General features: G+C 68.3%; 59 protein-coding genes and 1 tRNA gene (2 of these 60 cut by a window edge). 27 read left to right on the plus strand and 33 right to left on the minus strand.

All coding sequences use genetic code 11. The annotated features are described in order from the left end of the window. A protein-coding gene (locus tag GNX95_RS38400) for a hypothetical protein (protein WP_163512690.1) crosses the window boundary here: on the plus strand, window positions 1-677 show its 3' portion. 205 nt of this gene lie to the left of the window's left edge; only the last 677 of its 882 coding nucleotides appear in the window; the start codon falls outside the window, past its left edge; the stop codon is at window positions 675-677. A 3-nt stretch (window positions 678-680) separates the two neighbouring features. On the opposite strand, the gene GNX95_RS38405 is transcribed toward GNX95_RS38400, so the two are convergent. The 4 genes from GNX95_RS38405 to GNX95_RS38420 all read right to left on the minus strand — a co-directional run bounded on the left by GNX95_RS38405 (window position 681) and on the right by GNX95_RS38420 (window position 3,334). After that, the gene (locus GNX95_RS38405; RefSeq protein ID WP_163512691.1) at window positions 681-1,064 is read right to left on the minus strand and encodes a RidA family protein; all 384 of its coding nucleotides are present in this window, start codon (window positions 1,062-1,064) and stop codon (window positions 681-683) included. Window positions 1,065-1,223: 159 nt separating this feature from the next. Further along, on the minus strand, window positions 1,224-1,718 hold the full coding sequence (locus GNX95_RS38410) for a GNAT family N-acetyltransferase (protein WP_163512692.1): 495 nt from the start codon (window positions 1,716-1,718) through the stop codon (window positions 1,224-1,226). 76 nt (window positions 1,719-1,794) lie between these two features. Then, window positions 1,795-2,310 (minus strand): hypothetical protein, encoded by a 516-nt coding sequence (locus GNX95_RS38415; protein ID WP_163512693.1) that lies wholly within the window; start codon window positions 2,308-2,310, stop codon window positions 1,795-1,797. Window positions 2,311-2,344: 34 nt separating this feature from the next. Beyond that, on the minus strand, window positions 2,345-3,334 hold the full coding sequence (locus GNX95_RS38420) for a R2-like ligand-binding oxidase (protein ID WP_163512694.1): 990 nt from the start codon (window positions 3,332-3,334) through the stop codon (window positions 2,345-2,347). 94 nt (window positions 3,335-3,428) lie between these two features. Here GNX95_RS38420 and GNX95_RS38425 point away from each other — a divergent pair, with 94 nt between their 5' ends. Beyond that, complete coding sequence (locus tag GNX95_RS38425; RefSeq protein WP_163512695.1) at window positions 3,429-4,982, plus strand: class I adenylate-forming enzyme family protein; 1,554 nt, start codon at window positions 3,429-3,431, stop codon at window positions 4,980-4,982. Here GNX95_RS38425 and GNX95_RS43955 read toward each other — a convergent pair. Continuing rightward, window positions 4,979-5,107 (minus strand): hypothetical protein, encoded by a 129-nt coding sequence (locus tag GNX95_RS43955; RefSeq protein WP_281357005.1) that lies wholly within the window; start codon window positions 5,105-5,107, stop codon window positions 4,979-4,981. The two genes, GNX95_RS38425 and GNX95_RS43955, sit on opposite strands and share 4 nt — an antisense overlap. 166 nt (window positions 5,108-5,273) lie before the next feature. On the opposite strand from GNX95_RS43955, the gene GNX95_RS38430 reads away from it, so the two are divergent. From GNX95_RS38430 to GNX95_RS38445, 4 genes are all read left to right on the plus strand, one after another. Beyond that, window positions 5,274-5,858, plus strand: coding sequence for a TetR/AcrR family transcriptional regulator (locus GNX95_RS38430; RefSeq protein WP_163512696.1), 585 nt, complete (start codon window positions 5,274-5,276; stop codon window positions 5,856-5,858). Window positions 5,859-5,875: 17 nt separating this feature from the next. Continuing rightward, window positions 5,876-7,177 carry an ATP-binding protein gene (locus GNX95_RS38435; RefSeq protein ID WP_163512697.1) on the plus strand — a complete coding sequence of 434 codons (1,302 nt, stop codon included), beginning with the start codon at window positions 5,876-5,878 and terminating at the stop codon, window positions 7,175-7,177. 312 nt (window positions 7,178-7,489) lie between these two features. Continuing rightward, window positions 7,490-9,157 carry a sodium:solute symporter family protein gene (locus tag GNX95_RS38440; protein ID WP_163512698.1) on the plus strand — a complete coding sequence of 556 codons (1,668 nt, stop codon included), beginning with the start codon at window positions 7,490-7,492 and terminating at the stop codon, window positions 9,155-9,157. A gap of 13 nt (window positions 9,158-9,170) precedes the next feature. Further along, window positions 9,171-9,425 (plus strand): hypothetical protein, encoded by a 255-nt coding sequence (locus tag GNX95_RS38445; protein WP_163512699.1) that lies wholly within the window; start codon window positions 9,171-9,173, stop codon window positions 9,423-9,425. On the opposite strand, the gene GNX95_RS38450 is transcribed toward GNX95_RS38445, so the two are convergent. Further along, window positions 9,412-9,552, minus strand: coding sequence for a hypothetical protein (locus tag GNX95_RS38450; RefSeq protein WP_163512700.1), 141 nt, complete (start codon window positions 9,550-9,552; stop codon window positions 9,412-9,414). The genes GNX95_RS38445 and GNX95_RS38450 overlap by 14 nt on opposite strands. A 91-nt stretch (window positions 9,553-9,643) precedes the next feature. Next, on the minus strand, window positions 9,644-10,906 hold the full coding sequence (locus GNX95_RS38455) for an MDR family MFS transporter (protein WP_163512701.1): 1,263 nt from the start codon (window positions 10,904-10,906) through the stop codon (window positions 9,644-9,646). A gap of 71 nt (window positions 10,907-10,977) precedes the next feature. On the opposite strand from GNX95_RS38455, the gene GNX95_RS38460 reads away from it, so the two are divergent. The 4 genes from GNX95_RS38460 (at window position 10,978) to GNX95_RS38475 (ending at window position 14,708) form a co-directional block, all read left to right on the plus strand. Then, on the plus strand, window positions 10,978-11,982 hold the full coding sequence (locus GNX95_RS38460) for a DUF5937 family protein (protein WP_163512702.1): 1,005 nt from the start codon (window positions 10,978-10,980) through the stop codon (window positions 11,980-11,982). 56 nt (window positions 11,983-12,038) lie between these two features. Next, window positions 12,039-13,190, plus strand: coding sequence for an acyl-CoA dehydrogenase family protein (locus GNX95_RS38465; protein WP_163512703.1), 1,152 nt, complete (start codon window positions 12,039-12,041; stop codon window positions 13,188-13,190). Between the two features lie 242 nt (window positions 13,191-13,432). Next, complete coding sequence (locus tag GNX95_RS38470) at window positions 13,433-14,008, plus strand: C40 family peptidase (RefSeq protein WP_163512704.1); 576 nt, start codon at window positions 13,433-13,435, stop codon at window positions 14,006-14,008. A 121-nt stretch (window positions 14,009-14,129) separates the two neighbouring features. Next, a complete protein-coding gene (locus tag GNX95_RS38475) occupies window positions 14,130-14,708 on the plus strand; it encodes a C40 family peptidase (RefSeq protein ID WP_163512705.1) in 579 nt (192 codons plus the stop codon). Between the two features lie 147 nt (window positions 14,709-14,855). Here the strand turns inward: GNX95_RS38475 and GNX95_RS38480 are convergent, their stop codons facing one another. Then, window positions 14,856-15,377, minus strand: a complete 522-nt coding sequence (locus GNX95_RS38480) for a CGNR zinc finger domain-containing protein (RefSeq protein WP_163512706.1) — start codon at window positions 15,375-15,377, stop codon at window positions 14,856-14,858. 78 nt (window positions 15,378-15,455) lie between these two features. On the opposite strand from GNX95_RS38480, the gene GNX95_RS38485 reads away from it, so the two are divergent. Further along, complete coding sequence (locus GNX95_RS38485; protein WP_163512707.1) at window positions 15,456-16,052, plus strand: putative glycolipid-binding domain-containing protein; 597 nt, start codon at window positions 15,456-15,458, stop codon at window positions 16,050-16,052. Window positions 16,053-16,094: 42 nt separating this feature from the next. Then, the gene (locus tag GNX95_RS38490) at window positions 16,095-17,237 is read left to right on the plus strand and encodes a magnesium and cobalt transport protein CorA (protein ID WP_163512708.1); all 1,143 of its coding nucleotides are present in this window, start codon (window positions 16,095-16,097) and stop codon (window positions 17,235-17,237) included. Between the two features lie 60 nt (window positions 17,238-17,297). On the opposite strand, the gene GNX95_RS38495 is transcribed toward GNX95_RS38490, so the two are convergent. Beyond that, window positions 17,298-18,032, minus strand: coding sequence for a hypothetical protein (locus GNX95_RS38495; protein WP_163512709.1), 735 nt, complete (start codon window positions 18,030-18,032; stop codon window positions 17,298-17,300). A 221-nt stretch (window positions 18,033-18,253) separates the two neighbouring features. Between GNX95_RS38495 and GNX95_RS38500 the strand changes: the two genes are divergently transcribed. Continuing rightward, entirely contained in the window at window positions 18,254-18,796 is a 543-nt protein-coding gene (locus GNX95_RS38500) for a peptidylprolyl isomerase (protein WP_246281916.1), read from the plus strand. Between the two features lie 16 nt (window positions 18,797-18,812). Continuing rightward, window positions 18,813-19,700: a rhomboid family intramembrane serine protease gene (locus tag GNX95_RS38505; protein WP_163512711.1), complete on the plus strand. Its 888-nt coding sequence runs from the start codon at window positions 18,813-18,815 to the stop codon at window positions 19,698-19,700. Window positions 19,701-19,751: 51 nt separating this feature from the next. On the opposite strand, the gene GNX95_RS38510 is transcribed toward GNX95_RS38505, so the two are convergent. After that, window positions 19,752-20,171 carry a PH domain-containing protein gene (locus GNX95_RS38510; protein WP_163512712.1) on the minus strand — a complete coding sequence of 140 codons (420 nt, stop codon included), beginning with the start codon at window positions 20,169-20,171 and terminating at the stop codon, window positions 19,752-19,754. Window positions 20,172-20,233: 62 nt separating this feature from the next. Beyond that, a complete protein-coding gene (locus tag GNX95_RS38515) occupies window positions 20,234-20,503 on the minus strand; it encodes a cell division protein CrgA (protein ID WP_163512713.1) in 270 nt (89 codons plus the stop codon). Window positions 20,504-20,611: 108 nt separating this feature from the next. Between GNX95_RS38515 and GNX95_RS38520 the strand changes: the two genes are divergently transcribed. From GNX95_RS38520 to GNX95_RS38530, 3 genes are read left to right on the plus strand one after another with little or no spacing between them, the layout of a single operon-like run. Beyond that, window positions 20,612-21,457, plus strand: coding sequence for a DUF881 domain-containing protein (locus tag GNX95_RS38520; protein ID WP_222854260.1), 846 nt, complete (start codon window positions 20,612-20,614; stop codon window positions 21,455-21,457). Next, entirely contained in the window at window positions 21,454-22,227 is a 774-nt protein-coding gene (locus GNX95_RS38525; RefSeq protein WP_163512714.1) for a class E sortase, read from the plus strand. The genes GNX95_RS38520 and GNX95_RS38525 overlap by 4 nt, the downstream gene beginning before the upstream one ends. A 1-nt stretch (window position 22,228) precedes the next feature. Next, a complete protein-coding gene (locus GNX95_RS38530) occupies window positions 22,229-22,384 on the plus strand; it encodes a hypothetical protein (protein ID WP_163512132.1) in 156 nt (51 codons plus the stop codon). A 65-nt stretch (window positions 22,385-22,449) separates the two neighbouring features. Here GNX95_RS38530 and pknB read toward each other — a convergent pair whose 3' ends face one another. From pknB to GNX95_RS38565, 7 genes are all read right to left on the minus strand, one after another. Next, window positions 22,450-24,222 (minus strand): Stk1 family PASTA domain-containing Ser/Thr kinase, encoded by a 1,773-nt coding sequence (gene pknB / locus GNX95_RS38535; protein ID WP_163512715.1) that lies wholly within the window; start codon window positions 24,220-24,222, stop codon window positions 22,450-22,452. 97 nt (window positions 24,223-24,319) lie between these two features. Beyond that, on the minus strand, window positions 24,320-25,843 hold the full coding sequence (locus GNX95_RS38540) for a serine/threonine protein kinase (RefSeq protein WP_163512716.1): 1,524 nt from the start codon (window positions 25,841-25,843) through the stop codon (window positions 24,320-24,322). An 8-nt stretch (window positions 25,844-25,851) separates the two neighbouring features. Beyond that, the gene (locus GNX95_RS38545; protein ID WP_163512717.1) at window positions 25,852-27,309 is read right to left on the minus strand and encodes a penicillin-binding transpeptidase domain-containing protein; all 1,458 of its coding nucleotides are present in this window, start codon (window positions 27,307-27,309) and stop codon (window positions 25,852-25,854) included. Next, window positions 27,306-28,748, minus strand: coding sequence for an FtsW/RodA/SpoVE family cell cycle protein (locus tag GNX95_RS38550; protein WP_163513808.1), 1,443 nt, complete (start codon window positions 28,746-28,748; stop codon window positions 27,306-27,308). The genes GNX95_RS38545 and GNX95_RS38550 overlap by 4 nt, the downstream gene beginning before the upstream one ends. Continuing rightward, window positions 28,745-30,058 carry a PP2C family protein-serine/threonine phosphatase gene (locus GNX95_RS38555; RefSeq protein ID WP_163512718.1) on the minus strand — a complete coding sequence of 438 codons (1,314 nt, stop codon included), beginning with the start codon at window positions 30,056-30,058 and terminating at the stop codon, window positions 28,745-28,747. The genes GNX95_RS38550 and GNX95_RS38555 overlap by 4 nt, the downstream gene beginning before the upstream one ends. A gap of 64 nt (window positions 30,059-30,122) precedes the next feature. Further along, entirely contained in the window at window positions 30,123-30,596 is a 474-nt protein-coding gene (locus GNX95_RS38560) for an FHA domain-containing protein FhaB/FipA (RefSeq protein ID WP_163512719.1), read from the minus strand. A gap of 14 nt (window positions 30,597-30,610) precedes the next feature. Beyond that, window positions 30,611-31,444: an FHA domain-containing protein gene (locus tag GNX95_RS38565; protein ID WP_163512720.1), complete on the minus strand. Its 834-nt coding sequence runs from the start codon at window positions 31,442-31,444 to the stop codon at window positions 30,611-30,613. A 98-nt stretch (window positions 31,445-31,542) separates the two neighbouring features. Here GNX95_RS38565 and GNX95_RS38570 point away from each other — a divergent pair. After that, a tRNA-Leu gene (locus tag GNX95_RS38570) sits at window positions 31,543-31,628 on the plus strand. A gap of 254 nt (window positions 31,629-31,882) precedes the next feature. Here the strand turns inward: GNX95_RS38570 and GNX95_RS38575 are convergent. Further along, the gene (locus GNX95_RS38575) at window positions 31,883-32,269 is read right to left on the minus strand and encodes a winged helix-turn-helix transcriptional regulator (RefSeq protein WP_163512721.1); all 387 of its coding nucleotides are present in this window, start codon (window positions 32,267-32,269) and stop codon (window positions 31,883-31,885) included. A gap of 151 nt (window positions 32,270-32,420) precedes the next feature. On the opposite strand from GNX95_RS38575, the gene GNX95_RS38580 reads away from it, so the two are divergent. Then, window positions 32,421-32,981: a YceI family protein gene (locus GNX95_RS38580; RefSeq protein ID WP_163512722.1), complete on the plus strand. Its 561-nt coding sequence runs from the start codon at window positions 32,421-32,423 to the stop codon at window positions 32,979-32,981. A gap of 68 nt (window positions 32,982-33,049) precedes the next feature. Here GNX95_RS38580 and GNX95_RS38585 read toward each other — a convergent pair whose 3' ends face one another. From GNX95_RS38585 to GNX95_RS38600, 4 genes are all read right to left on the minus strand, one after another. Further along, window positions 33,050-34,456 carry an NAD(P)(+) transhydrogenase (Re/Si-specific) subunit beta gene (locus GNX95_RS38585; protein WP_163512723.1) on the minus strand — a complete coding sequence of 469 codons (1,407 nt, stop codon included), beginning with the start codon at window positions 34,454-34,456 and terminating at the stop codon, window positions 33,050-33,052. Continuing rightward, window positions 34,453-34,755, minus strand: a complete 303-nt coding sequence (locus GNX95_RS38590) for an NAD(P) transhydrogenase subunit alpha part 2 (RefSeq protein WP_163512724.1) — start codon at window positions 34,753-34,755, stop codon at window positions 34,453-34,455. The genes GNX95_RS38585 and GNX95_RS38590 overlap by 4 nt, the downstream gene beginning before the upstream one ends. Further along, the gene (locus GNX95_RS38595; protein ID WP_163512725.1) at window positions 34,755-35,885 is read right to left on the minus strand and encodes a Re/Si-specific NAD(P)(+) transhydrogenase subunit alpha; all 1,131 of its coding nucleotides are present in this window, start codon (window positions 35,883-35,885) and stop codon (window positions 34,755-34,757) included. The genes GNX95_RS38590 and GNX95_RS38595 overlap by 1 nt, the downstream gene beginning before the upstream one ends. Before the next feature lie 67 nt (window positions 35,886-35,952). Further along, window positions 35,953-36,582: a TetR/AcrR family transcriptional regulator gene (locus GNX95_RS38600; RefSeq protein WP_163512726.1), complete on the minus strand. Its 630-nt coding sequence runs from the start codon at window positions 36,580-36,582 to the stop codon at window positions 35,953-35,955. 64 nt (window positions 36,583-36,646) lie between these two features. Here GNX95_RS38600 and GNX95_RS38605 point away from each other — a divergent pair, with 64 nt between their 5' ends. From GNX95_RS38605 to GNX95_RS38620, 4 genes are all read left to right on the plus strand, one after another. Beyond that, window positions 36,647-37,120, plus strand: a complete 474-nt coding sequence (locus GNX95_RS38605; protein ID WP_163512727.1) for a hypothetical protein — start codon at window positions 36,647-36,649, stop codon at window positions 37,118-37,120. A 19-nt stretch (window positions 37,121-37,139) separates the two neighbouring features. Then, window positions 37,140-38,354: a cytochrome P450 gene (locus tag GNX95_RS38610; RefSeq protein WP_163512728.1), complete on the plus strand. Its 1,215-nt coding sequence runs from the start codon at window positions 37,140-37,142 to the stop codon at window positions 38,352-38,354. A gap of 212 nt (window positions 38,355-38,566) precedes the next feature. Then, the gene (locus GNX95_RS38615; RefSeq protein ID WP_163512729.1) at window positions 38,567-39,565 is read left to right on the plus strand and encodes a hypothetical protein; all 999 of its coding nucleotides are present in this window, start codon (window positions 38,567-38,569) and stop codon (window positions 39,563-39,565) included. Beyond that, complete coding sequence (locus GNX95_RS38620; protein ID WP_163512730.1) at window positions 39,562-40,599, plus strand: hypothetical protein; 1,038 nt, start codon at window positions 39,562-39,564, stop codon at window positions 40,597-40,599. Before GNX95_RS38615 ends, GNX95_RS38620 begins: the two co-directional genes overlap by 4 nt. Here the strand turns inward: GNX95_RS38620 and GNX95_RS38625 are convergent. Genes GNX95_RS38625 through GNX95_RS38635 form a run of 3 tightly spaced genes read right to left on the minus strand, consistent with a single transcriptional unit; the run spans window position 40,503 to window position 43,296 of the window. Beyond that, window positions 40,503-41,405: a DNA-methyltransferase gene (locus GNX95_RS38625; RefSeq protein WP_163512731.1), complete on the minus strand. Its 903-nt coding sequence runs from the start codon at window positions 41,403-41,405 to the stop codon at window positions 40,503-40,505. The two genes, GNX95_RS38620 and GNX95_RS38625, sit on opposite strands and share 97 nt — an antisense overlap. A 30-nt stretch (window positions 41,406-41,435) precedes the next feature. Further along, window positions 41,436-42,197, minus strand: coding sequence for an SDR family NAD(P)-dependent oxidoreductase (locus tag GNX95_RS38630; RefSeq protein ID WP_163512732.1), 762 nt, complete (start codon window positions 42,195-42,197; stop codon window positions 41,436-41,438). 10 nt (window positions 42,198-42,207) lie between these two features. Further along, window positions 42,208-43,296, minus strand: coding sequence for an acetamidase/formamidase family protein (locus GNX95_RS38635; protein ID WP_163512733.1), 1,089 nt, complete (start codon window positions 43,294-43,296; stop codon window positions 42,208-42,210). A 374-nt stretch (window positions 43,297-43,670) separates the two neighbouring features. Here GNX95_RS38635 and GNX95_RS38640 point away from each other — a divergent pair, with 374 nt between their 5' ends. After that, the gene (locus GNX95_RS38640) at window positions 43,671-44,690 is read left to right on the plus strand and encodes an ArsR family transcriptional regulator (RefSeq protein ID WP_163512734.1); all 1,020 of its coding nucleotides are present in this window, start codon (window positions 43,671-43,673) and stop codon (window positions 44,688-44,690) included. Here GNX95_RS38640 and GNX95_RS38645 read toward each other — a convergent pair. The 3 genes from GNX95_RS38645 to GNX95_RS38655 all read right to left on the minus strand — a co-directional run bounded on the left by GNX95_RS38645 (window position 44,665) and on the right by GNX95_RS38655 (window position 47,492). Beyond that, window positions 44,665-46,008, minus strand: coding sequence for an alpha/beta hydrolase (locus tag GNX95_RS38645; RefSeq protein WP_163512735.1), 1,344 nt, complete (start codon window positions 46,006-46,008; stop codon window positions 44,665-44,667). The genes GNX95_RS38640 and GNX95_RS38645 overlap by 26 nt on opposite strands. A 265-nt stretch (window positions 46,009-46,273) precedes the next feature. Beyond that, window positions 46,274-46,612 carry a YrdB family protein gene (locus GNX95_RS38650; RefSeq protein ID WP_163512736.1) on the minus strand — a complete coding sequence of 113 codons (339 nt, stop codon included), beginning with the start codon at window positions 46,610-46,612 and terminating at the stop codon, window positions 46,274-46,276. 37 nt (window positions 46,613-46,649) lie between these two features. Beyond that, window positions 46,650-47,492, minus strand: coding sequence for an LLM class F420-dependent oxidoreductase (locus GNX95_RS38655; RefSeq protein WP_163512737.1), 843 nt, complete (start codon window positions 47,490-47,492; stop codon window positions 46,650-46,652). Window positions 47,493-47,576: 84 nt separating this feature from the next. Between GNX95_RS38655 and GNX95_RS38660 the strand changes: the two genes are divergently transcribed. Together GNX95_RS38660 and GNX95_RS38665 are read left to right on the plus strand one after the other, a co-directional pair. Then, window positions 47,577-49,175, plus strand: coding sequence for an acyl-CoA carboxylase subunit beta (locus GNX95_RS38660; RefSeq protein ID WP_163512738.1), 1,599 nt, complete (start codon window positions 47,577-47,579; stop codon window positions 49,173-49,175). Between the two features lie 9 nt (window positions 49,176-49,184). After that, on the plus strand, window positions 49,185-51,152 hold the full coding sequence (locus GNX95_RS38665) for an ATP-binding protein (RefSeq protein WP_163512739.1): 1,968 nt from the start codon (window positions 49,185-49,187) through the stop codon (window positions 51,150-51,152). Between the two features lie 119 nt (window positions 51,153-51,271). Here the strand turns inward: GNX95_RS38665 and GNX95_RS38670 are convergent, their stop codons facing one another. The 4 genes from GNX95_RS38670 to GNX95_RS38685 all read right to left on the minus strand — a co-directional run bounded on the left by GNX95_RS38670 (window position 51,272) and on the right by GNX95_RS38685 (window position 54,684). Beyond that, complete coding sequence (locus GNX95_RS38670) at window positions 51,272-51,427, minus strand: hypothetical protein (RefSeq protein ID WP_163512740.1); 156 nt, start codon at window positions 51,425-51,427, stop codon at window positions 51,272-51,274. 194 nt (window positions 51,428-51,621) lie between these two features. Then, complete coding sequence (locus GNX95_RS38675) at window positions 51,622-52,278, minus strand: hypothetical protein (protein ID WP_163512742.1); 657 nt, start codon at window positions 52,276-52,278, stop codon at window positions 51,622-51,624. Between the two features lie 102 nt (window positions 52,279-52,380). Beyond that, on the minus strand, window positions 52,381-53,520 hold the full coding sequence (locus tag GNX95_RS38680) for an FAD-dependent monooxygenase (RefSeq protein WP_163512745.1): 1,140 nt from the start codon (window positions 53,518-53,520) through the stop codon (window positions 52,381-52,383). 54 nt (window positions 53,521-53,574) lie between these two features. Beyond that, window positions 53,575-54,684: an FAD-dependent monooxygenase gene (locus tag GNX95_RS38685; RefSeq protein ID WP_163512747.1), complete on the minus strand. Its 1,110-nt coding sequence runs from the start codon at window positions 54,682-54,684 to the stop codon at window positions 53,575-53,577. A gap of 61 nt (window positions 54,685-54,745) precedes the next feature. Here GNX95_RS38685 and GNX95_RS38690 point away from each other — a divergent pair, with 61 nt between their 5' ends. Beyond that, window positions 54,746-54,865 carry the 5' portion of a TetR/AcrR family transcriptional regulator gene (locus GNX95_RS38690; protein ID WP_222854261.1) on the plus strand. Its footprint extends 480 nt past the window's final position, so the window shows 120 of its 600 coding nt (coding positions 1-120); its start codon is at window positions 54,746-54,748; its stop codon lies off the right edge, out of view.

The following is a 54,865-nucleotide window of genomic DNA, read 5'->3' on the forward strand; positions in this document are numbered from 1 at the left end:
TGCACGCTTTCGAGGTTTTCGCCGAAGCCGGACCGACTCCGCGAGCGGTGGAGCTGTGTGACTGGTTGGACACCGTCACGCTGCCGGACGGCGGTGTGCCGTTTGCCGTGCCGGTGCGCGATCCGGCCGGCTGTGCGCCGTTTTGGGCCGAGGCAGACTCGACCGTGTCCGCTCTGCAGATTTCCGCGATCGTGGCGGAAAAGGCGCACCTGGTCGCCGCGCACGATCCGGCGGTTGCCGGTCATCCGTGGCTGGCGCGAATCAGCGACTACTGTCTGTCCGAGATCCGCGAGCTCGATGTGCGACCTTTTGCGCTGGTGCTCGCCTTTGCCGTACGTTTCCTTGAGGCGGCGCGAAAATCGTATCCGGAGGCGGACGCGCTTCTCGACCGGTTGAGCGCTTTTGTCCCGGCAGACGGCCTGGTGCCGGTCGCCGGCGGGGCGGAAGGCGAGACGATGCGTCCGCTGGATTTCGCTCCGCTGCCGGACGACGCGGCGCGCCGACTGTTCTCCGCCTCGGTCATCGACGCTGACCTGCGCCGGCTCGCCGGTCTGCAACAGCCGGACGGTGGCTGGGTCGTCGACTATTCCAGCTATTCTCCGGCGGCGATGCTGGAATGGCGTGGCTATGTGACCGTCGGCGCGCTGTCGACCTTGCGCGCCAACGGACTGTGCTGAGGTTTACGCCATCGCGATGGCGTCGATCTCCAGCAGCCATGCGTCGGAGTAGATGTCACAGATGATGATCGTGACCGCTGGCCGATGCGCGCCGAGCACTTCCTCGCGGATGCGCGAATTCGCCTCGCGGTGCCCGCGGTCGGACAGGAAGGTGGTGATTTTCACCAGGTTTTCCAGGTCCATCCCGGCCTCGGTCAGGACTTTTCGGATGTTGTCCCACGTGATCCGGCACTGCGACTCGAAGTCGTCCGGCAGCTTGCCGTCCTCGTCGGCCCACGGCACCTGACCGCTGACGAAGACCGTACGCGTCGCGCCGGTCACCTCCGTGCCGTGCGTGTAGTTTCCGGTCGCCGCCGGCAGGCCAGCGGGGTCGAGCTGTCTGATCATCGGGATTCCTCTTAGCGTCGGGAGTCGCGCCTCTTCATAGCAGGCACATACGACGCCGGCGCTCGATTTTTTGGCCCCCGATACCAGCGTCCTTGCCACCACCGACAATTTCGGCGACCCTTCACGAAGCCGATGGGCTCAGGCGATCGCGGCGCTGGACTAGCGGACCAGGCGGATTTTCGTGGTGCCGGTGTTGTCGGACTCGTCGAGCCGGGTCGCGCCGTCCGGAGCGAAGCCGGCCTGTTCGTAGAAGCGGATGGCGCGGACGTTGGGCTCGTACGCGTAGACGCAGATCGGGTCGAAGCCGCGCGCGTCGAGGTCGGCCACGGCCTTGCCGAACAGGCCGCGGCCGAGGCCGGTGCCGATCAGGTCCGGCGAGATGTAGAGGCCGTAGACCTCCGCGGCCCGGCGGCCGAGGTCGGTGTCCTGGTCGGCGGGCCCGGTGCGGCAGAAACCGGTGACGGCCGAGCCGCTGTCCACGACCCACAGCCGGTGGTCGGGCGGCATGGTGCGTACGTATTCCGACCAGTCGGCGGCCTCCTCGTCGGGGTCCAGCGCGGCCAGCAGCTCGGCCGGCATGAAGCCGGCGTACGCCTGCCGCCACGCGTCGACCTTGAGCGCGCCGAGGTCCGGGCCGTCCGCGGTGCTGGCCATCCTGATCATGGTGGTCAACAGTAGGAAGTCACCGGTCGGGCGGCGAGCCCGGCCGGTGCGCGATGTGTCCCAGTCCTCAGCCGTCGGCGGCGGCCAGCTCACGCAGAGCGCGACCGGGCACGTCCGGATCGCAGCCGACCTTGGCCAGCTGAGCCCGGATCGCGTTGCGCGAGCGGCCGTGGATGCCGGCGAGCTCACAGATGAGCTCGGACGCCGGCGTGCTCTCCGGCTTGCTGAGCCAGCTCTCCCGGAGCTGACCGCTCAGCTCCGCCGTCCACGGCTGGAAGCTGTTGGCCGGACCGCCGGTCTGGCCGCGGCGCTTCGGCGGCTGCAGCTTGCCGAGGCCGATGAGCGCGCGGCGCAGCACCGTGCTGGCGTCGATCAGCGCGCCAGACGGCACCTGCAGCGTGCCTTCGGCGGCGAGCACGCCACCACCGTCGACGCCGCACAGCCGCAGCCGCACCACGCCGCTGTCATCGGTCTGCGCCTCCACCGCGTACGTCAGCTCGCCGACGCGGCACTCGTCCGTGTAGTTGATCTGCACCTTGTCCCTCCGAATCCTGGAGTAGAACGACAGTGCACCCATCGTCACGACGACGTCCGACAGAAATCGCGACCACCGACTTCTACGACGAGCTTTCCAGCTGCGCGATTTCCGCGGCGTCCTCCTCGCCGAACTTGTCCTCGAGCGCCTCGGGGCTGGCATCGACGTCGATCTGCGCGAGCGGAGCGCCGCGAGCCGACTCGATGGCCCCCAACCGCCGTTGTACGCGGTCGGCAGCGTATTTCATGGTCTCGTCCGGGTCGAGTCCGAACGGCGGCTCCTCGAACCGCTCGTTGCCGGCCTGGATGAGCTGCATCGCGTACGGCACCAGCTCGGCGAACCGCTCGCCGACCACGTCCCACATCTTGTCGTCGGCAGCCACGTGCCGGCGGCAGGTGAAGGTGCCCCAGGCCATGTGCCGGCGCTCGTCGTCACCGATCCGCTTGATCAGCTCGCGCATGCCGGGGAAGATGCCGAACTGCGTACACACCCGGTTCCACTGCCAATAGCCGGTCAGCGCCAGCGATCCCTCGATGACGTGGTTGTACGTGACGCTGGCGCGCACCTGGTTGCGCGGGCTGGGGTCGTCGTCCAGCGCGTGCAGGCACTCCGGCAGCTCCTCGTAGAACAGCTTCCGATAGCCGGGGTTGTCGGCGACCCAGGTGTGCAGGTCGTCGTACGCGTCGACGGCGTCCAGCCAGCGCCGGAAGACCTCCGTGTGCTTGGCCTCCTCGAAACAGAACTGGGTCAGGTACATCTCGTCGGCGAGCCGGCCCTCCGCGGACATCGCCTTCATGAACGGCTGGATGTCCTCGGTCACCGCCTCCTCGCCGGCGATGAACAGGGTCGCCAGGCTCAGCGTGCTGTCCTTCTGCACCTGCGTCAGGCCGTCGAAGTCGGCCTTTTCCCGACTGAAGTCGATATCGGCCGGGTTCCAGAACCTGGCGTTTCCCTTGACGAAAAGCCGCAGCGGGAACGAGTCCCAATTCAGTCCGCCACGTTGGATGGAGTGAAAGCCTTGTCGTTGGGTGGGGTGGTGGGAGGAGTGTGATTGCGTTGTCGGGTCGCTCATGGAGTCTCCCTGTCCGAATGACCTGGCTCACATCATTGACAAGTGGAGTGGTTTTGTAAAGGGTGACTGCGAGTCGACCAGAGTGAGGGGTGGCATGCCTGATCACAATGCGGATCACAACCTGGCACGGCAGGCGGAGCGGCAGCTGGCGGCGATCGGTGACGGAGATTCGCTGTTTTTCGAGGGAAAATGGCACACCCGCGGCGGCATGGCCGACCGCGCGGCGCGGGTCGCGGCCGGGTTCGCCGGCCATGGCGTGGCGCCTGGCGACCGCGTCGTCATCCTGATGGCCAACTGTCCAGAGGTGGTGATCAGCTACACCGCGCTGTTCCGTGCCGGTGCGGTGATCACGCCGCTGATCTTCCTGGTCACCGTCGCCGAGCTGGCGCACGCGCTGGACAGTTCAGGTGCGGTCGCGGTGGTCACCACGCCGGAGTTCCTGGCCAAGGTCGGCGCCGCCGTACGCGCGCAGGTGCGGCCGTCGGTCAGGTTCGTGGCGGTCGTCGGCGACATCCCTGCCGACGTGCCGCCCGACCTGACGGTCGTCCCGTACGCGGAGCTGGAGGCGAACGAGCCGGGGTCGATCGTCGACCGTGCCGATGACGACCTCGCCGCGCTGTTGTTCACCGGTGGCACGACCGGCCGCTCCAAGGGTGTGCCGCTGACCCACGACAACCTGTTCTGGTGTGGTTCGGCCGGCCACCAGGCCTCCGATGTCGAAGGTGCCACCACCAGCCTCGTGCCGTTGCCGCTGGCGCACGCGTACGGCCTGCTGGTCACCTGCATCGGTACGCACACCGAAGAGCCAGGCAAGATGCTGCTGATGCGCTGGTTCGACCCGGCCGGCTGGCTCGACTTGGCCGCGACACACAAGGCCAGCCGCGCGCCACTGGTGCCGTCAATGATCCAGATGTTGCTGGCGCAGCCGCTGGAGGATTACGACCTGAGCGCGCTGGTCAGCGTGTCCTCAGGAGCCGCGCCGCTGCCGGCCGGCGTACGCGAGCAGTTCGAGAAACGTGTGCCGTCGGCGCAGATCTACGAGGGTTACGGCTGCACCGAGTCGGCGTCGATCATCTCCACCAACCCGTACGGACGGCGCAAGGTCGGCAGCGTCGGCCTGCCGATCCCCGGCTGCGAGGTGTCGATCCGCGACGACGACGATCGCGAGCTGCCGGTCGGCGAGGACGGTGAGATCTGCGCGAGGTCACCGGGGATCATGTCCGGCTACTGGCAGGCGCCGGACGCGACCGCCGTGACGGTGATCGACGGCTGGCTGCACACCGGCGACATCGGCCATGTCGACGGCGACGGCTATCTGTACGTGGTCGACCGCAAGAAGGACCTGATCATCCGCGGCGGCTTCAACGTCTATCCGCGCGACATCGAGGACGTGCTGGTCACCCATCCGGCGGTGGCGATGGCGGCCGCGGTCGGCCGGCCGGACGACCGGCTCGGCGAGGAGGTGGTGGCCTTCGTGAGCCTGCGACCGGACGCGCAGGCGACCGAGGACGAGTTGGTCGCGTACGCGAAGGAACACATCGCGGCGAGCAAATATCCGCGGCAGGTCCGCGTGGTCGACCAGGTGCCGCTGACCAGCGTCGGCAAGCTCGACCGCAAGAAGCTGCGCCAGCTCGTACGCGAAGGCTAGGAGTTTTGCCGGTTCTTGGCGCGCGTGAGCATCACGACGCCGAACACGATCGCGGCGACCACAAGGAGGCAGCACAGCGCGCCGCCACCGACCACGAGCAGATGCCAGGGTTGCAGATATGCCACCCGGCACAGACTACTTCCTGCTGTTGGCGCGTACGAGCAGAACGACACCGATCACGATCGCGGCGGCCACAGCCAGGCAGACCACGAGGCCGATGAGGATCAGCAACAGAGAGAGGACACTCACTCGGCTACCGTAGCGAGCTGACCAAGCGGTTAGGGTGTCGGCATGTCAGCCGGAACCGTGCCGGGTAAGTCGAGCCGGCCGAGCCGTAAGGAGCAGATCCTCGAGATCGCTCTCGAGCTGTTCGCCACGCGCGGTTATCACGGCGTGGGGATGGACGACATCGGCACGGCCGCCGGCGTGACCGGACCCGCGCTCTATCACCATTTCGCCGGCAAGGAGGCGATGTTGTCGGCCGCGTTGATCCCGGTCAGCGAGGGCCTGCGGGACGGCGGCCGGGCTCGCCTGGACGCGCACACCGAGCCGGCCGACCAGCTCGCCGCACTCGTCGAGTTTCATGTCGCCTTCGCGCTGGAGCGGCCGGCGGTGATCCGGATCCATTTCGGTGAGCTCGACCGGCTGCCGGACGAATCTCGCCGGATCGTACGGAAATCGCAGCGCGAGTATGTCGAGCAGTGGGTCGACGTGCTGACCCGGCTGCAGCCCGGACTCGACGCCGACACCGCACGCGTACGCGCGCAGGCGGCCTTCGGCCTGATGAATTCGACGCCGTTCCTGCGCTCGCAGCTGCCGCGTGAGCAGGTCGCCGGAGTTTTGCGTGACATGGTGCACCGGGCTTTGCGCGGATAGCTACTAGGCTCCGTCTTATGTACGGATCGGTCCTGGTTGCCGACCGCGGCGCGGTCGCGGGTGCGGTCGTGCGCGCCGCGCGCCGGCTGGGGATCCGCACCGTCGCGATCCACGTCGCCGCCGACCGGCTCCGGCCGTTTGTCACCGAGGCCGACCGCGCCGAGCCGTTGAAAGGCGAGAAAACCAGCTCGTACGCGGAAATCGGCCAGATCCTCGAGGTCGCTCGGCGCCTCGAGGTGGACGCGATCCATCCCGGCGGCTCGGTGTTGGCGGCCGATCCGGACGCGGCACGTGCCGTGCTGTCCGCCGGCCTCGGATGGATCGGCGCGTCGCCGCAGACTTTGGCCGGCACAAAGGACAAGGTGCGGTTGAGCCAGCTGGTCGCGGACGTCGGCGTGCCGGTGCCGGAGTCGTACGGACCAGTGTCCACTGTGGACGACGTGACGGTGAGCGCGGAGAAGCTCGGCTGCCCGGTGGTGCTCAAGGCGGTCGCCGGCCGCGACGGCGTCGGCATCGCGATCAGCGAGAAACCGGCCGAGCTGGCGGCCGCGTACGAGCTCGTGCGGCGGCAGCTGCCGGCCGGCGACGCGCGGATCCTGGTGCAGCGTTGTTATCCGCACGTGCGCCACATCGAGGTGCAGGTGCTCGGTCTGGCCGACGGCACGGTGCTCGCGCTCGGCGAGCGTGACTGCTCGGTGCAGCGGCGTTTTTCCCCGGTTTTCGCGGAAAGTCCGGCACCGTCGGTGCGGCCGGTGGTCCGCGAGGAGCTCATCGCCGCCGGTCTGCGGGCCGCCGAGGCGGTCGGCCTGCGCGGCGCCGGCACGGTCGAGTTTCTGTTGGCCGGCGAGGAATTCTATTTCTGCGAACTGCGACCGCAGCTGACCGCGTTCTGGTCGGTCACCGAGGAGCTGTTCGGCGTCGACCTGGTCGCCGCGCAGTTCCTGGTGGCCGCCGAGCACCTGCCGGGATTTGACCTGAGCGGTCTGGCGGCCCGCGGCCACGCCATCGGCATGCGGATGCTGGCCGAGGACCCGCGCCGGTTCTCGCCGGAGCCGGGTCCGATCGTCGACTGGACGGTGCCGGAGTGCGTACGCGTGGATGCCGCGTACGCGCCGGGCAGCGTGATCAGTGCCGACGACACGACGATCGCCACGGTGGTCGCGCTAGCCGAGGATCGCGCGGCGGCGATCGCCCGCGCGCGGTCGGCGCTGCACGGCTTCCGGCTGACCGGACCGCGACACACCGCGGCGTACTTCGGCCGCCTGCTGGAAAACGACCGCTTCGTCGCCGGCCGCTACGACACGACGCTGCTGGCCTGAGGTCGTACGCAGCGCTAACGATCCGCCACCGCACCGCGAAACTGTCAGACCACCCTGCCAATCTGGGCCCCCACCCAGATCGGGTGGGGGGTGGGTTCGCGCGGGAAACTTAGATAAGTAAAGCGAAATTGACGATCGCGCGCGCGACCGGCCCGGCGCCTCGGGGAAAAGGACCCCCCGACACACAGTCTGCCACCGCGCACCGACACTTCCGGCGACACGGGACATCGACCAACGCACGGAGTCGTACTAACCGTTAACCGGCATTAGGGTTGCCGGGGGTGGTTTCCCTCAAGTCGGGAGAGTGCGCTGGTGACCGAGCAACTCGCGATCGAACAGCTGGCCGTCAACGGCCTGGACTACGGCATCCTGGCGATCTACTTCCTGGTGGTGATCGCCATCGGCCTGCTGGCGCGCAGAGCGATCGCGACCAGCGAGGACTTCTTCCTGTCCGGCCGGTCGCTGCCGGCCTGGGTCACCGGCCTGGCCTTCATCAGCGCCAACCTGGGGGCCACCGAGATCCTCGGCATGGCCGCCAACGGCGCACAGTACGGCGTGTCGACCGTGCACTTCTACTGGATCGGCGCCGTGCCGGCGATGGTGTTCCTCGGCCTGGTGATGATGCCGTTCTACTACAACAGCAAGGTCCACACCGTCCCCGAGTTCCTGCTGCGCCGGTTCAATCGGCCGACCCACTTCTTCAACGCGCTGAGCTTCGCCGCCGGCATGCTGCTGACCGCCGGCGTCAACCTGTACGCCCTCGGCATCGTGCTGCAGAGCCTGCTCGGCTGGCCACTGTGGATCTCGATCATCGTGTCGGCGCTGTTCGTGCTGGTCTACATCACCCTCGGCGGCCTGTCCGGCGCGATCTACACCGAGGTGCTGCAGTTCTTCGTGATCATCGCCGGCCTGGTGCCGATCGTCATCATCGGCCTGGTCGCGGTGGGCGGCTGGGACGGACTGGTCGACAAGGTCAGCCACGGTACGTCGCTCGGCGCCGCCGCGTTCAGCCAGTGGGGTGGCACCCAGGTGGGCCATCCGACCAACCCGCTCGGCGACTGGATCGGCATCGTCTTCGGCCTCGGTTTCGTGCTGTCCTTCGGCTACTGGACGACGAACTTCTCCGAAGTGCAGCGGGCGCTGTCGGCCAAGGATCTCAGCGCCGCGCAGCGTACGCCGCTGATCGGCGCGTTCCCGAAGATCTTCATCCCGGCGCTGACCATCATCCCCGGCCTCATCGCGCTGGTCATCGTGCCCGAGCTGCAGAAGAAGGGCGCCGACTACAATTACGTGATCCCCGAGCTGATGGGCAAGCTGCTGCCAAACGGCGTGCTGGGGATCGCGCTGACCGGCCTGATGGCATCGTTCATGGCCGGCATGGCGGCCAACGTCAGCTCGTTCAACACGGTCTTCACGTACGACCTGTGGCAGCGCTATTTCGCCAAGGACCGGCCCGACCGCTATTACCTCAACGTCGGCCGGATCGCGACGGTGGCCGGCGTGATCATCGGTGTCGGTACGGCGTTCATCGCGGCCGGCTTCAACAACATCATGAACTACATCCAGCTGCTGTTCTCGTTCTTCAACGCGCCGCTGTTCGCGACCTTCCTGATCGCGTTGTTCTGGCGGCGTACGACGCCGTGGGCCGGTTTCTGGGGACTGGTCAGCGGTACGGCCGGCGCCGGCCTCGCGCATTTCTACCTGACCGGCGTGTTCGGCACACCCTTGATCAACATCGAGTCGACGCAGTCGCAAAACTTCTACGGCGCCATCGCGGCGTTCGTGATCGACGCGATCGTGACGGTGATCGTCACCATGGTGACCAAGCCGAAGCCGGAGTCGGAGCTGCGCGGCCTGGTCTGGGGCCTGCCTGCCGAGCAGGTCGCGGCGCCGCGTAAACCGGCGTGGTGGGAGTCGCCGAAGCTGCTCGGATTCTCCGCGCTCGGCCTGACCGTCGTCCTGACGATCGTCTTCCTGTAAGGAGTCACCGCAGATGGCAGACAACGAGAAACGCAGTGGCGCACATCGGCTCTTTGATCTGCGGCTGCTGATAAGCGCGCTCTTCGCCGTGTACGGCGTGATCCTCACGATCGTCGGACTGCTCGACGGTGCGGGGGAGCTCGCCAGGGCCCAGGGGATCAGGATCAACCTGTGGCTGGGCCTGGCGATGCTGGTCTTCGCCGGGCTCGTCTTCCTGTGGGCCCGGCTGCGACCCCTGAAGGCTCCGGAAAAACCTAACGACGGGTGAAGTCGCCGGCCTGCCAGAACGACACCCGCAGCGGCGGCTGGGGGTTGTAGTTGTGCAGCGTCCAGCGGTCGAACCGGCGGCCGATGGTCCGGGTCGCGTTGACGGCCCGGGTCAGGTGGCGGCGCATGGGGTGTTCTCTCCTTGGATGGCTCATCGTGCTTCCACCTATTAAATCGTCTGAGCGGCCCGGTGTGTTTCCGCCGTGACCGTGAGTGCTGTCACGCGCTGGTGGTCACAGTACGGCCATTCGCCGCCTGGCGGCGCCGTTGGACGGGACCGGTCACCGCCAGATATCCGAGCAACAGCACCAAACCGCCGGCCAGGCAGCCGACCCACGGTCCGGCCGGTCCGACGGTGGTCAGCAACGCGGTGCCGGCGGCCGGCGCAAGGATCATCGACGAGGAGAAGCCGAGAGTGAACAGGGCCTGATAGCGGCCACGCGCCGCCGGCGGCGCCAGGTCGGCGATCAGCGCCTGGCCGAAGCCAGCCATGCCGATCTCGCCGAGCGTCCACACCGCGACGGTCCCGGCGTACGCCCAGTGGCTGTGCGCGAAACTCGTCAGCCCCAGGCCGGTCCCCACCAGCAGGCCGGAAAACGCCATCACGGTGGTCGGCCGGAAGCGCTCGAGCCAGCGCGACGCGAATGGCTGCAAGAGCACGATCACCACACCGTTCACCGCGACCGCCGAGCCATACTGCGCAGCGGTCAGGCCGCTGGCGTGCATGGTGAGCGGCAGCGTCACGTACGCCTGCATGTACATCGTGGAATAGACCATCGTCAGGCCGACCAGCGTGACCAGCAGTGGGTCGCGCAGCGCGGTCAGATAGCCGACGGACGGCTCGTCGTCCTTTTTCTTCGCCGCGACGCCCGGCTTGACCAGGAAGAAGATCAGCGCGCCGAAGGTCAGGCAGGTCACCGCGTTGATGACGAACAGCAGGCCGAAACCGTGGCCGGCGATCCAGCCACCGCTCACCGCGGCGATGGAGAATCCGAGGTTGATGGCCCAGAACAGCAGGCCGTACGCGCGTGGCCGCAGCGCCAACGGCACGATGTCGGCGACCAGGGCGCCAGACGCGGGCCGGTAGAGATCCGCGGTGAGGCCGACCAAAAACGCCGCGACCGCGATCGTCACCGGCGTCGAGGCCGCGCCGAGTCCGAGCAGTGCCGCCGCCGACGCGACCAGCGAGCCGGACAGTGCGACCCGCCGGTCGAACCGGTCGGCCAGGAATCCGCCGAGCAGCGGACCGGCCAGCGAGCCGGCACCGTAGACGACCATCACCATGCCGGTCTGCGCGATCGTCAGACCGCGCGCGGTGCTCAGGTAGAGCGCGAGAAACGGCTCCACGAACGTGCCGAGCCGGTTGACCAGCACTCCGACCCACTGCACCCAGAAGGCGCGCGGCAGCCCACCGTACGTGGTGGCCAGCACCCGGCGGATCCGGCCGGTCGGAGCCTGCGGAGGCGAGGAAGTCTGGGTCACGCGAAAACGTTGTCAGGCGTCGGCGGAATCGCCAACTGTTTAGCGTACGCTTAACGATGGAGGGTGTCCGGATGCTCGAACTCGTCTTCACCGTGCCCGATCTTTCCCAGCTACGCTTCGCATACTCGCCGCTGTGGGAGCTGGTCGCGAGCTTTCGCGTGCTGTTCAGCCCAGCCCGGCACGCCCTGCACGCGCCGTGGATTTCGGAGGCTCGCCACGCGATCGCGCACAGCGATCTGGCGGCCTCCGCGGAGCTCGCTTTGATGCGTACGCTGGTGCCGGCGACCGGCTACATTCCGGATTTCCTGACGCCACCGCCGACCACTCCGCTGCCCAACCTTGAGGACGAGATCGCACTGCTGCTCGAGACGCCTATCGCGGTGATCCGGGAGGACCTCGAGCCGGTCGGCATGGCGCCTTATCAGCGCCGACCACGCGCGCGGATGGAGGAGAGCGTCGGCGCGTTCTATGACCAGCCGCGGCGTACGCTCCGACGGCTGGTCGGCGCGTTTCGCACGTACTGGGAGCTGGTGCTGGCGCATCACTGGCAGCGGATCAGGACCGTGCTCGACGCGGACCTGTCCTATCGCACCGGCCGGCTGGCTCGCGGCGGTCAGACCGAGGTGTTCGCCGATCTGCACGCGCAGATCGAGTGGGCCGACGGGGTGCTGCGGATCCACAAGAAGTACGCGACACGGGTGGAGCTGGCCGGTCGCGGGTTGGTGCTGGTGCCGAGCGTGATGGCGTGGCCGAGCGCGATGTTCATGCCGCCGCCGTGGCAGCCGACGCTGATCTATCCGGCCCGCGGCGTGGCGACGCTGTGGGAGGCCGGCAGGGTGGCACCGGACGGCCTCGCCCGACTGCTCGGCGAGACGCGCGCCAACCTGATGGTCGCGCTGGCCGGCCCGGCCTCGACCGGTGACCTCGCACGCCGGCTTTCGGTGACGCCGGCGGCGATCTCGCAGCACATCGGCGTGCTGCGCGACGCCGGCCTGGTGACGACCGACCGGCGCGGCCGCGGCGCGCTGCACATGCGTACGCAGATCGCCGACGCACTCGTGGCCGCTGGCCAGTGACGGCGGCATCGACTATCCTTAACGATCGTTAAGGGCTGAGTCGACCTGGAGTGGCGATGTCTGAGTACGGGCTGTCCGACGAGCACCAGGCGCTGGTCGCCGCCGTCCGCGAGTTCGCCACCGAGGTGATCGCGCCGCGGATCGGTGATCTCTATGTCAGGGAGGAGTTTCCGTACGACATCGTGCGGCAGCTCGGCGAGATGGGGATCTTCGGCCTGCCCTTCGGCGAGGAGTGGGGTGGCCAGGGCGGCGACTACTTCGCCTTCTGCTTGGCGATCGAGGAGATCGCACGCGTCGACTCGTCCGTCGCAGCGACGCTGGAGGCCGGCGTCGGCCTCGGCGCGATGCCGCTGCTCCGGCACGGCACCGACGCGCAGAAGAAGCAGTGGCTGCCGGACCTGGTCGCCGGCCGCAAGCTCGGTGCTTTCGGGCTGACCGAACCGGACGGCGGCTCGGACGCCGGCGCGACGCGTACGACCGCACGGCTCGATGGCGACGAGTGGGTCATCAACGGCTCGAAGGCCTTCATCACCAACTCCGGCACCGACATCACCAGCCTGATCACGGTCACCGCGGTGACCGGCCAGAAAGCCAACGGTGGCAAGGAAATCTCATCGATCATCGTGCCGGCCGGCACGCCTGGCCTGACCGTCGCGCCGCATTACTCCAAGGTCGGCTGGTGCTGCTCGGACACGCACGAGCTCTCGTTTGACGACGTACGCGTGCCGGTGGACAACCTGCTCGGCGAGCGTGGCCGCGGTTATGCGCAGTTTCTGCAGACGCTGGACGAGGGCCGGGTCGCGATCTCCGCGCTGGCGGTCGGCCTGGCGCAGGGGTGTGTCGACGAGTGCGTACGTTATGCCAAGGAGCGCAGCGCTTTCGGCCAGCCGATCGGCAAATACCAGTCGATCGCGTTCAAGATCGCCGACATGCAGACCCGCGCGCACGTCGCTCGTACGACCTACTACGACGCGGCTCGCAAGCTGCTCGCCGGCCAGGAGTTCAAGCGCGAGGCCGCCATCGCCAAGCTCTACAGCTCGACCATCGCGGTCGACAACGCGCGCGACGCGACGCAGATCCACGGCGGCTATGGCTTCATGAACGAATATCCGGTGTCCCGGATGTGGCGTGACTCGAAGATCCTGGAGATCGGCGAAGGCACCTCCGAGGTGCAGCGGATGCTGATCGCCCGCTCGCTTGGACTCTGATCATCCCAACATGTGGGAACGAATTTGAAGCCGGCAAAACTAGCTAAAAGGACATCCGGTCGGCCGTACGTTTTCGCAGGTCGTACCGGCGAAACGTGATGTAACGCACAGGTAGGGAAGTTTCGCAACTTACTGACAGTACGTAAATCGTTGCTGTTGCTTCGTGTTTACAACGTTTGTACCGTCCGCATTACGGACTCAAAGTTGTAAACCGGTCAAACGACCGAGAATGGAGAGCAACGATGAGATCTACCCGGATCGCGCAGTCGTTGGCGATGGTCGGCGCGCTGGCGATGCTGGTGCTCAGCCTGACCGCCAACGCGGCCAGCGCCGAGCCGAACTGCGGCGTACAGGAACCGGGGGCCTCGCCGGCCGCCGAGAACCTGGTCAACCAGGCGTGCACCAAGATCGGCGTCGACTACTCGTGGGGAGGCGGCCACGGTGCGCAGCCCGGCGAGACGTTTGGCCTGTGCGATCCGGCCAACGGCGCGCCGAACGACTGTCACGTCAAGGGTTTCGACTGCTCCGGTTTCAGCCGGTGGGCCTACGCCGCGGCGACCGGCAACGACCTGCTGACCAACGGCACGGCGGCCAACCAGTACAGGATCCTCGGCAACGGGCCCGACATCCCGTTCGACCAGGTGAAGGCCGGTGACCTGCTCTACTACGGCTCCTCGGCGGGCGCCATCCACCATGTCGCGATAGCACTCGGCGGCGGTTACATCGTCGAGGCGCTGGAGTCCGGCACGAAGATCCACGTGTCCACGTCGTACGCCGGTCACAGCGATCTTTTCGCCGCCAAGCGGCCGCTGCCGTAATGATCTGACGCTTTTTCCGGATCCGGCGAAACTTTCCATTGCTCTTCCCGGGTGACGTTTGTACTCTGCCGATCGGGCCCAAATCCGGCGTAATCGGGACTCTCCGGAAGGAGACCGGAAAATGCGCAGACCTCGACTGTCCGCAGCCGCCCTGGCTCTACTGATGGCGGCGTTCTCCCTGGTCATCCTCAGCGCGCCGGCATCGGCGATGCCGGCGTGCGGGGTGCAGGAGGCCGGCGCGTCGCCGGCCGCGATCGACCTGGTCAACAAGGCGTGTACGAAGATCGGCGTGCCGTACTCCTGGGGCGGCGGCCACGCGGCCTCCGGCCCCGGCGAGACGTACGGCCTGTGCGATCCGGCCAACGGCGCGCCGAACGACTGTCACGTCAAGGGTTTCGACTGCTCGGGCTTCGCACGCTGGGCCTACTGGGCCGCGACCGGCAGCGACATGCTCAACTCGACGTCCAAGGGACAGCTCAGCATCCTGACCAACCGCGGTTTCCCCAACATCGCACCGGCCAACGTGAAAGCCGGTGACTATCTGTTCTACGGCTCGTCGCCGAGCACCGTCCACCACGTCGCGATCGCGCTCGGTGGCGGCTACATCGTCGAGGCTCTGGAATCCGGCACCACGATCCACGTCTCCACCTCGTACGCCAACCACCGCGACCTCATCGCGGCCAAGCGGCCACTGCCATAGCGGCCCCACCAGGCCTCCTTGCGCGTCGGCGCAAGGAGGCCTTTTACCCGCAACAGCGCGAAACTGTCGTACCCACTTGCCAATCTGGGCCCCCACCCAGAACGGGCGGGGGTGGGTTCGCGTGGAAACTTACATAGTAGAAAATGATCAATGCTTCCGGGCGCGATACGCGCGCGTCTTGGCGATGCTGCCGCAGCCGCGCACGCCGGGACCGCCGGAGTTCATCGCGCACCACGTGCGGCTCGCGTTTCGGGACGTGTCATAGAAAACCCACCGGCAGTCCGGACAGGCACGCAGCCGGTGCCAGTGACCGTCGGCAGCCGCGTTGATCGCCAGCGCCAACAGCTCGCCGGCCGCTCCGGCCGACACCGGCGCCAACTCGACCGGACGACCGTCCGCGCGTAACGCCGGCGCGAGTGGATGCCGCGCCAGTTGGCCGGCGAGCGAGACCGGATGTGTCTGACCGAGTGCCGCGCGCAGGTCGTCGCGAAGCGCGGTGAGGTCGGCGAGCGGTCCTGGCTTGCCGAGATCCGGAAACGTCGAGCGCCACGCGGCCGGATCCGCGACCAGGCCGGCCAGCCGGTCCTCGGCGACCCGACTTTCGTTCGGGATGACCCAGGTGTTCAGGAACGTCCTGACCACCTCGAGCCGACCCGGCGCCGCATCCATGTTCACCAGCATAGCCCTTGACCAGTGAACGTCAGGACGTCACCATCGATCCAATTAGCCGGTGAACATGGAGGACCGATGGTGGACTTGGTGGCGTGGCGCGGTGTCGAACCGGAGCGCGCCGACGCGGCGGCAGTGACGTTCGGCCGACGGTCGTTGCGGGCCAGCGGCAGCAGCCTGACCAGGGAGGTCACCGTCACGTACGACCTGGAGACCGGCGATGGCTGGATCACCCGGCGAATGCGCGTACGGGTGAGCGCCAAGGACTGGTGGCGGTCGCTCGACCTCACCAGACACCAGGACGGCCAGTGGTCGGCGTTGGTCGACGGCGAGAACGACGACCATCTCGGCCACGCCACGCTGGCCGACGGCCTCGACGCAGCGCTCGACTGTGACCTGCAGGAGTGCCTGCTGACCAACACCATGCCGGTGCTGCGCCACGACCTGCATCGCACCGCCGCGAGTGTCGACTTCGTGATGGCCTGGATCTCGGTGCCCGACCTGTCCGTACACGCGTCACCGCAGACGTACGCCGGCGATGGATCGGCCGACGTGGTGTTCCGCAGTGGTGATTTCGTGGCAACCCTGAAGCTCGACGACGACGGCCTGGTGGTCGACTATCCGGGGCTTGGCAGCCGGATCTGGCGAGCCGCGACGGCAGGTGCCGCAGCGTAGCCTGGGACCGGTCGACCGGCAGGCGATTGTGAGGTGAGCGCCATGGCTGAACCGCGCACCACGGGAAACAGTGGTCGAAACCACCAAAACGGGGTCCTGCGCGCACTGCGCGCCGTCAACCGCGTGCTGCCGCACAATCCCGCCCGGTCCGGCTCCAACGGCGCCTCGCCGCCGGACCTGAAAAAGAAGCTGCCGGTCGTCGACTGTGGGCTGTACGTCGACGGACACCGCGTGAAAGGCCGGCCGGATTACGCGGATGCGTTGCGTGAGGCCGAAAAACATCACAACGCCTTCGTCTGGCTGGGTCTGAAGGAGCCGACCGAGGAACAGATGCAGGAGCTCGCCGAGGTGTTCGAGCTGCATCCGCTGGCCGTCGAGGACGCGGTGACCGCACACCAGCGGCCAAAGCTGGAGCGCTATGGCGAGACGATGTTCGTGGTGCTGAAAACCGCGCGCTATGTCGAGCATCCGGAGCTCACCGCGACCAGTGAGGTGGTCGAGACCGGTGACGTCATGCTGTTCATCGGCCGGCACTTCGTCCTCACCGTGCGGCACGGCGACGCCTGTCACCTGTCGGGCGTACGCGCCGAGCTGGACCAGAGCGACGCCGACCTGCTCAGGCAGGGGCCGTGGGCGGTTTTCCACGCCGTCTGCGACAACATCGTCGACCGCTACCTCGAGGTCGCCGAGGCGATCGAGGACGACATCGACGAGATCGAGGCCGACGTCTTCACACCGGGCGCGACCGACGTACGCCGGATCTACAACCTGAAACGCGAAATCATCGAGTTCAAGCGCGCGGTCGTGCCGCTGGCGCGGCCGTTGGACGCGCTCTACTCCGGCCGGATCGGTGGCGTACCACTGGAAATCCGCCGCTACATCCGCGACATCGCCGACCACGTCCGGCAGGTCACCGAAATGCAGATGGGTTTCGACGACCTGCTCAACTCCGCGCTGCAGGCCGACCTGGCGCAGATCGGTGTGCAGCAGAACAACGACATGCGCAAGATCTCGGCCTGGGTCGCGATGGCGGCGGTGCCGACCATGATCGCCGGCATCTACGGCATGAACTTCGACTTCATGCCGGAGCTGAAATGGCACTTCGGCTATTTCGCCGTGCTGCTGGTGATGGCCGCCGCGGTCGCGCTGATCTACTGGCTGCTCCGCCGCAGCCGCTGGCTGTAAAACCGCGGGGACTCCTTACGTGCACCAGCAGCACGTAAGGAGTCCCCGCGGACAAGCGCCCTACTTGGTGGCTGAGGAGCCGCCGGTCGTACGCGACGACGCGGCGCGGTTGCGCGAGCCGTTGCTGGTCGCCTTCTCCTCGGTCTTCTCGTTGACCGCGGCGGCGGTCTTGTCGGCCGCCGACTTCGTCGCGTTGGCCGCGGTCTTGGCCGTCTCGGCGACCTTGTCAGCGGTCTTGTCGGCGGCTGAGGAGACCTTGGCCGCGGACGCGGTGGCGACGTCGGCGACGCGCGTACGCACCGGCTCGGTCGGCGCGTCGTAGTCCTCCCAGCGCGGCTCCTCGTTACGCCGAGCGAGCAGGCCGGCGGCGGCACCGGCGATGGCGCCGACGGCGAGCGCGCCGATCACGAGCGGCCAGCGGCGGCGCGGCTTGTCGCCACGCAGCGCGAGCGCGGCCTCCTTCGCGCGGCGCTTGCCCTCGGCCGCGGCGACCTTGGCGTCCTTGCGGGCGCTCTTGACCTTCTTGCCGCCGGTCTTCTGTGCCTCGACCGCGGCCTCCACGATCGGAGCCAGGCTGGCCAGCGCCTTGTCGACGGTCGGCTTGACCGCCTCACGTGCCTGTCCGACCTTCGGCGCCAGTGCTTCGACGGCCGCCTGTGCCTTCGGTGCGAGCGTCTCCCTGGCCACCTCGGTGGCCGCGCCGGCGGCGTTGACCAGGTGGCCGATGCCTTCGCCGAGCTCGCTCTTTATCTCATCGGACGCCTTGGCGGCGGTCGCCTTCCTCCGGAAAGCCATCGCTGCTCCCTTCGGTGTGGTATCGGTCTGCGTTGCAGTCTGTGATGATGCTCATCTTCCACCCAGTCACCGACCGCCACCACACGGGGGAGTCGGGGCGGGCTGTCAGCGGGTGGGACAATGGAATGACTGGCAACGTGCTCGTTTGCCCAGTCCGTACGGCCCGACCAGCTGTCCGTCGGTTACGCAAACGAGACCGACGACACAAGGAGAGCAGACCGTTGGCCGAGGAACTCTACGCCACCCTGACCACGACATCCGGTCAGATCAGGCTCCGACTGTTCCCCAACCACGCGCCCAAGACCGTCCGCAACTTCGTCGAGCTCGCCGAGGGTTCGCGCGAGTGGACCGACCCGGCGACCAAGCAGAAGACCAACCGCAAGCTCTACGACGGCACGATCTTCCACCGGGTGATCTCCGGCTTCATGATCCAGGGTGGTGACCCGCTGGGTCAGGGCTTCGGCGGACCCGGCTACCAGTTCGACGACGAGATCCATCCCGAGCTGCAGTTCAACCGGCCTTACCTGCTGGCCATGGCGAACGCCGGCATCCAGATGGGCCGCGGCACCAACGGCTCGCAGTTCTTCATCACGGTGGGTCAGACGCCGCACCTGAACGGCAAGCACACGATCTTCGGCGAGGTCGCCGACGACGACAGCAGGAAGGTCGTCGACGCCATCGCCACCACCCGCACCGGTGCCGCCGACCGTCCTGTCACCGAGCAGAAGATCGAGTCGGTGGTCATCGAGCGGGTGCAGAGCTGACGACCAGGGTGCGCAGATGACCATGCAACCGCCGGTCGGCAGTCCGCCGACCTGCTATCGGCACGGGTCGCGCGAGACGCACATCCGGTGTACCAGGTGCAACAAGCCGATCTGTCCCGACTGCATGAACGCGGCCTCGGTCGGCTTCCAGTGTCCCGACTGCGTACGCGAGGGCAACCGGACCAGCCGGCCGGGCCGCACGGTGTTCGGCGGCTCGATCGCCGGCGAGCGCGGCACGGTCACGTACGTGCTGATCGCGGTCAACGTCGCGATCTACGTGCTCAACCTGGTCTGGTCGCTGGCGCTCGGCGCGTCGCCGCAGCAGGTTGGCCAGATCGCGTACGGCGGCGGCGGTCCGGTCCTGCAGTTCTTCGCCACCGAGCCAAACGGTGTGGCCAGCGGTGAGTTCTATCGGCTGATCACCGCCGACTTCGTCCACATCGGCATCATCCACCTGGCGCTGAACATGTACGCGTTGTGGCTGTTCGGCCGGGAGACCGAGCGGCTGGTCGGCCGTTGGCGGTTTGCCGTGCTCTATCTGCTGGCCGGTCTCGGCGGCACGACGCTGATCTATCTGTTCGGCAGTGCCGGAGCCGGTGCGTCGGCGTCGATCTTCGGCCTGTTCGGCGCGTTGATCTTCTTCTTCCGCAAGCTGAGGGCCAACATCGGCGGCCTGGTCACGGTGATCGTGCTCAACCTGGTGATCACGTTCGTGGTGCCGGGGATCTCGATCTTCGGCCACATCGGCGGCTTGGCCGCCGGCGCGGCACTCGGCCTCGGCCTGGCGTACGCGCCGCGCGGCCAGTGGCGGCTCCCGGTGCAGGTCGGCACGCTCGTCGGCGTGTTCCTCGTGCTGGCGGTGCTGGTCGCCCTTCGGACCGCCGCATACGGAGTGTTTGGCTGATCGCGCAAGCACAAAGGCCCCTGTCCCGATCGTGGACGGGGGCCTTTTCCGTCAGCGTCCGGTCCGCAGGCTGGTCAGCTGGTCGGCCACGTCGGCACAGTCGGCGCCGAGCTCACCGGCGGAGAACAGGTGCAGTCGCTCGCCGGTGTCGATCTCCAGCGTCTCCGTACGCAGGCCGAGCCGCCGGCGTTCGTCGACGCGGATCCGCTCGACCCGCGACCACGGCACGTCCAGATGGCCGCAGTAGCCACTCACCACGCGTACGCCGGCGCCGTCCGCGGACAGCCTGACCGGAGCCAGCAGATCCCGCAACGCGTACGCGAGCAGCGCCGCTGTGCCGGACACGGTCAGGATCAGCGCGATCCGGTCGCCCCGGCCGAGCAACAGGCCGGTCGCGGCGAAGGCGACCGTGACGGCCGCCTTCAGCACCACGTAACGGGTCGGGACCCGCCACCGCGTCACGTTGTCCACACCGTCCTTTTCCACACTGTGGATAACGCCTGGGGAAAACTACATGACTGTGTTTTCGCGGCTCAACGCCACTGTGTGAGGACCCCGAGCGACACCACCAGCAGGCCGAAACCGGCCGCCAGGTTCCAGAACGTCCAGGCCGCGATCGGATACTGGCCCTGGGTCATGTAGTAGGTCACCAGCCAGGCGATGCCGGCCACGATGAGCACCAGCGCGGTGATCGGCACCCAGCGTGAGCTGGGCCGACGCTTCCTTGCGCGGGCCATCGCCGCCGGATTGGACTCCGTCGGCGGGGTGTAGACCTTCTTCTTGCGTACGCGGGACTTCGGCACTGGCTTCTCCTCAGGCGGCACTCGCCAGCTAGCGTAGACAACAATCCGGGGCGATGAGGAGGCAACGTGTCCACAGGTGGTGTCCGTGACACAAACGGGGACACAGACGTGGACACGAACGCGGCCTCCCACTCGGTTGACCACACCTTGTCCACACCGGCCTCCACAGCGGCGTCCGGGTTGTCCACAGGCCGTACGCGCAGTGCCGACCGGCGGGCCGAACGGCGCCGGCAGGCCCGCTGGGCCGTCGTCGTACCGGTCGTCATGGTCGGCGCCGGCATGCTCTTCGCGACCAGCGCGGAGACCGCCAACGGCACCGACCTGCGCTCCGGCCGCCAGCTCCAGCTCCAGCAGCTGATCACCGCGCGCAACAACACCGCCAACTCGCAGGAGGCCACAGCGCGCGAGCTGCGCCGGCAGATCCAGCTCGCCACCGCCGACCGCGCGCACAACGACGGCCGCATCGCTGCCGCCCAGTCTCAGGCCGACAAGCTCGACCAGCCGGCCGGCCTGTCCGCGCTGGCCGGCCCCGGCCTGACCGTCTCACTCAACGACGCGCCGCACACCGCCGACGGCCAGCTGCCGCCCGGCGCCACCGTCAACGACGTGGTCGTGCACCAGCAGGACGTGCAGGCGGTGGTCAACGCGCTGTGGGCCGGCGGCGCGGAAGCGGTCAGCGTGATGGGGCAGCGGTTGATCTCCACCGGGGCAGTACGGTGCGTCGGCAACGTGCTGCTTCTGTACGGTCGTACGTACTCGCCGCCGTTCGTGATCACCGCGATCGGGCCACCGGAGAGGATGCGGGCCGCGCTGTCCAGCTCGCCCGCCGTTTTGGCGTTCACCCAGGCGGCCGCCGACTTCGGTCTCGGCTACCAGGTCAAGACCGAGACAGATGTGAAGGTGCCGGGCTACTCGGGCCAGGTGTCCCTGCCGCTGACCGGAGGAACCAGATGACCGTGTATCGCAGCTCGGCTGCGTTCGGCGGAGATCCCTATAGAAACCATGGCAACAACGACGACCGCCAGACCGGCGGCAGTCGCACGTACGGCCGACGCCGGCACGCCGCCGCGGCGCCGACGGTCGGCTCGGTCATCCGCACGATCATCCGCGGCGCCGGCCAGACGCTGATCACTTTCGGTCTCGTGGTGCTGCTGTTCGCCGCGTACGAGGTCTATGGCAAGGCCATCCAGGTCAACGGCGAGCAGGACGTGCTCAACAACCAGCTCAACAACCAGTGGAAGAGCGGCCCGACGGCCAGCGCTCCGCTGTCCGGCAAGGCGATGGCCAGGCTGGTGATCCCACGGCTGAACAAGCGCTGGGCCGTGGTCGAAGGCGTCACACCGCACGACATCAGGCTCTCGCCCGGTCACTATCCCAAGTCGCAACTGCCGGGCCAGCTCGGCAACTTCGCGGTCGCCGGCCACCGGATCGCGGCCATCTTCTACGACCTCGACCAGCTCAAGGATGGCGACGTGCTGGCCGTCCAGACCCGGACCGACTGGTTCATCTACAAGGTCAGCAGCACCGAGATCGTCAACCCGCACGAGGTGTCGGTCGTCGACCCCGTGCCGCACAAGCCGGGCGCCACGCCGACCCAGCGGCTGATCACGCTGACCACCTGCAACCCCAAGTGGGACAACTACGAGCGGCTGATCATCCACGGCACGCTGGCCCGCACCCAGCCGGTCTCGCAGGGTGACCCGGCCGAGATCGCGGGGGCCTGAGATGTACGGCTTCATCTGGCGCATCCTGCCCGGCGGCCTGCCCGGCAAGATCATCGGTTCGCTGGTCCTGGTCGCCGGTGTGGTGGCGCTGCTGTGGTTCGTCGTCTTCCCGTTGCTGGAGCCGCTGCTGCCGTTTGGCGACGTGACGGTGGGCTGACCCACCCCGGAGACCACAGAGCCCCGCTGAGGCCATCTCAGCGGGGCTCTCGCGTACGGTGCGGATCAGGCGCCGGCGGTGTTCTTCGTCGTGCCGGTCTGACCGGTCGTCGGTGATTGTGTCCCGCCGGGACCGCCGATGGTGATTCCGCCGTCGGTTGGACTCGTCGACGGACTCGCCTTCGGCTTGTAGCGATAGACCACGACGTTGACTGTCGAGCCGGATGCGGCCTTGGCACCATCGCCCGGGTCCTGCGACGCGACCGTGTTGTCCAGCGTCTGGTCGGTGGTGTCCTTGTAACTGGAGATGTGGAACTTGAAGCCTGCGCCGGTGATCTGGCTGCGAGCACTGTCCACCGAGGCACCGACGACGCCGGGCACCTGGACCTGGCCGCCGGACACGGTGATCGTCAGCGTGTCGCCCTTCTTCATCTTCGTCCCCGGTGCCGGGTCCTGCTTGACGATCGCGCCGGCCGGCTTGGACGAGGAGCTGTCGGTCTGCTGCGTGACGTTGATGCCGAGCGGATCGGCCCAGGCCTTGGCGTCGGCGAACTTCTTGTCGGTGAAGTCGGGCACGGCCTGCGAAGCCGGACCGCTGCTCACCGTCAACGTGCAACTGGCACCCTTGCTCGCCGCGGCACCGGCGGGCGGATCCTGCCCGATCACGTTTCCGGATGCGATCGAGTCGTTCGGCGCGGGCTTTTCCTGGCATTTCTGGAAGCCGGCGCTCTGCATCTGCTGCTGCGCCGCCGCGACCGGCTGGTTCTGCACGTTCGGAGTCGTGGACTTGGAGTTGTTGAGCAGGAAGGTCGTGGCGAAGGCGGCGATCGCGAAGACCACGATGATCGCGATCACCACGCCGGTGATGATCAGGCCGCGGCGGCGCCTGTCTTCCTCCTCCGGCTCCACGCGGCGGTGGTGCTGCTGCTGGAGCGGCGGGGTGTTGATCAGCTGCGTACGCTCGTCGTCGCTCATCACCGGCGTCGCGGACACCGGCCGGCCGGCGGCCGCGCGGAGCAGGTCGGACCGCATCTCGGCGCCGGACTGATAGCGGTTGGCCGGGTTCTTCGCCATCGCCTTCAGCACGATCGCGTCGACGTCCGGCGTCACGTCCGGGTTGAGCTGGCTCGGCGGGATCGGGTTCTCGCGTACGTGCTGGTATGCGACCGCGACCGGACTGTCGCCGGTGAACGGCGGATGACCGATCAGCAGCTCGTAGAGCAGACAGCCGGTGGAGTAAACGTCCGATCGCGCGTCGACCGTCTCGCCGCGGGCCTGCTCCGGCGAGAGATACTGCGCGGTGCCGATCACCGCGGACGTCTGCGTCATGGTCGACGTGCCGCCGGCGACCGCGCGGGCGATGCCGAAGTCCATCACCTTGACCGAGCCGGTGGTCGTCAGCATCACGTTGGCCGGCTTGATGTCGCGGTGCACGATGCCGTTGCGGTGGCTGAAGTCCAGCGCGGAGCACACGTCCGCGGTGATCTCCATGGCGCGCTCGGGCTGCAGCCGGCCCTCGTCGGCCAGCACTTCCTTGAGCGTGCGGCCCTCGACGTACTCCATGACGATGTACGGCAGCGCGACACCGTCGGCGTTGGTCTCCTCGCCGGTGTCGTAGACCGCCACGATCGCCGGGTGGTTCAGCGCGGCGGCGTTCTGTGCCTCGCGCCGGAAACGGGTCTGGAAACCCTGGTCACGCGCCAGGTCGGCGCGCAGCACCTTGACCGCGACATCGCGGCCGAGCCGCAGGTCGGTGCCGCGATGCACCTCGGCCATCCCGCCGTAGCCGAGGATCTCGCCGAGCTGATAGCGACCACCGAGCAGACGTGCCTCGGTCATGAGACGGCACCCCACCTAACACGCTGACCTGCGCAGGGGCTGCTGTGCCGCCTTGCTGGCACGTACATCTGCTTTCTTCCTGACCTCTCTGGCTGCCTTAGCTCGTACTCGCCGAAGGCGTCGGCGACGGCGGTGTCGACGCGACGGGGGTGCATGTCACGGTAACGGTCTGGCCCTTGTACGCCTGCCGCGGGTTGACGTCCAGGAAGGTGTTGGGCTTCGCGTTCGCCGTGCCGTCCTTGTCCACGCGGGTGGTGTTCAGGCCTTTCGCCTCGATGGCCGAGCGCGCGTCCGGACACGACATGCCCTGATAGGCGCCGGGGTCCAGGACGATCGGCTGTGGCTGCGGCTTGGTCGTACGGCCGGGGCTGCTCGGCGGCGCCGACGGTCCACCGGTCTGGCCAGGAGTCTGCGCGCCAGGAGTCTGCGACTGGCCGGCCGCGGTGGACTGGCTCGGCGACGGCGTCGGCGACGGTACGCCGCTGGTCGCGCCACCCTGCGGCGACTGGTCGAACTCGTTGCTGCCGCCGTCGGCCGGCGTCTTCTGCGCCACCTGCTGCGGCCGGTTGTTCATCGCGATCGCGTAGCCGGCGCCGACCATCAGCACCAGCGCCACGGCGGCCGCGATGCCGATCGCCAGCACGCTGCCGCGCCGGTGCGAGCGGCTCTGCCGGATCGTCGTGCCGAGCGCGGCCGCGTTGGCCATCGTCGGCGTGGCTGGCACGATCGTGCCACGGCCTGGCTTGGGGATCCGCGGCGTAGGAGCCTTGCCGGAGGAGGTCACCACGCCGGACATCGCGGCGCGTGCGGCGCCGGCCAGTGCCTCCATGTCGGCATAGCGCGAGCCGGGTTCCTTCGCCATCGCGCGGGTGACGAGTGCGCGCGCGGCCGGTGGGATGTCCGACGGCAGGGCCGGCGGCTTGTCGCGCAGGTGGGCGAGCGCGACCCGCGTCGGGTTCTCGTCGGTGAAGGGCCGGCGGCCGGACAGGCACAGGTAGGCGACGACGCCGAGCGAGTACTGGTCGCTGGCCGGGGTCGCCTTCTTGCCGGCGGCCTGCTCGGGCGGCAGGTACGCGGCCGTACCGAAGACCTGGCCGGAGGAGGTGATGTGGGTCGACTCGACCGTACGCGCGATGCCGAAGTCGGTGACCACGACGGTGTTGGCGCCGGTGGCCGGGTCGTGTTGGACCATCAGGTTCGCCGGCTTCACGTCGCGGTGCACGACACCGGCGCGGTGCGCGGCGTGCAGCGCCTCGGCGGTCTGCGCGACCAGCTCGAGGGTGGTGTCGACGGGCAGCTTGCCGACCCTGGCCAGCAGGTCGGACAGCGGCTCGCCGTCGACCAGCTGCATGACCAGGTAGGCCTGGGGTGGCCCGCCTTCCAGCTGCGTCTCGCCGTAGTCGTAGACCGCGGCGATGCCGGGGTGATGCAGCCGCGCCGTGTTGCGCGCCTCGGCGCGGAACCTGTCCACGAACCCTGGATCGCTGGACAGCTGCGCGTGCATGATCTTCAGTGCGACGGACCGGCCGAGCACCTCGTCGTGTCCCCGCCAGACCTCGCCCATGCCGCCGACGGCAATGCGAGAGTCGAGCCGGTAACGACCGCCCAGTAACGCACCCATGGTCACATTCATTGCTGCTTCGCCACCTCTACCGCGGCCTGCAGAACCTTTCCAGCCATCCCACTTGGGATCGAGCTCGAGCCACCGGCGTGATCCAGCACGACGGCGACGGCAGCGACCGGCTTGCCCTTGTCGATCGCATACCCGATGAACCAGGTCGTGTCCTCACCACCGTCACCGTTCTGAGCGGTGCCGGTCTTGCCCCCCACCGTGACGTCGGAGATCGCGGCGTCCTTACCCGTGCCGTGCGGTCCGACGACCGACTGCATCATCTGTTGAAGCGAGCCGGCGATCTGTGGGGTGATCGGCTGGCCGTACTGCTCCGGTGAGGTCTTGCCCAGCGACGACAGGTCCGGCCCCAGCACGTCGCTGACGAGGTACGGCTTCATCTCGATGCCGCCGTTGGCCACCGCGCCAGCGATCATCGCACCCTGAAGCGGGCTCATCCGGACATCTCGCTGACCGATCGCGGACTGCGCGAGGGAGGGCTTGTCGGGAATGTCGCCGAGCTTGCTCGTCGCTGCATGGACAGAATCATTGGAGATATCGGCGCCAAAGCCAAACTGGTTGGCCTGATTGCGAATTTTGTCCGTTCCCAATGCCACCGCAAGTTGCGCATACGCGGTGTTACAGGACACTCGCAGTGCGTCGAGGAGTGTCGTGGTCTTGCCGTCGCCGGCGCAGGAACTGCCGTGGTCGTTCTTGATCGGCGTCGTCGTGCCCGGCGCGGTGTACGTCGTGCCGGACGGGATGGAGCTCTGCGGGTTGTAGCCGTTGGCCAACGCGACCGCCGAGTCGACGACCTTGAAGGTCGAGCCGGGCGGGTAGGTCTCGTTGGTCGCCTTGTTGCGGATCGGGTTGTTCGGATCCTTGATCAGCTTGTTGTACGCCGCGACATAGGCGTCGTAGTTGTGCGTGGCCAGCTGGTTGGGGTCGTAGGACGGACCGGAGACCATGCCGAGGATCGCGCCGCTGGTCGGGTCGAGCGCGACGATCGCGCCTTTCTGGTTGCCGAGCGCGTTGTAGGCGGCCTGCTGCACCTTCTGCCGTACGGTCGTCTGCACCGTGCCACCCTGCGCCTGCCGGCCGGTGACCAGGTCGGACAGCCGGCGGACGAACAGCTTGTCGGAGTCGCCGGTGAGGAACTGGTTCTGGTAGGCCTCCAGCCCGTACGGGTCGCCGGTCACCGGGAAATAGCCGGTGACCGCGGAGTAGAGGTTGCCGGCCGGGTATTTGCGCAGGTATTTCAGCTGGCCGGTGGTCGCCTGCGTGTCCGCGATGATCTGCCGGTCGCCGTTGAGGATCTGGCCGCGTTTGCGGTCGAAGTCCTGGATCTGCGTACGCCGGTTGAGCGGGTTGTTGCGGTATTCGCCGCCCTTGACGACCTGGACCCAGTTGAGGTTGAGGAACAGCAGGGTGAACAGCACCATCACGGCGACCGCCACCCGGCGCAGCGGAGCGTTCACAGCCGCACCACCTCGGTCTGCGCACTCTGCAGCTGGGTCGCCGGCGCGGCCGGCACGACCGGACGCCGGCCGGCGTCGGAGATCCGCAGCAGGATGGCCACGAGGATCCAGCTTGCCAGCAGCGACGAACCGCCGTATGACAGCCACGGGGTGGTGATGCCGGTGAGCGGGATCAGGCCGGAGACGCCGCCGACGATGACGAAGACCTGCAGGCCGATCGAGAAGGCCATGCCGCCGGCCAGCAGCTTGCCGAACGAGTCGCGTACGTCCAGCGCCGACCGCAGGCCGCGCAGGCTGATCAGCAGATAGAGCATCAGCACGCCGGTCATGCCGAACAGGCCGATCTCCTCGCCGATCGACGTGGTGATGAAGTCGCTGGCGGCCACCGGCACGATCGTCGGATGGCCGGCGCCGGGGCCGGTGCCGAAGATGCCGCCGGTGCCGAAGCCGAGCAAGGACTGGACGAGCTGCAGGCCCTTGTCGGTGGGGTCGGCGAACGGATGCAGCCAGATGTCCACGCGCAGCTGTACGCGGCTGACCAGGGCCCAGGCCAGCACCGAGCCGCCGAGAAACAGCAGCAGGCCGATCAGCAGCCAACTGGTCCGTTCGGTGGCGATGTAGAGCATCGCGATGAAGATGCCGAAGTACATCAGCGAGGTGCCGAGGTCGCGTTCGAACATCAGCACCAGCAGCGAGACGGCCCAGGCGGTCACCACCGGTCCGAGGTCGCGGCCGCGCGGCAGGTCGATGCCGACGAACCGCTTGCTGGCCAGCGACAGCACGTCGCGCTTGCTGACCAGATACGACGCGAAGAAGACCATCAGCGCCAGCTTGCCGAACTCACCTGGCTGGATGCCGCCGAGGCCGGGTAACACGATCCAGATCTTGGCGCCGTTGTTGCCGGGGTCGCTGATGCTGCCTGGCAGCAGTGCCGGCGCGATCACCAGCACCAGACCGACGATCCCCAGCGTGTACGAGTAGCGGGACAGGATCCGGTGGTCGCGGATCAGCAGCATCACCACGCAGAAGGCGGCGATCGCCACGATCGTCCAGATCACCTGCCTGGTGCCATTGCCGCCGTACATCGCCGGCTTGGAGGCCTGCGCCTTCACCGACTCCATGCCGAGCCGGTTGATGAACAGCACGCCGATGCCGTTGAGCAGCGCTACGCACGGCAGGATGACCGGATCCGCGTACGAGGCGAAGAACCGGACGACCATGTGCGCGATCACGAACAAAACGGTCAGTGCGACCGGGATGTAGAGGCTGGAGCTGTCCACCTTGCTCTGCAGCGCGGCCTGGATGGCGGCCGACAGCGCGACCAGGATGACCGCCACGACGAGAAGCAGCACCAGCTCCGCGTTGCGGCGGGTCGGCGGCCGGCGCGCGGCTCGGCTCGGCTGGCTGGCTGCTGCCTGTGCGGCGGTCGGCGAGGTCATCGTGGTCGGCAGGTCGAGTCGGCGGAGTTGCTCGGGCTGGCTGACGGGGTCGGCGACGGGTTGGGGGATGGCTTGGGGGACGCACTGCCAGCGGGCCGGCTCGGCTCCGGCACCGGACACAGCGGCTTGAGGTTGTTGCGCAGCCGGTCCAGGATCGCCTGCGCGTCGCTCTCGTTCTGCGCGGTGATGCCTTCCTGCACCTGGCGGGCCGGCACCGGCAGCAGGTCGGACACCTTCAGGTCGCTGCGGCTGGCCTCCCTGGCCAGGCTGATGCCGGCGACCGAGCCGCGTACGCCGCGGAAGATCGCGACGTGGCCGTCCGAGGCGGCGCCGACGTAGTACTGCGCCTGCGTGTACGTCCAGCCGCCGTAGCCGATGGCGACGACCACGATCAGCGCGGCCAGGATGAGCAGGGTCGTACGGATCCGGTGCCGCGGCGGCGCCGGCTCGTCGAAGTCCTCCGGCTCCTCCTCGACGTCGGTTTTCGGCCGGGCCAGCGCGGCGCGGCCGGCGGCGGAGTCGGGACTGGCGCCGGACTTGCGGCCGCGGTCGCGTGCCGCGGCGCCACCGACCACCGGGGCGTCGTCGCCGGTCTCCTTCTCCATGATGTCCGCGACGATCACGGTGACGTTGTCCGGAGCGCCGGCACGCAGGGCGAGCGCCACCAGGCGCTCGGCGACCAGCGCGGGCGTGTCCAGCGCCATCGTCTCGCTGATGGTGTCCTCGCTGACGACGACGGTGAGGCCGTCGCTGCACAGCAGATAGCGGTCGCCGGGCACCGCCTCGCGCACCGAGAAGTCCGGGTCGACGTCGCGGCCGTCCAGCGCGCGGGTCAGCAGCGACCGCTGCGGGTGGCTGCCGGCCTCCTCCGCGGTGATCCGGCCCTCGTCGACCAGCATCTGCACGTACGTGTCGTCGCGGGTGATCTGGTTGAGCTCACCCTCGCGGAAGACGTACGCGCGCGAGTCACCGACGTGCACCAGCGCGAGCCGGTTGCCGGAGAACAGCATCGCGGTGAGCGTCGTCCCCATGCCCTCCAGCGCCGAGTTGTCCTCGACCGCGTGGCGGAGCTGCTCGTTGGCCTCGGCGACAGCGCCTTTCAGCGCGTCGACCAGGTCGGAGCCGGGTGCGTCCTCGTCCAGCGGCGCCAGCGCGGCTACGACGATGTTGCTGGCCACCTCGCCGGCGACCATGCCACCCATGCCGTCCGCCACCGCGAGCAGCCGGGGGCCGGCGTAGACCGAGTCCTCGTTGCCTTCGCGGATCAGCCCGCGGTCGGACTTGGCGGCGTAGCGCAGGGTCAGACTCATGAGGCCGAGCCAGTCATCGTCGTCTGGTCGGTCTCAAGGCTGCGCTGCCTTTGGGAAGTCTGAGTCATGACCTCAACTCGAGCGATGTGCGGCCGATGCGTACGACCGCACCTAGGGGGACTGGGGTCGGACCGGTGACCTTGGCGCGGTCGAGGTACGTCCCGTTGGTCGAGCCGACATCCTCCACCAACCACTGCCCGGCCCGGGGGATCAGCCTGGCGTGCCGGGTGGAGGCGTAGTCATCGGTCAACACCAGCGTTGAGTCGTCGGCGCGACCGATGGTGATGGGTGTGTCTCCTAGCGTGATGCGGGTGCCGGCGAGTGCGCCTTCGGTGACCACCAGCGTACGTGCCGCCTTGCCGCGCCGGACTTTCGCGGGTCGCGTCGGCGCCGGCGGCAGCCCGCGCGGGCTGGCCACCAGCCGGCTCTGCCTGGTGCCGAACAGGTCACGCCGTACGACGCCGATCACCGCGAACACGAAAATCCACAGCAGTGCGAGAAACCCGAAGCGGGCGACGGCGAGTACGACCTCTGGCATGACCGCGATTGTCCCTAGGAGTCCAGACGCAACGTCAGGGTGGTCGTGCCCACCTGGATGACGTCACCGGGCTGCAGTGCCACCGCGTTGATCCGCGAGCCGTTCACCGCGGTGCCGTTCGTCGAGCCCAGGTCGGTGATGACCACCCGCGATCCGTCGAAGTCGAGCCGCGCGTGCTGCCGCGAGATGCCGACGTCGGCGATCCGCACCTGGGCCGCCTCACCGCGGCCGAGCACGGTTGAGCCGATGGACAACGAATACTGCCGGCCGTCGGTGGCCACCAGCCGCGCCGTGGCCCCCACCGGCTGGCCGTAGCCGTAGTCGTTCTGCGGTGGCGCCGGGCTGTACGGCTGCGCCGGCCCCCCGGACGACTGCGCCAGCGAGGCCGGCGGCACCGGCCCGGTCGGCGCGTACGGCGGCGGACCGCCATAGCCTCCGCCGTACTGCTGCTGTGGCGGCGGCTCCGGCTCGACACTGCCGGTGTAGACCTCGCTCACCACCCGGAACATGCCGGTGTCCAGCCCGTCGCCACGCTCGATCTCGACGATCACGTCGCCGTAGACCGTCCACCCCTGCTCGCCGATGAACTCGGCCTGCGCCTGCGCCAGCTCCTGCGCCAGTGCGGCCGCGTACTGCTCCAGCCGGTCATGGTCCGACGCGGAAAGGTCGATGATGTAGCGGTTCGGCACCAGGGTCCGGCCACCGCCGAGGATCGACCGGTGCGCGTCAGCCTCCCGCTGCATCGCGCTGGCGATCTCGACCGGGTGCACGACACCCTTGAAGACCTTGGCGAAAGCCCCCTCCACCAAGCCCTCGAGCCGCTTCTCGAAGCGCTGCAGCACCCCCACGTTCGCCCTCCCGATTATTGACCAGGAGTGATGGTATCTGGACCGGACACCGCCGTCAGGCCCGCACTGACCTCCGTGCTACCGTTGTGCAGCACCGAGGGCAAGTGGCGGAATGGCAGACGCGCACGGTTCAGGTCCGTGTGTCCGAAAGGACGTGGGGGTTCAACTCCCCCCTTGCCCACCAGAAACACCTTCTGGTGGACCACCCTCGAGGCGAAGTCGTCGTCCTGGTCACGACGGCTCCGTCCGGACGCGGCCGCGCTGTGACGCGGATCGAGAGTCACGTCACACCTCCGTCACGCTCCGCCGGGTTGGGGTTGATCCTGCCGTGTGGACGACCGGTTTAGCTAGGTCGAAACAGACTCCGCAGGTGGCCATCCACAGACGCAAAGGTCAACGAGAGGCTGAGGGATTCGGTTCCGGGGGCCAATCCGGCGGCTAGTCCAGTGGCTCCGGCTCGGGACGTGAGTCGTACGCCTGCCTGGCCACGTCGATCTCCGGCACGTGCTCCTCGGCCCATTGCGCCATCGTGCCGACGACGTCAAGCAACGTCGCCCCGAGCGGGGTCAGCGTGTATTCGACCCGCGGCGGCACCACCGGATAGACCGTACGGCGGACCAGGCCGTCTCGCTCCAACGTGCGCAACGTCACGGTCAGCATCCGCTGGCTGATGCCGTCGATCGACTTCTTCAGGTCGCCGAAGCGCATCGTCTGCTCGCCGAGCATGGAGATCACGTAGATCGACCATTTGCTGCCGATCCGGCCGAGCACCTCGCGCGCCTTGCAGTTGGTCGTGTACGGCGGCCCGGTGACGGGTGCGGCCATTGGTTACCTCCGTGTGCCTGAGGCAGGGAAAAGTGCCGTCTTGCCAGTGCCATCTCCAGGTTCCTACAGTTCGTGGTGGTTCTCAATAGGAACTGTGAAACCAATCAGAACTGAAGCAACTATCAGAACCAAATGAACAGGAGAAAGCGCGATGACCTCGTCGACCGTGGAGATTCCCGGCTACGTGGCGGGCAAATGGGTGATCGACCCGGTGCACTCGCACGTCGGGTTCTCGGTACGCCACATGGCCGTCAGCAAGGTGCGAGGCGAGTTCAAGACCTTCTCCGGTGAGATCGTCACGGCGGAGAACCCGCTCGAGTCGACCGTCACCGCGACCGTCGACCTCGGCTCCATCCACACCAACCAGGAGCAGCGCGACGCACACCTGCGCTCCGCCGACTTCTTCGAGTCGGACAAGCACCCCAACCTGACCTTCCAGTCGACCTCGGTCCGGCGGGACGGCGACGACTTCGTCGTCACCGGTGACCTGACCATCAAGGGCATCACCAAGTCCGTCGACCTCAAGCTCGAGGTCAACGGCTTCGGCCCCAGCCCGCAGGGCACCGCCGCCGGCTTCACCGCCACGACCGAGATCGACCGCCGCGACTTCGGCGTCAGCTTCACCGGTGCCGTCCCCGGCACCGACGTGCTGATGGTCGCCAACAAGGTCACCGTCACGCTTGAGATCGAGGCCTCCCTCCAGGAGGGCTGACCGCGTACGACCGCAAGGGCCTTCCTACGTGCGCCAGGCACACGTAGGAAGGCCCTGCGGCGTTTTGTTCAGAGCGACTTGACGGACGCCACGACCTTGCTCAGCGACTCCTTCGCGTCGCCGAAGAGCAGCATCGTCTTCGGGTCATAGAGCAGCTCGTTCTCGATGCCGGCGAAGCCCGGCCGCATCGACCGCTTCAGGAAGACGACCTGCTGCGCCTCCTCGACCTCCATGATCGGCATGCCGTAGATCGGCGCGTTCGGGGTGGTCTTGGCAGCCGGATTGACCACGTCGTTCGCGCCGACCACCAGCGCCACGTCGGCGGTCTTGAACTCCGGGTTGACCTCGTCCATCTCCTTGAGCACCTCGTACGGCACGTTCGCCTCGGCCAGCAGCACGTTCATGTGGCCCGGCATCCGGCCGGCGACCGGGTGGATGCCGTAGAGCACCTCGGTGCCGCGTGCCTCGAGCAGGTCGGCCAGCTCGCGGATAGTGTGCTGCGCCTGCGCCACGGCGAGGCCGTAGCCCGGCACGATGATCACCTTGCGCGCGTAGCCGAGCAGAATGGCCACGTCCTCCGGGCTGCCGGACCGTACCGGCCGGTCAGCGCCGCCGCCGGCGGCACCGCCGGTGGCCGGCCGGAACGCGCCGAACAGGATGCTGGTCAGGCTGCGGCCCATCGCGGCTGCCATCAGCCGGGTCAGGATCGTGCCGCTCGCGCCGACCAGGGTGCCGGCGACCAGCAGCAGCGTGTTGGACAGCACATAGCCGCTCGCCGCCACGGTGAGGCCGGTGAAGGCGTTCAGCAGTGAGATGACGATCGGCACGTCCGCGCCGCCGACCGGCAGCACGAACAGCACACCGACCGCGAGCGAGACCAGCGCGAGCAGGCCGAGCAACAGGCCGCTGGAGCCACCGGTCGCGCCGACGACCACCGCGCCGACGGCGAGCCCGATCGCGGCGACCAGCGAGACCCCGAAGACATACTGTCCGCCGGGGAAGGTGACCGGCCGGGTCGTCATCAGCTCCTGCAGCTTCGCGTAGGTGATGACCGAGCCGGAGAACGAGACCGTGCCGACCAGCACCGTGAACGCGCCGGCCGAGGCCGCGATGGCGGCGACCGCGCCGGTGCCGTGTGCGCTGTCGGTGAGCTCGAGGCCGGCGACCAGCGCGGCCGCGGCGCCACCGACACCATTGAAGAGCGCCACCAGCTGCGGCATCGCGGTCATCGCGACCTTGCGCGCGGTCGGTACGGCGATGACGGTGCCGACCGCGATCGCCAACACGATCAGCGGGACGTTCTTCAGGTCGGCGGAGAAGAAGGCGACCAGCGTGGCAACGATCGCGCCGGCCGCGCCGATCAGGTTGCCGCGCCTGGCCGTACCAGGAGCCGACAGGCCCTTCAGCGCGATGATGAAGCAGATCGCCGCGACCAGGTAGATGAGTGCCGTGACCGGCGGAGAGAGCAGGTTCACGCTTCCTCCCGCTTCTTCGCCGGCTGGCGGCCCTTGAACATCTCGAGCATCCGGTCGGTGACCACGAAACCGCCGACCATGTTGACCGTCGCGAGGACGACCGCGACCAGGCCGAGGATCAGCGTGATGGTGTTGGTCGTCTTGCCGGTGACCACGATCGCGCCGACCAGGATCACGCCGTGGATCGCGTTCGCGCCGCTCATCAGCGGAGTGTGCAGGGTGGTGGAGACCTTGGAGACCACTTCGAAACCGACCACGACGGCCAGTACGAAGAAGGTGAGCAGGGTGACGCCGTCCATCAGCCGTTGTCCCCCTCGATCTGCTGCCGGGTCGGTTCGTGCCGGATGGCGCCGTCGTGGGTCAGACAGGCCCCGGCGACCACCTCGTCGTCGAAGTCGATGTCCAGCTTCTCCTCCTTGACCAGGAGCTTGAGCAGCTCGGTGACGTTCTTGCCGTACAGCCGGCTGGCGTCCACCGGCATGGTGGAGCTGGCGTCCGCCATCCCGACCAGCGTCGCGCCGCCGACCCGGATGTCCTTGCCTGGCACCGATCCCTCGACGTTGCCGCCGGACTCGGCGGCCAGGTCGACGACCACGGAGCCGGCCGCCATCTGTTCGAGCATCGCGGTGGTGACCAGCCGCGGCGCCGGACGGCCGGGCACGGCCGCGGTGGTGATGAGCACGTCCGCCTTGGCTATGTACGGTGTGAGCAGCTCCTGCTGCCGCTTGGCGCGGTCCTCGGTCATCTCGCGTGCGTAGCCGCCGGCGCCTTCGATCGCCTCCAGCTCCAGCTTGATGAAGGTGGCGCCCATCGACTTGACCTCGTCCGCGGAGGACGGCCGCACGTCGTACGCCTCGACCACCGCGCCGAGCCGCTTGGCGGTGGCGATCGCCTGCAGACCGGCGACGCCGGCGCCGAGCACCAGAGCGCGAGCCGGTGGGATCGTGCCGGCGGCGGTCATGAACAGCGGAAAGAACTTTGGCAGCCGCATGGCCGCCTCCAGCACGCAGCGATAACCGGCCACCAGCGCCTGCGAGGTGAGCGCGTCCATCGACTGCGCTCGCGAGATGCGCGGCACCAGCTCCATCGAGAATGCGGTCACGCCGGCGGCGCGCAGCGCCTTCACACCGTCGGGCTCGGCCGACGGTGTCGCGAAACCGATCGTCACGGCGCCTTGGCGCAGCTGGCCGATGTCGTCCGGCTGGAGCGGTCTGACGTGCAGGACCACGTCGGCGTCTGACAACGCGCTGCCGGTGACCACGGTCGCGCCGGCTTCGGCGTACGCGTCGTCAGGAGCGAGCGCCTGGACCCCGGCCCCCGACTCGATCACCACGTCGAAGCCCAGCTTGACCAGCGGCTCGACCTGAGAGGGGAGCAGCGCGACGCGGCGTTCGCCTGGCCTGCTCTCTTTTCGTACGGCGAGTCTCATGTCGGAACCGTAGAGGACGAGCCGGCCGTACGGGGGAGTTAATCGTCACACAACTCGCGGCGTTTCCTCAGTTGACAGCGTGCCGCAACGGAACACTCGGATGCAGGCCATCCAGGATCCGCCGGACGATCCGACCGCACTCGGCGCGCACTCGCACCTTGTCCTCCGGCGGTGCCTCCACCAGGGCGCGGCACGCTCCGTAGAGCAGGCCAAAGACGATCTGTGTCGCGGTCGGCAGTGGCACCGCCTCGACCTCGCCGGCCTCAATCAGCAGCTTGATAAACGCCTCGGTGAGACCGTACGCGTGCTGTTCCTCGAGCTGCTTCCACTTGTTCCAGCCGAGCGCGACCGGGCCTTCCTCCATGACCAGCCGGCTGTAGACCGGGTCGGCGCAGAAGTCGAGGAACGCGTCGAGACCGGCCATCGACGCGTGCCAGGCGTCCGGCGCGCTGGTGGCGGCCGCGGTGACCGCCGCCTTCATCGCCGTCTCCTGCAGCTCGACGACCGCCTCGAAGAGGGCCTGCTTGCCGGTGAAGTGGTGATAGACGGCGCCGCGGGTCATCCGGGTGGCTCTGGCCACGTCGTCCAGCGAGGTCTGGACGTAGCCGTGCTCGGCGAACAGGTTGGTCGCCGACTCCAGCAGAGCCGCGCGCGTCGCTTCCGAATACTCCTCGCGGCGGCTCTTGATGGTTGACATACGCCGAGTCTAAGACATACTCAGAGTACGTACCCAGAGTATGTGACCGACTTGGAGTAGGCCGATGACCGGTTGGCAGCAGGTGCACCGCCGCACCGACCTGCTGAACGCGGTGCTGGAGCACGTGTCCCGCACCGGTTCGCCGCAGGTCCCGGCCGCGTACCTGACCGAAATCGACGACGAGTTCGGCGGGCTCGACGACTTCCTGCTCGCCGTGCACCAGCGCTGGTCCACCGCCTTCGCGGCGCGGCTCGACGCGGTGTTGGAGGAGTCTCCGGAGGATCTGCCGGCGGCCCTCGCACGACTGCACACCGACTTGGCGGCGGTTCGTCCGGCGCTGCGCGCGGTGCTGGACAACTATCACGACAACAAGGCGTTGGCCGCCGCCGAGGACCGGCAGTGGCGGCAGCTGGTGGCGGCCACCGGCGTACGCGTACCAACCCCGGAGCCAGTCCTGCCGGCCGAGCCCACGGAGTCAGGATGCTTCGTGTTGCGGTTCGTGAACTGGCGGATCCGCCGGGTCCTCGACATGGCCTAAACCCGAAACGGGAGGCGTGATGACGCAGACCGAGCTCATGTTCAACCCGTTCGAACCAGGCTTCACCGCCAATCCGTATCCGCAGCTCACCGCCATCCGCGAGCGGCTGCCGGTGCACGAGCATCCGCTCGGCTTCTGGTTGCTGACCCGGCACGGCGACGTGTCCGACCTGCTCAAGTCCAAACACTCCGTCGAGGAGCACCGGATCAGCACCGGTGCGATGGCGGAGATGTATCGCCAGCTCGACGGCGACGAGGCGCGCCGTGCGGTCGGACTGTCGATGCTTGACCGCGACGCGCCGGACCACACGCGGCTGCGCAAGCTGGTGGTCAAGGCCTTCACCATGCGGACGATCGAGGCCCTCGCGCCTCGGGTCACCGAGTTGGTCGACCAGGCCCTCGACCGCCTCGCCGCCGCCGGCGGCGGTGACCTGGTCACCGAGCTGGCCTTTCCGCTGCCGTTCACGGTGATCTCCGAGATGATGGGGATGCCCGACACCGACCACGTACGACTGCGCGAGCTGACCGGCACGCTGGTCCGTTCGCTGGAGCCGGTCAACGACCCCGACGTACTCGCCGCGATCGCCGACGCCGACCGGCAGATCACCGCGCTGACCGTCGACGCCATCGAGTGGAAGCGGCGCAATCCGGCCGACGACCTGCTGACCGCGCTGATCGCCGCGGAGGACGGCGGCGACCGGCTGTCGGAGGAGGAGCTGGTCAGCCAGGTCGTGTTGCTCTACGTGGCCGGCCACGAGACGACCGTCAACCTGATCGCCAACGGCACGTTGGCCCTGCTGAACGATCCCGCGCAGTTCTCGCTGCTGGCATCGCGTCCCGACCTGGACGCCAACGCCGTCGACGAGCTGCTGCGTTTCGACCCGCCGGTGCAGATGTCGCGCCGCGTCACGCTTGAGCCGTACGAGGTCGGTGGTCATGTCATTCCCACCGGCTCGGCGGTCATCGTGAGCCTCGCCGCCGCGAACCGCGATCCCGCTGTTTTCGGTGACAACGCCGACAATGTCGACGTCGAACGCGCGAACGCTCGTCACCACGTCTCCTTCGGCGGCGGCATCCACCACTGTCTCGGCGCCGCGCTCGCGCGGCTCGAGGGTCGGATCGCGATCGGCCGTCTGGTGCGCCGTTTCCCCGACCTCCGGCTGGCCGGTGAGGTCAGCTGGAACGGCCGCATCAACCTCCGCGGCCCGGCGACCCTCCCGGTCGCCACCAGCTGACTCACGCCGGATGCACGCATGGTGGCCATGCGCTCGTCCAACGCACGCATGGTGGCCATGCGCGCATCCGGCACCTGCCGCTGGGTCGGCTGAACGGCGTACGGCCGGCCGTGACATATGTACCGGCCGGCCGGTGCCGTTGGACATGCGTGTCGACGGCTGCCGGAGCGCAGAGTCGGGTGGTCCGATCCACACTTCTCAGGCAGGTCGACGTGCGTACTCTCCGCCGCATCGCGCCAGCGCTGCTGCTCCTGTTTCTCTCACCGTTGGTGGCCGAGTTCCTGCTCGGCGACATCCCGGTCACCAAGGTGGCGTTCCTGCTGTTCTTCCTCCCGATGTACGGCTGCGGCGCGATCCTGGTCAGGGAGATCGTCCGGCGTACGGGTCGCGGGTGGCCGACGATGCTGGTTGCGGCGCTGGCCTACGGCGTGCTGGAGGAAGGCATCGTCACGATGTCGCTGTTCAATCCGCACTACGCCGGCGAGCATCTGCTCGCGTACGGCCTGATCCCGGCGATCGGCATGTCGCCGGTCTGGACGATCTACGTGCTCAGCTTGCACGTGGTGTGGAGCATCGGCACGCCGATCGCGATGGCCGAGGCGGTCGCCGGTGACCGGCGTACGACGCCTTGGCTCGGCAAGGTCGGGGTTTCCGTCGTCGCCGCGTTCTTCGTGGTCGGCGTCGTGGTCACCACGGCCAGCCAGCTCGCCACGGAGAAGTTCGTCGCGGCGCCGGGACAGCTGATCGGCGCGGCTGTCGCGTTCGTGGTGTTGATCGTGCTCGCGGTGTTCCTGCGTCCGGTCGCCGCATCGCGGACTGGCAACGCGCCGAGTCCGTGGCTGGTCGGCGTCGCCGGCACGGCGTTCGCGTTGGTGTTCCAGCTCTTCGACCGATACGGCCAGGCCGTGCTGCCGGCCTGGCTCACCACGGTCGCGCAGGTCCTCCTGTGGGCCGGTTTCCTGACCATCGCGGCGATCTGGTCGGCGCGTGGCGGATGGGACGGCCGGCACGTGCTGGCGCTCGCGACCGGCGCGATCCTCAACTACGGCTGGATCGGCGTGCTTCGAGTCGCGACCGGCGGTGTCATCAAGCCGCTGCAGGTGACGCCGGCCGACCTGGTCGGCCAGGTCATCCTGGTGCTGCTCATGCTCGCCGTGATCGCCTGGGGGTTCCGCCGCCAGGCGGCGGCGCGCGAGCTGGTGGCGGCATGAAGCGGCTGGGTCCGGTCGCCGTCCTGTTCTTCCTGGCGCCGCTGGTCGCCGAGTTCCTGCTTGGCAACGTGCCGGTCACCGCGTTCTTCGCGTTGCCAGCCCTGGCGTTGCTCTACGGTTCCGGCGCCATCCTGATCCGCGAGGTGGCGCGGCGCAGCGGTCGCGGCTGGACGGCGATCGTGGCGTTCGGCATCGCGTACGCGCTGGTCGAGGAAGGCATCGCGACACAGTCGCTGTTCGACCAGCACTACGTCGGCCTCGACCTGCTCTCCTACGGTTTCGTCCCGGCGATCGGCACAGCCGGCCCGTGGCTCGTCTACATGCTCGGCGTACACGCCGCGTGGAGCATCGCGATTCCGATCGCGCTGACCGAAACCTTGTTCGCAAAGCGCGGCGACCGGCCCTGGCTGGGGGCGATCGGCCTGGCCGTGACAGCGGTGCTGTTCGTCCTCGGCATCGCTCTGACCTGCTGGTTCTCGATCAGGAGCTCGTCGCCGCAGTTCGTCGCGTCGGCGGCACAGCTGGCCGCCGCGGTGGTCGCGGCGGTCGCCTTCGTCGTCCTCGGTTTTGTCGTACGACCGCCACAAAAGCCGACGACCGCGGTGGCGCCGCGTCCGTGGCTGGTGGCGCTGGCGACCTTCGCCGCTGGCTCGGTTTTCCACCTGGCGATCCGCTTCGGACCGTACGTTGTCCCGGCGGCGGTGGAGGTCGCGGTGGCCACCGTGGTCGGCTTCGCCGCGGTCGCGCTGATCGCCTGGTGGTCGAGCCGGCCCGGCTGGTCCGCCGGTCACCGGCTCGCCGCGGCCGCCGGTGGGGTGGCCGTCTACTGGTGGGTCGCGCCGCTGCTGCTGGCGCAGGGTGGCATCGCCAACCTGATCGGCTGGGGTGTGCTGGCGCTGTCTTCGTTGGTGTTGCTGGTGTTTCTCGGCAGAAAGAGTCAGCTGTTGGGCACCGGCAGCGCGGCCAGCTCCGGGATGGCGCGAGCGGCCAGCTCCAGATATTCCGGGTCGCGCTCGATGCCGACGCTGCGATAGCCGACCGCGGACGCGGCGGCCAGCGTCGATCCGGAGCCGGCGAAGGGGTCGAGCAGCACACCGCGACCGAGCGGCAGCATCGCGCGTACGACCGCGCGCAGGAACGCCTGCGGTTTCAGGCTCGGATGCGGTGCGATCCGCCGCTCGACCGGCCGCGTCGGCGACGAGGGGATCACGTCGCCAAACGGCCGGTCCGGCCCGGTGCGGCGCAGGCCGCCGGTGCCCCAGCGGCGCAGGTTTTCCGCGACCGTGCCGGAAAACGGCTCGCGATAGAGCAGCCATGGCTCCCACATCGACCGCGGCATCACGGTGACATCGGAAAACTCCTGGTGCGCGTTTTTCGGCCGGTCGCCGCCGCGCATCGTCATCACCAGCCGGACGATCTCGGCGCGCCGCTCCAGACCGGCGTCCTCCAGTGCCGCGCTGACCACATACGACAACAGCGGATTGGCCGCCACCAGCACGTGTGCTCCTGGCACCAGCACCGGACGCAGCGCAGCGGCCCAGTCGTGGAAGAAGCCATACATCGCGGCTCGGTCGGTGCGGTCCAGCGTGGTGAAGCGCGGCAACGGAGAGCGCCGGCTGCCGTTCAGCGTCGGTGGAATGCGCCAGACACCGCCATAACCGCTGCGCAGTTTCGCCTGCTCGGTCTCGCTGTATTCGACGATGCCGTACGGCGGATCCGTGACCACCGCGTGAATGCTGCGCGGCTCGCGCGTGCGCAACCAGTCCAGGCAGTCACCGGCGTAAAGGCTCGCCTCACCGGCGCGGAAGACCGGTGGCGCGTACGCATCGGTGACATCCACCTGGCGAGCGTGCCACAACGAACCGGAAAACTAGAACTGCACGCCGCGTGTCAGAGCGCCGTCGACCACCAGGTTCGTGCCGGTGACGAAGCTCGCCGCCGGACTGGCCAGGAACACCGCGGCCCTGGCGATCTCCTCCGGCCTGGCCATCCGGCCGGTCGGGTTCAGCGCGAGCGCCTGCGCGAACAGCTCCGGGTTGTTCTGCTCGATGTTCTGCCAGACACCGCCGTCGAAATAGGTGTTGCCCGGCGAAACGCTGTTCGCGCGGATGTTCCGGCCGGCCAGCTGATAGGCCAGGCCCTGCGTGTAGTGGATGATCGCGGCCTTGCCGGCGCCGTACGATCCGGCGGCGAAGTCGACCTCGCGGCCGGACACGCTGGCGATGGTGACGATCGACCCGGCCGGGCTCTTCTCCAGCTCCGGCATGGCCGCCGACACCAGGCCGACCGTGCCGAGAATGTCCGTACGCAGCGTCTGTTCCCAGGTCTCCAACGTGTCGCCGATGGCCAGTGCGCTCACGTTGGCGATCACGATGTCGACGCCGCCGAACTCCGCCGCGACCTCGGCGACCCAGGTGCGCAGCGCCGCGTTGTCGGCGATGTCCAGCACCTTGCCGCTCACCGAAGCTCCGCCGGCGCGCAGCGTCTTGGTCGCGTCGGCGACATCGGCCTCGGTGCGCGCGCAGAAGGCGACCGACGCACCTTCGGCGGCCAGCGTGTCGACGATGGCTCTGCCGATGCCCTTCGTGCCACCGGTGACGATTGCGCGCGATCCACTCAGCCCGAGGTCCACGCCGCTCAGCCTAATCCGTCAGATCGAGAGGCGTACCTGGTCGAAAGGGCTGCAGACCGGCCGCTCGCAGCTCCTCGGCGCGGCCGCGCAGGTGGTCGTGCATTCCCTGGTACGACTGTGCCGGTGGCAGCAGCCGCTTCTCGATCTTCACCACAGCGCTGTAGTTGGTGTCGACGACGTTGGCCAGCGGCGCCAGGCTGGTCTGGCTGATCAGCTGATAGCTGTCCATCGGCGTGAGGCCGTAGAGCGCGCTGATCCAGTCGACCATGTCGGCCTGCGCGATCCGCCAGGCGTCCTCCAGCGGCCGCGCCGAGCCGACCACCATCAGCGCGTCGTCGGTCTCGACCCGCGGCCAGGTCGGCGGCGCGCCGCCTTTGATCAGCTCGACGATGATCGTGCTGTTCATCGCGCCTTCGACCGCGGTGCCGCAGGCCTCGCCCTCGCCCTGCCGATAATGACCGTCACCGATGGAAAACAGCGCACCTTCGACGTTCACGCCGAAATACGCGGTCGCGCCAGCGCGCATCTCGGGAGTGTCCATGTTGCCGCCGTACGAGCCGGGGACCAGGGACGTGCGCACCTCGCGAGCCGGCGGTGCCACCCCGACCGTGCCGAGCATCGGACTCATCGGCAGGTCGAGTTCGAACTGGCTGTTGACCGCGCTGAACCGGACCACCCGCCGCTCCAGGTCGGCCTGATAGATCCAGGTCTGCTCCGGCAGCGGGTCCTGCAGCGTGGGGTTGAGCGGCGTACTCGTCATGCCGCCGAAGTTCTGGATCGCGCTGGACACACCCCAGTCGCGCGCTGGCGTCAGGTCGACGATGTGCAGAGCGAGCGTGTCGCCCGGCTCGGCGCCGGTGACGTAGAACGGACCCGTCTGCGGGTTGACCGCGGTCATGTCGAGCTTTTCGCTCGGCCGGTCCTCGACGGTCTGCAGGCGTCCGTTGAACGCGTCCTCGCTCCAGAGTCTCAGCACGCTGCCCGGCGACACGTCCATCACCGGCTTGGCGCCGCCGAAGGTGTACGCGTACTGATCCGCGTTTGGCGTGAACTCGATGATGTCCGTGCTCGCTCCGCCGTTGACTCGGTCCACCCGCATTCCGACCGCGTCCCTTCTCGCGATGACCTCGCCACGGCGCGGCCGGTGAGCCGGCCGAGGCGAATTGACACGCTTTGTGCCCGTGTTGCTACGGGCTGCCTAGACTGTGCCAGACCATCCGGGTGATCCGCATCCTTCTTCCCGGTATGGATCTTCGCCCAAAGTTTATGGTCAGTGGTCTTTTCATTCGGTCGCGGGGCTCAACCTGCGTAAACGCCGCGAAATCCGGAGGAGTGCCGGCTAACGGAAAAGCCGCCGTTCGCGATGTGGCCGATTCGTTACCGCCGGCGCCAGTGCATTTGCACGTGCACGTGATGTTGGCGTCGATTTCGGCCACCCGGGCGGTGTTTTCGGCTCGGCCTGAGCAGACTGTGATGGTGATCCGGATCGTCCTGCGGCCGCGGACCGTGGCGCACACCCGCTTCGTGGTGTCGCCGCTGTTCGAGCTGTCGACTCTGCTGTTGACGATCGCGAAGGCGCGCGCCGGCACACCACCGCATGGCACGCGGATCCGGCGATACGTCGAACGCGCTCATCGGGCCATGGCCGACCGCCGGCTCGCCGTGCTCGACGCGTTGGCGACACCGCCGTATCTGCCGGACTTTCTGTGGCCTCACCCCGAAGATGCCGAGCCCGATCTGGCTGTGGCGCTGCGCCAGGTCGCCGAGGCGTCGGCGCAGCGCGTACGCGCCGAGATGGAGATCGTCGTGCACGGCCGGCCGGTCGCCAACCTCGCCGGTCATCCGCTCGCGGCCGTACTCACCGACGCGTTGGCGAACGGAGAACCGGCGTTCGCCAGACAGGTGGCCGACGAGCTGCGGCAGTTGTGGCGGGCGGTGTTGGCGACCGAGTGGAACGCCGTTCGCCGCGAGCTGGAAGCGGACGTGCAACGGCGTGCCGGTGTGCTCGCGCGACGCGGCGTGGCCGGCCTGCTCGGCAGCCTCAACTCGCAGATCAGCTGGCATGACGACGAGGTGCACGTGGCCTCGCCGTACGAGGTGACGGTCACCTGGGGTGACGCACTGTTGCTGGCGCCGACCGCGACCGCCGACCGTGTCGGCATGCTCGTCGACCCGGTCAGCGAGCCGTCGCGGCGGCCGCCGATGCTCGTCTATCCCATCGAGACCGAGGAAAAACCGGCCGTCGAGCCGGCCGGCGACAGCCTGCTCGGGGTGACCCGCAACGCGCTGCTCACCGATCTCGCGGCGGCGCGTACGACCACCGAGCTGGCTCGCCGCCATCACCTCACACCGAGCGCGGTGTCCTATCACCTGTCGATCCTGCACCGATCCGGGATGGTGAGCCGGTCGCGGATCGGGTCTGGTGTCTACTACCAGCGCACCGAGCACGGCGAGGCCGTGTTGTCGGCTATTGGCTCAGGAACTGGTAAATAGCGTCGCGCCCGGCCGGGCTGGTGGCGCGTGACATCACCGAGTGCCCGGCACCCGGCACGATCACGATCCGCGGATGCGCGATGGTTTTCGCTTCCGCGTAAAGCCATTCGTACGGTGTGGACAGGTCGCGATCGCCGCCGAGCAGCAGCGTCGGCACGTCCGGCATGCGACCGTTTCGTTGCGGCACCGGCGATTCCGGCCAGTAGAGGCAGGTGAGCAGGACCCCGTTGGTGGCCGCCGTCCGCCGGTCGTACGGATAGACCGCGGACTCCGGCAGCCGCGCCGCCGCGGCATTGACCGTCAGCTGCCGTACGGGCAGTGGCGCGTGTGCGGTGATCCATGGCCAACGCAGATCGCCACACAACGTGCTCGCATGGAGTCCCTGGCTCAGCTCCTCCGGCGGCGTAGCCTGCTTCACCCCCTGGATCCAACCGTCCAATGTGGACGAGTTGCCGGTTCTGGCCTGGTGGATGGCTTCCGGCGCACCGGCGTAGGTCGGGTCGACGATGCCCCAGACCGTCAGCGCGTTGAGGATGTCGGAGCCGTCGGTCCGTGCGCGTACCACCGCGGCGAGGTCCGCGACCGGGTCGCTCGGACACGTGCGCGTCTGGCAGATCGCGCGCAGCACGCGACCGGTCGCCTTCATCGGTGTCGTCCACAGCGGCTCGTCGCCGTCGTGCGGCACCACCGAGTCGAGGATCAGCTTGGCGACATTGTGCGGATGCGCGATCGCATAGTGCTCCGCCGTGTAGGTGCCGTACGAGACGCCGTCGAGCACCACTTTGTTGGCACCCAAGGCTTTTCGCAGCTGGTCGAGGTCGGCGACCGTGTCGCTGGTGGTGTAGAAACGACGGTCGGGTCCGATGATGCCGGCGCAGTCCTCGACCGCTTTCCTCGTCGGCATCGCGAGATCCGTCGATCCCATTTCCGCCTGGAGTCGCGGACAGTTGAGCGCATTGGCGCCGGTGCCGCGCTGGTCGAACATCACCAGCCGATAGTCGCCGAGGATCGGCTGGAGTTTCGGTGCCAGCCTTGGCAACAGCGACACGCCCGGCTGGCCGGGACCGCCGGTCAGCAGGATGAGCGTGCCTTTCGGCGCCTTGACGTTGTCGGCCGCCGCGACCTGCAGGTCGAGCGTCCGGCCGCGCGGGCTCCGGTGGTCGAGCGGGACCGTCAGCGTCGAGCAGGTGTAGCCGGTCATGCCCGGACACGGATGCTGGCCGGTCAGGCCCTGCGCCGGCGGCGCGGCCGCGACCGGTCCACCGGTGGCGACCAGCGCGGTCGCCACCAACGCGGAGATCTTCCAACGCGTACGCATGGACGCATTACACGGTCACCGACGCCGCCACGCCAGACGATTAAACGAGATTCAAATCCGGCCGCCGCCCACGCCGCCCGACGACGCAATCGGATTACGATTGCGTCGTCTGTTGGTGGCTGACCTGCGGTTTCGCCTCGTCGGTGACAATCGGGCGCCGGCTTGGCCGTCCGAATGCGACTTTCTTGCCGGTATACCGGCGGGTAGCGGTCAAGAAGGCGGCAAGCGGACAATCGCCCAGCCGCGCAGGGCAAACAGACGGCGCCTAGCGATCGGTGTAGTGCTTGTACGCGCCGCTGGCCAGGGCGACGACACCGAAGAGCAGCGCCAGCCAGCCCTGACCGATGAAGGCCAGCGCGGCCACCGCACAGCCGAAGATCACCGCCTCGACGACGATCCGGCCAGGCAGCGACAGCGGCATGGTGGCCTTCGGCGAGCAGAACATGGCCCACGCGACGATGGCCGCCAGCGGCAGCACCGCCGCCAGTAACCAGCCGAGTACGCCTTGGATCAGCGCGAAGCCAGCCAACCCCAGCGACACGAACGCGCAGATCTCCAGAACAGCGCGAACCCCGGGGTTGACCTTGGCTACGAACGCTTCCACAAAAGAAAGATTACTCGGACCCGGCTGGCGGCCGGGATCAACCAGCCAGACCCTTGTTCTTCTCGTCGCGCCAGGCAACCCACTCACGCAGCGGCGCGAGATCATAGTCCGGACCGCTGATGGCGATGGTGAACAACCTGGTCCCGAGCGCGTACGTACGCTCGCCGACACCGCCGGGCTCGCCGTGCCGGTTCGTCCCGACGGAGCGCTCGATCTCGGCCGGGTCGCGGCCGATGGCGGCGCAGTGCTCGTCGAGGATGCGGTGCTTGCGCTCGATGACCTCGGCGTCGCCGAAGCCGTGCCAGATGTCGGCGTGCTTGGCGACCAGCCGCAGCGTCTTCTTCTCGCCGCCGCCACCGATCAGCACCGGCAGCTTGCGGGTCGGCGGCGGGTTGAGCTTGCCGAGCCGGCTCTCGATCCGCGGCAGCGCCTCGGCCAGGTCGTCCAGCCGGCCACCTGCGGTGCCGAAGTCATAGCCGTATTCGTCGTAGTCGCGCTCGAACCAGCCCGACCCGATTCCCAGGATCAGCCGGCCGTTGGAGATGTGGTCGACGGTGCGGGCCATGTCGGCCAGCAGCTCCGGATTGCGATAGGTGTTGCAGCTGACCAGCGCGCCGATCTCGACGCGGCTGGTCGCCTCGGCCCAGGCGCCGAGCATCGTCCAGCACTCGAAGTGCTTGCCGTCCGGCTCACCGGTCAGCGGAAAGAAATGGTCCCAGTTGAAGGCGATGTCGACACCGATCTGTTCGGCCTCGGCCACCGCGCGACGGATGCTGGCGTAGTCGGCGTGTTGCGGCTGCAGTTGTACGCCGATGCGTACCGGATTGGTGTAGGTGTTGGTCACGGAACTTGAGCCTATGCCTGTCCAGCGCGATCGCATCCTGTCTGGTTGGCCACGACGGGCCGGCGACGGCCTTAACGTGCGTTAAGGTGAGCGCAGCCACGACGTACGAGAGGAGCGGCCGTGCCTGTCCTGCGCTCTCAGGTGGACCCTGCCTCGCAGGTCTTCCGGGACAACCGGACCGCGCTGCTGGCCATGATCGGCGAGATGGAGCGCCAGCAGGCCCTCGCGGTCGCCGGCGGCGGCGAGAAGTACGTGCAACGCCACCGTGACCGCGGCAAGCTGCTGGCGCGCGAGCGGATCGAGTTGCTGCTCGACCGGGACTCGCCGTTTCTGGAGCTGTCCGCGCTGGCCGCGTGGGGGACCGAGTTCACCGTCGGAGCCAGCGTGGTGACCGGCATCGGCGTCGTCTCCGGCGTCGAGTGCGTGATGATCGCGCACGATCCGACCGTACGCGGCGGCACCATGAACCCGATCTCGGTGCGGAAAATCCTCCGCGCGATGGAGATCTCCCGGCTCAACCGGCTGCCGCTGATCAACCTGGTCGAGTCCGGCGGCGCCGATCTTCCCAACCAGCGCGAGGTTTTCGTCCAGGCCGGCCGGATCTTCCACGACCTGACCGACCTGTCGGCCAAGCGCATCCCGACCATCGCGCTGGTTTTCGGCAACTCCACCGCCGGCGGCGCGTACGTGCCGGCGATGTGCGATTACGCCGTACTTGTCAGCAACCGCGCCAAAGTCTTCCTCGGCGGCCCGCCGCTGGTGAAGATGGCGACCGGCGAGGACTCCGACGACGAGTCGCTCGGCGGCGCCGACATGCACTCGCGGATCTCCGGCCTGAGCGACTACTTCGCGGTCGACGAGTTCGACGCGATCCGGATCGGCCGGCAGATCGTCGCCGATCTCGGCTGGCGAAAGCTCGGTCCGGGACCGTCACGACCGGCCACGGATCCGTTGTACGACCCCGAAGAACTGCTCGGCATCACCTCGGCCGACTTCCGCGTGCCGTTCGACCCGCGCGAGGTGCTCGCCAGGGTCGTCGACGGATCGGTTTTCGACGAATACAAACCGACATACGGCACCAGCCTGGTCACCGGCTGGGCCGCCGTGCACGGCTATCCGGTCGGTGTGCTCGCCAACGCGCGTGGCGTGCTTTTCAGCGAGGAAGCCAAGAAAGCCTCCGAGTTCATCCTGCTCGCCAACCATTACGACACGCCGCTGGTCTTCCTGCAGAACACCACCGGCTACATGGTCGGAAAGTCGTACGAGCAGGGCGGGATCATCAAGGACGGCGCCAAGATGATCAACTCGGTGGCCAACAGCGAGGTCCCGCACCTCACCATCAACATCGGTGCGTCCTTCGGCGCCGGCAACTACGGCATGTCCGGCCGGGCGTACGACCCGCGGCTGATGTTCGCCTGGCCCAACTCGCGGCTCGCGGTGATGGGTGCGCAGCAGCTGGCCGGTGTCATGTCGATCGTCGCGAAGAATGCCGCGGAGGCGACCGGAAAACCGTTCGACGCGGAGGCCGACGACAAGCGGCGGCGCGCGATCGAGGAGCAGATCGAGCGTGAGTCGCAGGCGATGGCGGTCACCGCGCAGCTCTACGACGACGGCATCATCGATCCGCGCGACACGCGTACGGTGCTCGGCATGGCGCTGTCGGCCGTGCACTCGGCACCGGTGCAGGGAAGTCATGACTTCGGCGTCTTCCGGATGTAGGAGCCTGTGGTGATTCAGAAAATCCTCGTCGCCAACCGCGGTGAGATCGCCGCGCGGGTGATGCGTACGGCCGCCGGGCTCGGCATCCGCACGGTCGCCGTGTTCTCCGATCCGGACGCCGAGGCGCCGTTCGTCGCACAGGCCAACGAGTCCGTACGGCTGCCGGGTGCGAGTCCGCGCGAGACCTATCTCGACGCCGACAAGGTCATCGCCGCCGCGCTGGCGACCGGCGCCGACGCGATCCACCCCGGTTATGGCTTCCTCTCGGAAAACGCTGGTTTCGCCAGGAAATGCGAGCAGGCCGGCCTCACCTTCATCGGTCCGCCGGCGAGCGCGATCGACGCGATGGGTTCGAAGCTGACCGCCAAGAAGCTGATGGCCGACGCCGGTGTGCCGGTGCTGCCGAGTGCGGAGGTCGACGGCGACACCGATCTTGCCGCGGTGGCTGCCAAAATCGGCTTTCCAGTGCTGGTCAAGGCGGCTTTCGGCGGCGGCGGCCGGGGCATGCGGATCGTACGCGAGGAGGCCGGGCTGGCCGACGCCGTCGAGCGCGCCACCAGCGAGGCGGCATCGGCATTTGGCGACGGCACGGTTTTCATCGAACGTTACCTCGACGCGCCGCGGCACATCGAGGTGCAGATTTTCGGCGACACCTCGGGAAATGTCGTGTCGCTGTTCGAGCGCGAGTGCTCGATCCAGCGCCGCTATCAGAAAATCATCGAGGAGTCGCCGTCGCCGGCGGTCGACGACAAGCTGCGCGCGCAGCTCGGCGAGGCGGCGGTCGCGGCCGGCAAGGCGATCGGTTACGTCGGTGCCGGCACGGTCGAGTTCGTCATGGACCAGGCCGGCGAGTTTTTCTTCCTGGAGGTCAACACGCGGCTGCAGGTCGAGCATCCGGTCACCGAGCTGGTCACCGGCCTCGATCTGGTGGCGCTGCAGATCCGGGTCGCCGAAGGTGCACCGCTGCCGGCCGAGGTGACCGACGCGACGATCACCGGCAGCGCCATCGAGGCGCGGCTCTATGCCGAGGACGTGCCGGCCGGGTTCCTGCCCTCGACCGGCACGCTGCACGTCTTCGAGGTGCCAGACGGTCCCGGCGTACGCGTCGACAGCGGCGTGCGGACGGGGTCGGTCGTGTCGGTGCATTACGACCCGATGCTGGCCAAGGTCATCGCGTACGGCCGTGACCGCGCCGAGGCCGCGCGCCGGCTCGCGACCGCGCTGGCCGACGCGCGCGTCCACGGCGTGACGACCAACCGTGACCTGCTGGTCGCCATCCTGCGGGACGACGAGTTTCTCGCCGGCCGCATCGACACCGGCTATCTGACGCGCCACGATCCGGCCCAGCTCGGCGCGCAACCGGGCGGCCTCGATATTCTTCGCACGCATACGGTCGCCGCCGCGCTGGCCGCCGAGGCCGGTCGGCGCGGCCGGGCGACGGTGCTGCCGGCCGTGCCGTCCGGCTGGCGAAACGTACCGACACAGTCTCAACTGGTGGGATATCGGCTCGGTGTGACGGTCGTCGAGGTCGGTTACCGGTTTGGTCGCGATCGGCTCCACGTGACGGTCGACGGCGAGCCGGTGGACGTACGGCTGCACGCGGCGTCCGCGACGACCGTCGATCTGGAGCTGTCCGGCGTACGGCGGCTGGTCACCATCCGCCAGGTCGACGGCACGTCCTATGTGGACAGTGTGCTCGGCTCGACCGCGCTGGTGGAAACGCCGAGATTCCCGGATCCGGAGGCCGCCGAGCACACCGGCTCGCTGCGCGCGCCGATGCCGGGGTCCGTGCTGCGGGTGCTCGTCGCGACCGGCAGCGCCGTCCGTAAAGGGCAGCCGCTGCTCGTGCTGGAGGCAATGAAAATGGAGCACACGGTGGCCGCGCCAGCCGACGGTGTGCTGACCGAGATGTCGGTGTCCACCGGTCAGCAGGTGGACACCGGTCAGGTGCTCGCCGTGGTCGGCGACACCGACTGAAAGCGTCGGAAAGCCTCTTCACGGTGCGACGTTGACCGTAAAGAGGCTTTCGTAAATATGCGCTGATGCCGGACTGGTTCACGCGCGCGGTGACGCCTGGAACGCGCCACCGGCAGTCGTCAGACCAAGCTGGAGAGGAAGTTCGCCAGGCCGTTGCCGACGTTGGCGATCCCCGAACCGATCGCGCTGACCGCGTCGGCCGCCGCGTTGGGCCGGGTGGCGACCCAGAAAACCAGCAGGATGATGATCCCGTAGGTCAGAACCTTCTTCAGCATCGTCTCGGGCCTTCCCGGGTTCGACTGTCACACAAACTGCAACGCTCAGTAACCACTGGAGAGACCTAGTGTAACGGACTTCTCCTTTTATGGAACAAGATCTTCTCGGCCATTATCTGACCGCACTTGTTGTGCATGTGCATCAGGATACGAGTGTCCGGTTTGCCTGACCAGAGGCAAGGCTAAGGTGGCCATTACTCTTCTTCGGGGAGCACCTGGATCTCGATCGGTCCGACCGGCACCAGCGGCACGGTCGGCATCGGCCCGACGGTGAATCCCGGCAGCTCGACAACGGCTCCCTGCGGATAGGCGGCGGACGGCCCGAGCGCCAGCACGTACTGCTCGCCGCCGGCGTGATAGACCCATCCCGGCCGCATGTCGACCGGCAGGGGTGGCGGTCCGCCGGCGGGGCTGCCCGGCATCGCGTACGACGGCGCACCGGAGACCGGCGGCTGCAGCGCGGAGGAGTTGTATGCCTGCGCACGCGCCAGGGCGCTCGCGCCGCGCCAGGTCATCGACGACTGGTTGCGCGTACGGTCCTCGGACGACTCGGCGATCCGGCTGCTGATGAACAGCAAGAGGATGATCAGCACGATGCCGGCCGGAATGGCCGCGGTCAGCGCGATCGCCAGGTTGCTGGTGCCGTTGAGATAGAAGCCGAGCGTCACCGCGGCGAAGGCACCGCCGACCACCACCGCGACCGCCGAGAGCGCGCCGACCAGCGCGTGCCGGCGGCGCTGTCGCTGGTCGGCGTGTGCGGTGATGGAGCCGCGCAGGACACCGGTCGGATACGCGAGCGCCAAGCCGCCGGCGGCGAACACGATCGCCACCGCCGCCAAGACGAAGTCCACCAGCGTCCTCCCGGAATGCGCCGACCCGCTGTCGGTCCGACGATATCGACCGACTACGGCTGGTGACTCGGCGCATCGCCACAAATGGCCGCACGGATGACCTCAGATTCGCGGCGGACGCCAATCCAGGAGACCGTCCATCGGACGGCCGTTGAGCCGCGGTGGCAGCTTGCCGGACAGCCGGAAGACGCTGTCCCTGACGCGTACGCCGAGTGGCGACGACAGCCCGGCGACCAGGCCGAGCTGTCGAGCCGTACGCGCCACCGCGAGCGTCCGTGGCCGGCGCGCTCTGCTGTAGGCGGCCAGACCGCGGCGGACGTCGTACGCGCGCAGGTGGTGCGCGAGCACGACCGCGTCCTCGATGGACTGGCATCCGCCTTGCCCGAGGTTTGGCGTCATCGCGTGCGCCGCGTCGCCGAGCAGCGCCACCTGGCCGATGCAGAAGGCCGGCAGCGGCGCGGCCAGCTCGTACACGTCGTGGTGCTGCACGTCCTCGGCCGCGGCGATCAGCGCGCCGACCGGCTCGTGCCAGCCGGCGAAGCGACGCCGCAGCTCCGCCCGCGGATCGGCGTAGGTGCGGCCCGGCCGCGCGTTGAAAACCGCGAAGGCGTACACGTCGTCGCCGGCCATCGGCATGATGCCGAAGCGCTCGCCGTTTCCCCAGGTCTCCGCCGCCACCAGGTCGACGCCAGGCATTCGGGCGAGCCAGCGGAAGGCGCCATAGCCGGCATATGTCAGGCCGGGATGCTGCGGAAACAGCAACCGGCGCAGCACCGAGTTGGCGCCGTCGGCCGCCACGACCAGGTCGGCGGTGAGGTCGCCGTCGCTGGTGACCAGCCGCGGACCGGCGGTGGCGAGCGCGATGCCTTCAACGGTCGTGTCCAGCCGCAGGTCGGGCACGCCCTTGGCGAGCACGTCGATCAGGTCCGACCGGCGCAGCAGCAACAGGCCCTCGCCATGCCGCTCGATGAGGTCGCCCATGCCGGCCCTGGTGAGCCACTCGCCGTCGGGCAGCCGGATGCCGCTGTTCAGATCGGGGGCGCCGAGCGCCCTGATGTCGTCGCCGATGCCAAGCGTGTCGAGCGCGCGCAATGCGTTTGGCGCCAGCGAGATCGCGAAGCCGGCCGGCGTCAGAGCCGGTGCCTGCTCGCACACGGTCACGTCCCAGCCGGCCTTCGTCAGCGCCACCGCGGCCGTCAGGCCACCGATGCCGCCGCCGGCGATGACTGCTTTCCTCGTCATTCCTTCTCCCCGTTCCTCACCGTACTGACGAGGCCGCAACGGCCCGTGTGACAGTCACGGACGCCAGTTGTGAAGCGATACGAGCGCGCGGTCGGTCACCGAGGCCGGCAGGATGCCGACCAGCCGCATCGCGCCGGTGCGCGCGATGACCGCCAGCGGCGAGGACACCTGGCCGAGCCGTGCCATCTGTCGCGACTGCCGCATGATCGACACGGTCCGCTTCAGCCGCGCGCCCGTGTAGGCCGGCAGACGTCCGCGCACGTCCGCGCCGGTCACCGTACGTGCCAGCACCACGCCGTCCTCGATCGCCTGGCAGCCGCCCTGGCCGAGGTCCGGCGTCATCGCGTGCGCCGCGTCGCCGACGAAGGCGACCGGACCGGCGTGATAGGCCGGCAGCGGTCTGGCCAGGTCATACACGTCGTGCTGCAGCACGTTGTCGGCCACCTCGATCAGCTGCGGGATCGGGTCGTGCCAGTCGCCGAAGCGCCGCTTGAGCTCGCCGCGCGGATCGTCGTACGCGCTGCCGGCCGGCATGTTGAAGGCGGCGTAGGCATACACCTCGTCCGGCGACATCGGCACGACACCAAACCGCGCGCCAGGGCCCCACGACTCGCTCGCCGCCATGCCGGCCGTGTCGTACGGCGCGGTCAGCCGCATCGCGGTGTAGTCGGCATAGCGCAGCCCCGGATGGCCCGGAAACAGCAGCGTACGCAGCATCGACCGCGCACCGTCTGCGGCCACGATCAGGTCCGCGGTGATCTCGCCCCGGCTGGTGACCAGCCGGCCTGGCCCGCCGGCGGTCATCGTCACACCTTCGACGGTCGTGCCGAGCCGAAGGTCGGCGTCTTTTGGCCGTAGGACGTCGATCAACGCGCTGCGATGCAGCACGAGGACACCGGATCGGTCGTCCACGCGTACGAGATAGCGCCCGTCAGCCGTACGCAGTCCGCCGGTCGCCTCCGGCACGCCGAGTGCGCGTACGTCATCGCCGAGGCCGATGGCATCCAGCGCGTGCAGTGCGTTGGCGGTCAACGCGATCGCCGTACCGACCGGCGCCAGCTCTGGCGCCTGTTCGCAGATCGTCACGTCCCAGCCGCGACTGACCAGTGCCGATGCGGCGGTGAGGCCCCCGATCCCGGCTCCGGCGACTACAGCAGTGGCCACAGCACACCTCCTCTACAGCCGTAGAGTAGCAGCGGTTCCTCTACATTGGTAGAGTTTCGTTGTGCCACGGTCCCGCGATGTCCGCATGCGTACGATCGCCGACGCGGCGATCGACGTGCTCGCGACCCAGGGGGCGCGTGGCCTGACGCATCGCGCGGTCGACGCGGCCGCCAGCCTGCCG

The sequence above is a fragment of the Fodinicola acaciae genome, assembly GCF_010993745.1.
Taxonomy (GTDB): Bacteria; Actinomycetota; Actinomycetes; order Mycobacteriales; family HKI-0501; genus Fodinicola; species Fodinicola acaciae.

What these genes read in the sequence shown, in the direction of transcription:
- GNX95_RS38405 (WP_163512691.1), bottom strand. Translation starts at nt 1,064, where the DNA reads ATGATCAGACAGCTCGACCCCGCTGGCCTGCCGGCGGCGACCGGAAAC.
- GNX95_RS38410 (WP_163512692.1), bottom strand. Translation starts at nt 1,718, where the DNA reads ATGGCCAGCACCGCGGACGGCCCGGACCTCGGCGCGCTCAAGGTCGAC.
- GNX95_RS38420 (WP_163512694.1), bottom strand. Translation starts at nt 3,334, where the DNA reads ATGAGCGACCCGACAACGCAATCACACTCCTCCCACCACCCCACCCAA.
- GNX95_RS38425 (WP_163512695.1), top strand. Translation starts at nt 3,429, where the DNA reads ATGCCTGATCACAATGCGGATCACAACCTGGCACGGCAGGCGGAGCGG.
- GNX95_RS38430 (WP_163512696.1), top strand. Translation starts at nt 5,274, where the DNA reads ATGTCAGCCGGAACCGTGCCGGGTAAGTCGAGCCGGCCGAGCCGTAAG.
- GNX95_RS38435 (WP_163512697.1), top strand. Translation starts at nt 5,876, where the DNA reads ATGTACGGATCGGTCCTGGTTGCCGACCGCGGCGCGGTCGCGGGTGCG.
- GNX95_RS38445 (WP_163512699.1), top strand. Translation starts at nt 9,171, where the DNA reads ATGGCAGACAACGAGAAACGCAGTGGCGCACATCGGCTCTTTGATCTG.
- GNX95_RS38450 (WP_163512700.1), bottom strand. Translation starts at nt 9,552, where the DNA reads ATGCGCCGCCACCTGACCCGGGCCGTCAACGCGACCCGGACCATCGGC.
- GNX95_RS38460 (WP_163512702.1), top strand. Translation starts at nt 10,978, where the DNA reads ATGCTCGAACTCGTCTTCACCGTGCCCGATCTTTCCCAGCTACGCTTC.
- GNX95_RS38465 (WP_163512703.1), top strand. Translation starts at nt 12,039, where the DNA reads ATGTCTGAGTACGGGCTGTCCGACGAGCACCAGGCGCTGGTCGCCGCC.
- GNX95_RS38470 (WP_163512704.1), top strand. Translation starts at nt 13,433, where the DNA reads ATGAGATCTACCCGGATCGCGCAGTCGTTGGCGATGGTCGGCGCGCTG.
- GNX95_RS38475 (WP_163512705.1), top strand. Translation starts at nt 14,130, where the DNA reads ATGCGCAGACCTCGACTGTCCGCAGCCGCCCTGGCTCTACTGATGGCG.
- GNX95_RS38480 (WP_163512706.1), bottom strand. Translation starts at nt 15,377, where the DNA reads ATGGATGCGGCGCCGGGTCGGCTCGAGGTGGTCAGGACGTTCCTGAAC.
- GNX95_RS38485 (WP_163512707.1), top strand. Translation starts at nt 15,456, where the DNA reads ATGGTGGACTTGGTGGCGTGGCGCGGTGTCGAACCGGAGCGCGCCGAC.
- GNX95_RS38490 (WP_163512708.1), top strand. Translation starts at nt 16,095, where the DNA reads ATGGCTGAACCGCGCACCACGGGAAACAGTGGTCGAAACCACCAAAAC.
- GNX95_RS38495 (WP_163512709.1), bottom strand. Translation starts at nt 18,032, where the DNA reads ATGGCTTTCCGGAGGAAGGCGACCGCCGCCAAGGCGTCCGATGAGATA.
- GNX95_RS38505 (WP_163512711.1), top strand. Translation starts at nt 18,813, where the DNA reads ATGACCATGCAACCGCCGGTCGGCAGTCCGCCGACCTGCTATCGGCAC.
- GNX95_RS38525 (WP_163512714.1), top strand. Translation starts at nt 21,454, where the DNA reads ATGACCGTGTATCGCAGCTCGGCTGCGTTCGGCGGAGATCCCTATAGA.
- GNX95_RS38530 (WP_163512132.1), top strand. Translation starts at nt 22,229, where the DNA reads ATGTACGGCTTCATCTGGCGCATCCTGCCCGGCGGCCTGCCCGGCAAG.
- pknB (WP_163512715.1), bottom strand. Translation starts at nt 24,222, where the DNA reads ATGACCGAGGCACGTCTGCTCGGTGGTCGCTATCAGCTCGGCGAGATC.
- GNX95_RS38540 (WP_163512716.1), bottom strand. Translation starts at nt 25,843, where the DNA reads ATGGGTGCGTTACTGGGCGGTCGTTACCGGCTCGACTCTCGCATTGCC.
- GNX95_RS38550 (WP_163513808.1), bottom strand. Translation starts at nt 28,748, where the DNA reads ATGACCTCGCCGACCGCCGCACAGGCAGCAGCCAGCCAGCCGAGCCGA.
- GNX95_RS38555 (WP_163512718.1), bottom strand. Translation starts at nt 30,058, where the DNA reads ATGAGTCTGACCCTGCGCTACGCCGCCAAGTCCGACCGCGGGCTGATC.
- GNX95_RS38560 (WP_163512719.1), bottom strand. Translation starts at nt 30,596, where the DNA reads ATGCCAGAGGTCGTACTCGCCGTCGCCCGCTTCGGGTTTCTCGCACTG.
- GNX95_RS38575 (WP_163512721.1), bottom strand. Translation starts at nt 32,269, where the DNA reads ATGGCCGCACCCGTCACCGGGCCGCCGTACACGACCAACTGCAAGGCG.
- GNX95_RS38580 (WP_163512722.1), top strand. Translation starts at nt 32,421, where the DNA reads ATGACCTCGTCGACCGTGGAGATTCCCGGCTACGTGGCGGGCAAATGG.
- GNX95_RS38590 (WP_163512724.1), bottom strand. Translation starts at nt 34,755, where the DNA reads ATGGACGGCGTCACCCTGCTCACCTTCTTCGTACTGGCCGTCGTGGTC.
- GNX95_RS38595 (WP_163512725.1), bottom strand. Translation starts at nt 35,885, where the DNA reads ATGAGACTCGCCGTACGAAAAGAGAGCAGGCCAGGCGAACGCCGCGTC.
- GNX95_RS38600 (WP_163512726.1), bottom strand. Translation starts at nt 36,582, where the DNA reads ATGTCAACCATCAAGAGCCGCCGCGAGGAGTATTCGGAAGCGACGCGC.
- GNX95_RS38605 (WP_163512727.1), top strand. Translation starts at nt 36,647, where the DNA reads ATGACCGGTTGGCAGCAGGTGCACCGCCGCACCGACCTGCTGAACGCG.
- GNX95_RS38610 (WP_163512728.1), top strand. Translation starts at nt 37,140, where the DNA reads ATGACGCAGACCGAGCTCATGTTCAACCCGTTCGAACCAGGCTTCACC.
- GNX95_RS38620 (WP_163512730.1), top strand. Translation starts at nt 39,562, where the DNA reads ATGAAGCGGCTGGGTCCGGTCGCCGTCCTGTTCTTCCTGGCGCCGCTG.
- GNX95_RS38635 (WP_163512733.1), bottom strand. Translation starts at nt 43,296, where the DNA reads ATGCGGGTGGACCGAGTCAACGGCGGAGCGAGCACGGACATCATCGAG.
- GNX95_RS38640 (WP_163512734.1), top strand. Translation starts at nt 43,671, where the DNA reads ATGGTGATCCGGATCGTCCTGCGGCCGCGGACCGTGGCGCACACCCGC.
- GNX95_RS38645 (WP_163512735.1), bottom strand. Translation starts at nt 46,008, where the DNA reads ATGCGTACGCGTTGGAAGATCTCCGCGTTGGTGGCGACCGCGCTGGTC.
- GNX95_RS38655 (WP_163512737.1), bottom strand. Translation starts at nt 47,492, where the DNA reads ATGCGATCGCGCTGGACAGGCATAGGCTCAAGTTCCGTGACCAACACC.
- GNX95_RS38670 (WP_163512740.1), bottom strand. Translation starts at nt 51,427, where the DNA reads ATGCTGAAGAAGGTTCTGACCTACGGGATCATCATCCTGCTGGTTTTC.
- GNX95_RS38680 (WP_163512745.1), bottom strand. Translation starts at nt 53,520, where the DNA reads ATGACGAGGAAAGCAGTCATCGCCGGCGGCGGCATCGGTGGCCTGACG.